This window comes from Exiguobacterium sp. s127 (assembly GCF_018618695.1).
In the GTDB taxonomy this organism is placed as follows: Bacteria; Bacillota; Bacilli; order Exiguobacteriales; family Exiguobacteriaceae; genus Exiguobacterium_A; species Exiguobacterium_A oxidotolerans.
Genome location: NZ_JACSMO010000002.1, coordinates 288358 through 345895 on the forward strand (window position 1 = coordinate 288358; position 57538 = coordinate 345895).

Genomic DNA, 57538 nt, shown 5'->3' on the forward strand with positions numbered 1-57538 from the left:
AGGAATTCATTACGGTGGACGTTTCCGTGGGACGATGCTCGTCTTGCGTGACGTCACGGTCGAAACAGAAGTCGACCGGATGAAGTCGGAATTCGTCTCGACGGTGTCGCATGAGTTGCGGACACCACTCGCTTCGATTTTTGGCTACACGGAACTGATGTTAGCAAAAGAGTTGACACCTAACCGCCAACAACGCTATCTCGAAACGATTCATGCCGAGACTGAGCGATTGACGGGACTCGTCAATGACTTCCTCGACGTACAACGGATGGAATCCAGTCAGCAACACTATCATTTTAAAGAGCTTGACGTTGTAGCGATGATTCGTGAAATCGCTGAGTTCCAAGCCGGTTCGTCTCAAACTCATACTGTCTTGCTCGAGACGGATGACGCAGCAGTCGAAATGATTCAAGCCGATGAACAAAAAATGCGACAACTGTTCGGTAATTTAATCAACAACGCCATCAAGTATTCACCGGATGGCGGCGCGATTACGATTGGAATCGAACCTGCCGATGACTTATTGCGGATTCGGATTCAAGATGAAGGAATCGGTATTCCCCGTCACGCCTTGCCAGAGTTATTCAGCAAGTTTTACCGGGTCGATAATTCCGATAGCCGAAAAATTGGTGGAACAGGACTTGGACTTGCAATCTGTCAAGAAATCGTTCGTGCCCATGAAGGCATGATTCACGTCGATTCGACAGAAGGCGCCGGCTCAAGCTTTACAGTCGAATTGCCCATCATTCAAGAAAATCCGACAGCACTCTCACCAACACTGGAAATAACTGATTTTGAATGAAGGACACCCTCTGCGTCTATACGGCGTAGGGGGTTTGTCTATCTACGATATAATCACGGACATGGGATTAACTTGCTTGAAATCGGGAAATGGAAACTAACGGTTTTTTTAAAAAAATAAGAGAGGATGTTGACTGATGCGTATAATCCGCCCTCCTTGTTAAACGGCGATTCAAGCGAACGTCCGTAAACTGTACATGATGCGTTTTGCAACAGCTTTCGTACCTGCTTATGTGATTGAGCGGTTGTTTTGGGAAGCGCGTGGGATGAGTGTTCTCGATGTGATTTACGCAGAAATTGTCTTCGCTTTGACTCAATTGTCGCTTGAGTTGCCGTTCGGACGAGCCACCGATCGCTTCGGGCGAAAGTGGTTTCTCGTCTTCGGGATGATGGTAGAATGTCTATCCTTCGCAATGCTATTAAACGCGTATACGTTGACTGCTTTTTTAGGTGCGATGGTACTCGCAGGGGTCGGGGCTGCTGCGATCAGCGGGACAGAAGAAGCCTTCTTATTTGAGACGCTTGAACAAGTCGGTCGAGTCGAGCGATTCGAACGGACAGTTGGTCGACTGAATGCAGTCAGCCTCATGACAGCTGGACTTGCTGCCCTCACCGGCAGTTGGTTGACGCAGTCCACTGCGTTTGAATTTCATTACAAGATTTCGCTCATCAGTTTAATGAGTGCGACACTGGTTAGCCTGACGTTACATGAAACGCGACTCGTGGTTGAAGAATCGACAGCCCGTCCACTTCGTCTCGTTTGGCGAGAACTGAGAACACGCCCCATGTTGATCCGGATTTTTCTATTTAGTGTCCTATTCGGGACGACGATTAATTTCATCGAAGAATTTTGGCAATTGTCAATGCGTGATCGTGGCATTCCCATGACTGGATTTGGTCTCGTGTTCATTTTAATTATGGTAGCGCAAGGCGTTGGCAACCTGTTGCCCGCATTGAAGAAGGGTTCGTTGAAGGTAAACTTGAACGGGATGTTAGTCGTCTTTTTCGTAAGTATCATTAGTTTTTCTTTGACGGGAATGGCAAGTATCCTCTTCCTGTTCATGGTGTTTCTGTTATACGGTCAGTCGGAGCCGATGACGAGTAGTCTCTTGCAAACTTATGCGTCAGCAAAAGAGCGGGCAACAATCGTTTCCATTGCTTCCTGGCTAGAGAGCGTGCTGATCATCATCGTCGGTCTCGGGTTCGGATTCATCAGTAAGCGGGCGAGTTTAGACATAGCGTATGTGTATCTGTGTCTCGTGTCGTTCGTCCTTTGGTTATACGTTGCGCGGTTAAGCAAACGATGGGAATGACGCCATCGTCGATTTGACGGCTACATGGGAAGGCCTGCTTAAAACATGATGTTCGTCGTCATGGAAGATATCGAAAACGCCGCTGATTCCGTATGAAAAACGGAATCAGCGGCGTTTCATTGTGTGCAGAAAAACGTCTGGGAAAAACCAAGGAATCTCCAACACATCCCTTCAGCTCCACTTCTGTATAACGAACCGTTGCTTAAGAAATCTGTTGCGTCCGTTCGGTTGCTACTTGCTTGCGTAATTGCCGGGCCGGACGAATCATTAACAACGCGATTATACTCGCGATGAGATAGACGACTTCGATACTCAGCCAATCGGCGAGAAGACCGAACAGGAGACTCCCGAGACAAAAGCTAATCGTATAGACGGTCTGTTGAACACTGTAAACGTAAGGTAACCGTGCGATTGGGGTATCTGCTTGAAGCCGTGTATTTAATTCTATCGCCCGGAGTTGACTGGCGTAGCCCTGGACGACGCAAGCAATCAAGGCGACTACAACATACGGAGCGAGACCAAACAGAAGCGTCGCGGCAATTGAGAGCAACACACTGAACTGTAGCAGTGAACGTTGCTTTCGGCGTCGGAGCATCTGGTAACTCCCGACAATCATGCTGAGCAGATAAAATGCATTCAAGATGCCCCACCAACTGTCCGACACATGCAGGTGCGTAGCGATGTAGACGAGGAATAACGCAGAAATCCAGGCGGTACTCGCGAAAGCATCGATGCCAAGCAATGCCGTATTCAAACGGGCCGGTACGTTAGTCCGGGTATACTGCAAACTTGAACGAAACGTCGGTTCATTACCTTCTTCTTCCACAGACCCTTGAAGGGAGCGCACTTGATAACGAAATAGCGCCGTTCCGATACTTGCAACAAGAAAAAGCAGCAATGAGACGAATAAGACGGACTGGGGCGACCCTGTACTGACTAAAATCGCGCCGAGCGGCCACATGATCAGTTGGACGACTTGATTCGTTCCTTGGACGATGCTGTTTGCTTTTTGGAAATCGGTCGTGATTTGCGGAATAAAGGCACTTTCAATCGGTCGGGCAAAGCCGTCGAGAAAGGCAATCCAAACCACGAGAAGGAGCAACGCCACGAGTGGTAAATCAAGCAGGACGATCAAGACGAGCGAGAGGGTCTTCATGAGCTGGCTGAGCAACAAAAGCGTTGCATGGGGCATCTGCTTCGCAAGGCGGGCGAAAAAGAAGCCGCTGACCGTCATGCCTGCCGTTACGGCAATCGGAAAGAGCGCAGCTGTGCTCGCCTGTCCTGTTTGTTGATACAAGGTAGCGATGAGGGCGACGATGTAGAGCGCGTCCCCCGCATTCGCCATCCACTGGCTGACCAGTAAAGTCGTAAAACGGTTCATCTAAAAAACCTCCACATCAATCATATTTAGTTAGTGGTTAGGAGTTTAGATGAATTTACATTGGACGGCCTCATTTCAGTCAATTTTGACTAAAGTATATAAGGAAAATAATGGATTGTCAATTCCCTTTGTACGAAGTGCCCTTACACCGGCCGCTGTTTCCGTAAGGCACGCATGTTCAGGAGGACGAAGACAAGCATAAATCCGGCAAGGACCACAAGGTCGAGCCAAATTTCACGGAAACCGTACCCGCGAATCATGATGTTTTGCAGGGCATCGGCGGCATAGGTCAACGGCATCAGCCGATTGATGACTTCGACCCAGGTCGGGGCATCCGTCAAATCAAATAGACCGCTGAAAAAGATTTGCGGGACGATTGCGAGCGGGATGAACTGAATCAATTGGAATTCCGTCCGTGCGAAACTCGACAGCAGGAGTCCGAGTGACAGGGCGACGCTTGCCGTCAATAAATTGACGAAGAGTAACAGAAAATAGTTGCCTTGTTGTGTCACGTTCAAGATATTAACGATGAATAGTTGAATAAGGACAGTTTGAATCGTGACGAACAAGAAAAAGCCAACGAAGTATCCGAAGACGATGCTCGACCGTTTGAGCGGAGTAGCGAGTGTCCGTTCGAGTGTCCCGCTGGACCGCTCACGTAGAAAGCTGACCCCGGCGATGATGAAGACAAATAAAAAGATGAAAAATCCCATCAAGGCAGGTGCAATTTGATCAAACAGTTCTGCATCTTTATCTCCATATAAAAAGCGGATATCTGGTTCCGTCATTGATCGTGAGGCGGTAGGGGGAACGGTCAATTTTTGATTCGTCAATTGTTCGAGCCGTTGTTGCAGTTGATTAACGGTTTCGCGTAACTGTGCATTCGCTGTCGTCGCCTGCTTCATCTCGATTGCCGTTAACGTTTCGCGGATGACCTGGATGGCGTGGGCATTTTTAGAGACGTCGCCGCCTTCAATCAAAATCTCCGGGGCATCATCACGGTACGTGATCAATGCCTCGATGTGTTGATCTTCCATCGCCTGTTTTCCGTCCGCATAACTCGGATAGGTCGTCGTCGCCGTTTTCGATGCGAGAACCTCGTCAAACGTTTCGGGTAGGTCGACGGTGCCGATCGTGACTTCATCCGAACTCGAACCGAGGATTGATGATAACAAAAAGAGAACGAATAGGGGGGCGAGGAACATCATCGCAATGGTCCGTTTGTCCCGAAAAATTTGCGAGATGACACGTTCTGCTACGGTCAGTGTCTGCATCAGACTTGCTCCTTTCGGATGAAAGCTTCATCGATTGAGCCGAATCGTTGAATTAATTCCGCGGGCGTACCGGCGTCGATCAATCGCCCATGTTGAATCAATAATAAACGATCGCACCGCTCGGCTTCATCCATGACGTGTGTCGTGACGAGGATTGTGACGCCAGACTTCCGCAGTTGGTCGAACTCGTGCCAGAACGTTTTCTTGAGGGCGGGATCAATTCCGACGGTCGGTTCATCAAGCAGAAGCAAAGTCGGTTCATGAATCAAGGCGATCGCAAGACTGAGGCGGCGCTTCATCCCACCGGAAAATTGATGGGTCGGGCGGTCGGCATCCTGCTTTAAGTCGACGAACTGGAGGACGGATTCGATCCGGGCGCGGAGGCGGTCTTTTTTTAAGCCGTACAGCTTGCCGAAATAGCGTAAATTGCCACGTGCCGTCAAATCCTCATACAAAGCATCGGCTTGCGCCATATAGCCGATTTTTTCTGCCTGACGTAACGACGGCTGCTGTGACCCGAGTACAGTGACGGTTCCGCTTGACGGGGTTTGGAGGCCAATCAGCGACTTGATTAATGTTGTTTTACCGGAACCGCTTGGTCCAATCAGCCCGACGATTTCACTTTGACCAATTAAAAAATTGACATCTGTCAACACGTCGGTTTTTCCGAAGCGTTGAGAGTAGTTCTTGACTTCAATCATCATTTTCACGTCCCTTCTCTCTTTCTATACCCGCAAAAGACCAAACGCTTGTTTTTTAGAGGGATTAAGTAGTTTAAAAGAAATTAAGACATACTTAGCGCCGTCATATAAAAGAATACGACGGCGCTAAGTATATTTTACATAATTATTTCGTAATTGATGGTGAGACAGAATCAAACGGATTCGTCAAACGTGTCGTAGCGGCTTCTGCCTGTGCGACCGGTTCCGTGAAGATTAGCTGTTCACGTCGTAAGCGATAGGCACGCTCGAGACGACTCGTCAGCAAGTTCCCGAGGAAGACGAGCGCAGCGATGCTGATTGCCGGGATCAGGAACAGGTGATTGATCCAGGAAACGGCTGAAAACTGAAGGAAGTAGAAACCGAACTGGGAAGACCATTCAAAAATCGTCGGTGAAACATCGTTCGCAAAGCGTGAAAGTGTCCCGCCGAAAAATAACCCGAACAAGGACAGGTGAATCAAGACCATCAACGTTTGGACGAACTGTTGCATGAAAACAATGGCAAGCGTCGGTAAAAGATGCGGCCAAATGTGCTTTCTAAATTGGTAATGGGGACTGCCACCGAGTGTTCGGGCGACGACCATGAACTCTTGCGTCAACAAGTGACGCGTTTCACTGACTAAATACATCAGTAAGGCAGGTAACCCGAGTAAAATCAGTACGCCTGTCTCAAAGAGGACACGGGAAGACAAGGACGGAATGTCTTCTGGACTTGCAAAAAATAAGCCTGTCAACAAAATGAAATAGGCCAGTAAGGAAATCGGTAAAATTAAAAAGCCGTCAAGAACGGTACGAATTGCCGTATTTAATCTTTTACCCCTAAAGGCGAGCGGCACGCCGATCAACAGAGCGAGCAGGATGCGTCCGAAGGCGACGGCAAAGCAAATCCCGATCGTCCACTTGGCACCGGCAATCATGATTTGGAATAAATCGTTGCCCGCCCGGTCCGTTCCGAACCACTGCTCACGCGATGGTTCAAGTGGAGATGTCGCGAGGAACGTCCCATCCGCCGCGTACCGGTTCGAGATTTGGTCGACTTGTCCGTCACGAAATATGGTATGTCCGACACTAAGTAGGAGGAGCGTCGCAAAAATCAGGATACAGCCCCAAAAGAACGGATCACGCAATAAGACACGTCTCATACAGCACCACCTTTCCAAGCTTTTGGAATACAAAGCTCAGCAATCAAGTCAATCAAAAAGAACGGTAAGTAAATCAAGAGGAGCGTCACGAGCAGGACAGGAAGTTGCGGATTCATGATTACGAACCGAAACAGACCTTGGACATTGAATGTGTATTCGATGACGACGAGACTCGATAAAATCGTGATGACGTTGGCGCGGAAAAACAGATAGAACCGATAAAACAAGTTCGGAATCAAGTGTGACCAAAATAAATGATTCGCGTGTGTCCCTTTGGCGCGGGCAAGTTCGATATAGCTGGCTCCTTCCTCTTCTTGGATCTGCCCCGTCAACCATTTGATGAAGAAGAAGAGGGTCGTCAGCGACAGCGTCAGAATCGGAAGGAAACGGATCGAATCAGCAAAACCGCCGGCGACTTCGATTTGATCGAAACCGGTCGTCTTAAAAAGAACGATGATGATGTACTGTGAAAAAATCACCCAAAATAAATCCGGCACCATCTCGAGTACACGCGTCGTCTGCTTCAACAGGTTACGTGTCCGCAGACGCGCGCGATAAAAGAAAAACGCGTAGACAAGTGCGGCGATAAACGAACAGACAAGGGCACTACTGAAGATCAGCAGCGTCTCCTGGATGAACGGTTGTAAGTCCGGCAACAACGGACGAAGCTGTTGTGCGGTCACATTGTAATAAAGAATCGGTTCGACACCAGTCAAAAACAGGACTTGTTGTTTGAGCGCATCGGTGTAATTCGAAAAGTTCGGACGTAACTGGACGATCAATGCCGGTAAGGCGCTGATGCACAGTAAAACGACCAACGATACGATGAACTGAAGCGACTTTCGAATGACTAGGGAAACCATGATAAAACCTCCTTCTTTGATCGTCAGCCAATCGCCTGGATCCGGTCGTTCCCAACCAGGATCAGCTGACTGTTAAGATGTTTTCGACGCACGACATACCGTTCGAACTGTTTTGTTGCGATATAGGAATCCCGGTCGGATAACGTCGACAGGTGGACAAGGACGTGCTTCAAGTGCGGTTGTCCTTCACCTAACGCCAAGTGGGTCATGTGGTTCGCTTCGTTGAGACGGTTCAGGAACAATTCAACTTTACAGCCCTCCTTAATCAACTCACTGATTAAGAACGAAGCTTGTTCGATGAAGCGTTCCGATTGATTATGTAAGCCGTATCCACTTGGACCCGACAAATTGAGGGCGATGGTGAATGTGTCCTGATTACTCGTCTCATAGACTTTTGCTTGCAGACGGCCGGTTTTTGCTGTCGCGTACCAATCGATGTCCTTCGACGGTTCCGTCGTATACGCTTTTGATCCAAGCTGGACCAATTTGTTTTTTAATGGTGAATAGCGGTCCGGACGATCACCAATCCGTAAGCGGTTCAGCAGGAAAGGTGTCGCTTGTGCCGTTAACGAAGGCAGCACCGTGAACTGCGGATAACTGTCGAATGAAAATAAGTAAACGCCCATCCGCCAGGGCAGACGAATCGTTAAGATGATTTCGTCGAGTGCCGTCGGACCACGTTTGACGGTCTGGATTGGGATCGTAAACAATTCTTCCGTCAACACCAGTTCGGTATCATACGTGTGGGGATGGAGCGCGTCACTCGTCGTGAAAACAATCCCGTCAGCAGCATGGAGACGGAGGGAGGCCTTAAGGCCGAGTGACGAAAAAAGTTCGAGTCCGAAAAGTTGCAGCTGGAGGTCCGTTTGTTCTTGGTTGAACATCAATCGTTCATAGTGTTTCCATTCTAAAGCGACTTCCCGGCGGAGTTGCCGTTCTGTCCGGTTGACGACGACATGAATCGTCGCGAGTGCGGCAAAGAGAAACCCGAGTCCCGAGACGACGGGGAGGAATAAGAATAAAAATATCAATATGCAATAGACGGGAAATAATTTTTGTTCGAGCCAAAAGGGGACGGAACGTTCGATTTTCATCCGCGTCACCCAATCTCGACAGGAACTGGAATGGCATCAAGGAGATGGTACAAGACTTGGGCCTTTGTCGTCTTGATGCCCCCTTCAAGTGTCAATGTCAGGCGGTGGGCCAAGACATGTTTTGCAAGGTGTTTGATGTCCTCCGGAATGATGAAGTCGCGTTGATTCAAGAAAGCATAGCTTTGGGACGCGCGAAGCAGGGCAATCGCACCACGTGGACTGACACCGACTTCAACGAGTTCATGATTCCGTGTCGCCTGAACGATATGCAGCAGATAATCGAGCACGTCTTGCGACGCATGGACACGTCGTGCTTCTTCCTGCCATGAAATCAAGTCCCCTCCTGACGCAATCCCGACGGCTGATCGGCGGACGTTCGTCAAAATCTCAGACAGCAAGCGGCGTTCGTTCTCAAAATCCGGATAACCGACTTCGATCGCGACCATGAACCGGTCGAGTTGGGCGTCCGGTAGCGGGAATGTTCCTGCTGACTCGATCGGATTTTGAGTTGCGATGACGAAGAATGGTGCCGGCATCTGATACGTTGTTCCGCCAATCGAGACTTGACGTTCTTCCATCGCTTCAAGCAATGCCGATTGTGTCCGCGGGACGGCGCGGTTGATCTCATCGATCAAGACGACGTTTGCAAACAACGGTCCGCGTTTATTCTCGAACTCCTGCGTCTTTAAGTTGAAGAAGTCTGAACCGATGACGTCGGACGGAAGCAAATCCGCCGTGAACTGAATCCGGGAGAAGGCACTCTCGAAGCTTTGGGCGAGTGCTTTCGCAAGCATCGTTTTCCCGGTCCCCGGTACATCTTCAAGCAGGATGTGACCTTCGGCGATGAGTGCCGTCAGACAGAGATCGATGACGTCCGGTTTGCCGAGATAAATCGAATTGAGTTGGTCTTTTAACTGTTGTAGCTTCATAGGAAATCCCTCCAAGGTTAAGGTGATGAGTAGCGTGATAATTGTTGTTCGAAGCGTAGAACCTCATCGTCCGTATTGAGATAGTGGAACATCATCCGTCACACCTCCAAAAGAAGGGCGCCGTTTTTTCACGCGACGTGACTGTACGAGTTTTCAAAGCATAAAGCAGAATAGACTGACTTCCTGTCTTTATCGAAGAAAAAAGATGGTCGTTCTTTTAATTAAGGAAAAAATATCCATATGTACTTAGGGAGATTTTAGCATACACTGTTAATAAATAAAAATAATTTTCTGAAAATAAGGGTGAGGGAAGACGATTCATTTTCAAGCGGTAAGGGTATCATTCAAACAGTGGATCTTGAAAGGGAAAGGATGTTATGCATGAAATTGATTATTTTTGGGGCTACGGGTCAAACCGGACAAGAACTCGTCAAACAGGCGATTGCGCATGACCATGAGGTGACGGCGTTCGTCCGTAATCCGGATAAGTTGGAACTAAAAGATGAACGACTTCATGTCGTCACGGGGGACGTCTTGAACCAAGAGGATGTCAATGCGGCGCTTGTCGGACAAGATGCTGTCTTGACGGCGTTAGGGACAGAAAGCCTTGCCTACAGTGGATTTTTAGAACGAAGTCTCGTCCGGATCATCAATGCGATGAAAGTCAGTGGTGTAACGCGGATTGGTTACGTCGCATCAGCAGGTGTTGATAAGGAATTACCGGGTGCACAAGGATTACTCGCACAGCAAATCTTAAAGAATCCATTACGTGATCACCGGCAAGCAATTGACTTGTTGAAACAGGCAGACGTCGACTATACGGTCGCACGACCACTCCGTTTGATGAATGGTCCGTTAACCGGGATGTACCGCCAAACAGCTGACGGTGTACCCGACCAAGCGAAACAAATCAATCGGGCCGATGTCGCCCATTTCCTGCTTGAAGCGATTGAACAGGAAGAATCGATTCGCGAAAGTGTCGGTCTCGCTGAATGAAAAGAAGCCCCCATCCACGAACCTTCCTGAAAAGGAAACGGTACCGGATGGGGGCTTTTAAATAGGACGAATTATTGTTGGCGGTAGATCGAGACAGAACCACCATTGACGAAAAATTGACCATACCCGTCTGCATTGATCGTGACGGAAGCTGAATTGTTACCGGTGATGTCTGTCCAGACTTCTCCTTTGTTCTGAAGCCCGACGTACATCCACTTGCTACCGCCAGGACCATCCGAAAGGATTGTCGCAAGACCTGATTTTGCCCGGTCTGAGACACCTTCCCGTGTCCAACCGATGATGTCTTGGTTATCGAGGTAATCATTTTGTTTCCCGAACGCGAAGTCCTTCCGTGCTTTTAGAATCGGATCGATTTTTGACGCGAGGGCAGGGATTTCACGGTTCGACGAGCCTTTTGTTCCGTAGTAGTCCCCGTAAAAGACAGATGGATACCCTTGTTCCCGCGTTAAAATCATCGCGTAAGCAAGGGGCTTGAACCAGGATTGAACGGTCGATTCGAGCGATTGACCAGGTTGAGAATCATGGTTTTCAACGAGTGTGACGGCAAGCGTCGGATTATCTTGGACGAGTGTGCCGTTAAAAATTGTGCGCATGTCATAAAAGCCGCCGCCTTTACTCGCTTGTTCGAATTTGTAATGAAGTGGAGCGTCAAAGACCGATTGTTTATAGTTCGTCTGACTTAAATAGTTTTTAAGTGTCCCGAGATCGTTCTGCCAGTACTCGGCGACTGTGAATAATTCCTTACCCGTCGTCTGACGAACATTCGTCAACCAATCTGCGAGATACGTATGTTTGATGTGTTTGACGGCATCAAGACGGAATCCATCGAGCCCGAGTTCATTGACGTACCATTTCCCCCAGTTTTTCATTTCCTGCTGCACTTCCGGGTGATCGAAATCAATGTCTGCATACATCAAGTAATCATAGTTTCCATTTTCAGAAGATACATTCGAGTCCCACGACTTACCTGTTCCTCGGAATTTATAGATGGCACTTTTTGAGCGGGATTGATCCCAATCCGTTCCGTCGAAGTGATACCATTTCCATTTGAAGTTTGAATAGGCGTTGCTCCGCGCCGCGAAGTTGAACCCGGTCCAGGCCTGGATTTGATAGTCGCCAGAGACTTCTTGATAACGGTTACCCGGATTGACTTCGACGGCCGTGACGGATTCCGTAAAGTCAGCACCACCCTTGTGGTTCATGACGACATCACCATACACATCGATTCCAGCCGTGTGCAATTGCCCGATGGCGGATTTCAATTGCGTTTTCGTGCCGTACTTCGTCCGGACTGTTCCTTTTTGATTAAACTCACCGAGGTCATATAGATCGTAGGCACCGTAGCCGACATCATTTTGAGTCGTTCCTTTGTAGGCAGGAGGAATCCAAACAGATGTAATTCCGAGTTGATCAAGCTTAGAAGCGTCGTTTCCTAGACGGTTCCAGTGGTTCCCGTCGTTTGGTAAATACCATTCAAAGTATTGCATCATCGTCCCGTTGTCTGCTGTTGCCCCTACTGCAATCGGTTGCGCAAGTGGCACTAAAAACGTCACGCTTGCAAGAGATGCGACAATCAAGCTTTTATGTTTCATCAAAAAGCCTCCTCTATCAAATTATGAAAACGCTTGCATTAATTATTATAGCAAGTTGAAACGTGGGGAGTATCATCCTCATACCTTATTTATGTATCCTTTATAATCATGACTTTTGCCTCTAGAATAGTTCTTCTAAATAATAATTCATCGTTTATTGATTCGTGATTCACTAAAAAACAGGACCTTCTAACCGTTGAACAATTGTGCTAACTCTGATTTCTGGATTCCTCTAAAAAGAAGAGGTCTTTCGTCCATCTTCCATAAGAAAGACAAGTGATGTGAAAATGGGAGTGTAATACGGTTTGACATTGCATGTCCATACTTAACCTGAGGGGGAAAAAGCATGAACTGGAAGTCGAAAATCAGTGGGGCACTTGTTGCGACACTCGCGTTAGGATCACTTGCCTTCACGCCGGTCATCGCCAAAACAGATTCAACAAAGGTAGTAGCGGGACCACAGGCGGTAACGTCACAATCAACAATCGATGCCTATTATCAGCCGGCAGCGGGGAAAACGGGTGCGGCATTAAAAGCATCACTGCATGACATCATCGATAATCATACGGAAGTCTCGTATGACACGGTTTGGACGGCATTAAAAGAAACCGATCAAGATCCAGGTAATGTGAACAACGTGATCGAATTGTACACGGGGAAGTCCATTTCAAAAAATAGCAACGGTGGGAATGTCGGTCAATGGAACCGAGAGCATGTCTGGGCAAAATCGCATGGAGACTTCGGAACAAGCATGGGACCAGGGACAGACTTGCATCACTTACGTCCGTCAGACGTCGTCGTCAATAGTGCTCGTGGGAACCTTGATTTTGACAATGGCGGAACGAAATATAGCGGATGCGATTGTAACCGAGATGGTGATTCATGGGAACCACCGACTCGCGTCAAAGGTGATATCGCGCGGATGATTTTCTATATGGCGGTTCGTTATGAAGGTGGCGGCGAAATCGACTTAGAGACGTCAGAAAACGTCAACAATGGCTCAAACCCACTTCACGGAAAATTATCGACGTTAAAAGCGTGGAACAAACTTGACCCGGTCGATGCATTTGAAAAGAAACGCAATGACATCATTTTTGAAAAATGGCAAAAAAACCGCAATCCATTCATTGATCATCCAGAATATGCGACAGCAATTTGGGGAAATTAATCTAGCAAAAGGGGTCTGAATCAGAAGTCGGACCAACATCAATCCGTGTGACGGACGTTTCCGTCCTCCATTTAATCAAATGACCGTTGCTCCCGCGATTCACGGGACCATCGGTCATTTCTATTGTTCAAGATAGTTTAGTGCTTGCCGGAGGTATGGATGAAAAAGTCCGGATTCCTTTTAATCGGGAGACATCCCCATTTTTGAGTCGCCCCTGTTTTGTGATTGAAACTTTTCTTAGAAAAACATCGTAGAAACGGATGTAATCGAAAATAGCAGTCTGAAAGGAATCATATGACTCATGGAACGGATCAAACAAGTTTTGAAAAGATATCGGCTTGTAGTGGCCGGAATCGTAGGTGGACTCGTCATTTTCTGGTTTAGTATCGGTTTATTTGTCGCAGAAGGGAAACGTCCCGCAGCGAACGGGAAACACTCGTTTGTCATCGTCCTCGGTGCAGGTGTCAGAGGGGAAACACCGTCGCTGATCTTGGAAAACCGGATTCAGGCTGCAGCTGCATACGGAAAAAAATATCCGCGAACGACTTTTATCTTGAGCGGTGGACAGGGGCAGGGTGAAGAGATTTCAGAAGCAGAAGCGATGCGCCGTGGCATGATTGACGAAGGAATCTCTGAAAAACGTCTTGTGCTCGAAGACAAATCGACGTCGACCACTGAAAATTTACGTTTTTCAAAATCGTTATTACCAAAAGGTGAAAATCAAGTCTCGATCGTGACGTCAGATTTTCATTTGTATCGTGCTCGTACCGAAGCGAAGAAAGTAGGATTGAATAGTGATGCGATTCCTGCAAAAACACCGTTATCTGGTGTATTACGATATGGTATGCGTGAACGTGTCGCAATCATCGTGAAATTTTTTGAGTAATGGATTGTTGTGACAACGTTAAAGAAACCACCATGGCACAAGCATGATGGTTTTTGATAAAATGGTTTATTTATTTTGCTGTGAATTGTCTGATTGATTGTTTTGTGGGGCTTCTTCTTTTCCAAGCGCCACGTCTTTTGCTTCGACCACTTTCTCACTGATTGAAGACAGGTCACCCTTAGCTTCCGTTGCAGTATCTTTTACAGAAGAAGCATCCGATTTGACGGTATCAAGTTCATTGTTGACCTTGTCATACACATTTTGGACGTCACCAGCGACTTCTTGAATGATTCCTGAAGCGCTTTTTACTTGTTCGATGACTTGTGAAGCTTTTCCTGACGGATCTTCTTTAATAGTAGATGCTAATGATGAAACGGAATCTTTTGCGCCGCTAAGCCCTTGTTTTGTGTTTTGTCGATTCGTTGAGCTCAGCATTGTAAGCAATCCGCCGACGACAGCTCCTAGCAACATCCCCGTAAGTAAATTGACACGACGACCTGACGAAGCTTCTTGATCGAATTGACGATTTGGATGTTCTTGTTGAGCAGCATGTGGATCATTTTGTAGATTGGGTTCCATGAATAGACACTCCCTTAAGATAATAGTTGACCATGATAGATATGTACCCTCGTCATAAAAAAGGAAAACATGCACTTTTCATGCAACAAAAAAAGACCACCGATGTTAAAATGGTCTCAGACGGTCAAAGTTGTTTAGTTTTGCTTCTCTTCATCCTGCTTTTCAGTCAGTTTACGGTTGATTTCATCGTAGTCAATTTCGATATCGTCTTGATTGCCTTTATATCCGTAGCCTTTTGAAATGACGATGATTGAAGCAACTAAGACAAACACGATGATTAGAATGGAAACAACATAGAGCCACATGATCCATTCCTCCTTTCATTCTTCTCTTTTAGTATGACGGAAAACTGTCCGTTCGTCTAAACGAAAGTGGTCATGATGTGATAAACTATGTTCAGATTAACATGTTTAGGAACGAGGTGACGGTATGAGTATATTAGTCGTAGATGACGAATTTACGAATTTAATGATTTTGGAGCGACTGCTTGAAAATGAAGGATACGATGTCGTAAAAGCGATGAGTGGGGAAGAAGCGATCGAATTGATGGAGGATCCGGCCTTTATCGACAACTTAGATGTCGTATTACTGGATGTAGAGATGCCCGGCATTAGTGGGATTGATACAACACGGTTGATCCGAAAACGATTTGGTTTAGATGAACTGCCAATCGTCATCGTGTCCGGTCGTTCCAATGAAGAGGACATAGCGGATGGACTGGATGCGGGAGCATCAGACTATACGACAAAGCCAATTCGAAAAACGGAATTGCTTGCTCGTGTTCGAAATGCGATGTCATTAAAACAAGCGATTGATGCACGGAAACGATATGAAAAAGTCTTACAAGAAGATTTTGATCTTGCTCAAAAGCTCCAGCAAAGTGTTTTGAGTGCAAATATCGAAGATGAAGACATTCGAATCATGGCAACCTATATTCCTTCTAAAAAACTAGCGGGAGATATGTATGCCTGGTACCGCATCTCGCAAAATAAATATGGCATCATCTTGTTTGACGTCATGGGCCATGGTGTCTCGTCAGCGTTGATTACGATGGGGATGAGCTCGATCTTGTTTGAACTCGTGCATCGCATCGGTGATCCGGCAAAAGTACTTGAAGAACTGAACCGTCAGATGAGCCGCCTTTTCCCAGGGGATGAAACGGAAATTTATTTTACTGCCGTTTATTTGTACATCGACTTGGATGAGATGAAACTTAGTTATGCGAATGCGGGACACCCACCTGGTTTGTTACGGATGGGGGATCAAATCATCGCTCTCGAGAACACAGGATTGCCAGTCGGGATGTTTGAGGACTCACAATATACGAGTCGGACGATCGACTTGACGTCTCCTGGATGTATCTACCTCTATACGGATGGTTTTATGGAGCTGTATAGCAAAGGGATTGACGAAGGAATCAGTGCGATCCGTCAGTTGATCGAACAACAAGGACCAAACATTCACCACTTGATTCAGCCCGATCAAAGTGATGAGGCCGATGATTTATGTCTCGTCACGGTCGAAATCAATTAAAAAAGCCACTCGCTTTTTTACATGCTACGTCTTCAGCATGTAAAAGCGAGTGGTTTTTTTGTGCTAGAAAAAGCGTCTCCGCCACAGAATAAAGGCAGCAAGTCCGGAGAAGAAAATCATCATCCCAAAGACAACCCAAAAGCCGATGACTTCACCCTCCCACGGCACATGGACGTTCATTCCGAACATCCCGGAAATCATTGTCGGGATTGAAATAACAATCGTGATTGAGGCTAAAAACTTCATGACGAAGTTTACGTTGTTCGAGATGACGGAACCAAACGTATCCATCGTCGAACTGATGATATCTTTATAGATTTGTGCCATCTCCATCGCCTGGCGGTGCTCGACGAAAACATCTTCTAGTAAATCTTCATCGTCTTCATGTTTCTCGAGACTCGGTGTTTTAATGATGCGATCAAGAACACCATCGTTTGATTTAAGTGACGTCATGAAATAGACGAGGGATTTTTGTAAGTTCATCAGTTGAAAAATTTCTTGATTTCGCATCGAACGTTGAAGTTCATCTTCGAGTTCGTCCATTCGGCGATCGATTTGACGAAGGAAACGAAGGTAAGAAGAGCTGACTTTATAAAGAATTTGAAATACAAAGCGTGAACGATAATTCGTCCGGAATGTCCGTAATTTACCGTTCGAGAACAAGGTCAACACGTCGAGTTGTTGCGAACAGACGGTGATGAAATGTCTCGATGTCACGATGATACCGAGCGGGATCGTGTTGTAGCGTCGTCCCGATGACTCTTCTTCGATGTACGGGACATCGACAATCATCAAGAGCCCTTCATCATCTTTTTCAAAACGAGGTTTTTCTTCAACGTCCAGTGGGTCATAGATAAAATCCTCAGGAATCTTTGTGGCAGCAATGACTTGGTCGGCTTCGTCTTTTGTCGGATTGACAAGATGAATCCAAGAACCTTTCGTAAATTCTTGAATTTCGTTGACTGCCCCGGTCACATCACTTCGATAAATCGTCAACATATGTCTATCCCTCCTGCTCTTCACTTGCTTATTATAGGGACAGAAGATAGGGCGTGTAAATGATTCTCAGTTTTTTTTTTACGACATTTAATGTTAAAATGAAACCAGAGGGGGGAACCAGATGCCTTTTTTTAATCAAAAGAAGTTAGAGGAATTACGTTCGATCGCCGGTGGGGACCACGTATTTTTACAAAAGATTGGTGAAACATACATTGCGCAGTTTGATCGTAAATTTCCTGAACTAGAGCAAGCGATCAATAACAATGATCCGGGACAGACAGAAAAAATCGCACATTTACTTAAAGGTGCCTCCTATTCGGTCGCGGCGGACGATTTGGCAGATGAGTTCGAACAACTTGAAAAAGAAGCAGAAACGGGTTCGCTTGAAAATGCGAATCAGGTTTTGCAAAACATTGATCAATCTATGGTGGAGTTCAGAAAAGTCTGGTTGGATGCTTTTATTGGAAAGAATTCGGACTCGATCAAGTAATTGATGAAAAAAGTAAACCGGCGTTCACGATTTCGTGGACGCTTCTTTTTTTTTTGTGAATTGAAAAATCGGAGCCCACTGGAAAGTGAGCTCCGATATAACCGTCAACAACGTCTTACAAGACGTATGAATCGACCGTTTCGATCAAACGACCGATTTCTGGTTTTGTAATTTGTGCATTGACCCCAACAGATTCACCTTTATGGCGAAGATCATCTGAAATCAAGGAAGAGAAGACGATGATTGGCAGTTCGGCATACCGGTCGTCTTCACGAAGGCGTTTCGATAAATGAAGTCCGTCCATTTTCGGCATCTCGATATCTGTGATCAACAAGTCACAATCGCTACCTGCTTCGAAGGCGTCAAATGCATCTTTTCCGTTGATGAACCATTTTAAGCCGTGATATCCTGCTTCTTCAAGCGTCTCAATGATGAGTGTCCGGAGCATTTCTGAATCTTCGGCAATCCAAATCGTTTTGTTCGATCTGTCACGCGGTTGGACGCGACGTCCTTCTTCACGTGCGAAGATGTCTTTACGAGACAGTTCGAGTGCGATTTTTTCATAATCGAGTAAGATGATCATCTTATCGCCTGTCTTGACGACGCCGTTCGTCAATCCTTCGATTCCACGTGCGAGTTCGTTCGGTGTATCAATTTGTTCCCACGAGATACGTCTGATCTCCGTGACAGAATCGACGCGAAGGACACTTTTCTCGCCATTGAACTCACAGATGATCAACCGATCTTCCGTCGCTTCGTCATGGGCTACACCGATGACAGTCGGCAAATCGATGACCGTCATGACTTCACCGCGTAGTTCGATTAATCCTTTGACGGCATCTGGTGTTCCTGGGAGTGGTGTCATCGGTAACGGAACGATGATTTCACGCACTTTCATGACGTTAATCCCAAATGTATAAGGACCACAATGGAAAATGACGATTTCTAATTCATTCGTACCCGCTTCTAACAAAATATCGTGTTGATTGTACACGTGATTTATCCCCTTTCGTTCCTGCACATTCACTTCTGCCTAGTTATCGGCACATTTCGTAAAACATTCCATATCAAATTCAATAAAAAAACTATTGTAATCGCTTTCATAATATGTTAAGCAAAATGTTTGGCATTTGTCTGACCAATTGTTTACAATAGCTATGCAGCCACACACTGAAGTGACAGAGAGAAAAAACATATGGAGGTAGAGTGGAATGAATACAACAAAAACAACGTATACATTTTTATTGGATGGACAATGGTATGAGAGTGAATCAAAAGAGACAATCGAAATCTCTTCACCATATAAAGAAGAACTCGTTGGTCGTGTACAAGCGATGACGAAACCAGAAGTCGACCGTGCGATTGCTTCAGCAAAAGCGGCACAAACGACTTGGGCGAAACAACCAGCAAACAAACGTGCTGAACTATTACATGCATGGGCAACAGAACTTGAAAAACGCGCTGACGAAATCGGCGAAGTCATCATGCGTGAAGTGGGTAAAGGACGTGCAGATGGCGTTAAAGAAGTGAAGCGGACTGCGGAAATCATTCGGTATACAGCAGAAGAAGGTCTTCGTTTTGACGGTCAAATGATGCAAGGCGATTCATTCCCAGGTGGGAGTGCCAAAAAACTTGCAGTCATCAAAAAAGCGCCACTCGGCGTCGTCCTTGCGATTTCACCATTTAACTACCCGGTCAATTTAGCGGCAGCAAAACTTGCGCCGGCGTTGATGACAGGAAACGCGGTTGTCTTCAAACCGGCAACACAAGGTTCAATCAGTGGAATCTTGATGATTGAAGCACTCGTCGCAGCAGGTCTTCCGTCAGGTCTCGTTAACGTCGTGACAGGTCGGGGATCAGTCATCGGTGACTATTTAACAGCACATCCAGGAATTGATATGATTACTTTCACGGGTGGTACAGGGACGGGACGTCACTTGTCTCGCCAATCAGCGATGATCCCACTTGTACTTGAACTCGGTGGAAAAGACCCGGCACTCGTCTTAGAAGACGCGGACCTTTCATTAGCAGCGGATCACATCATCAGTGGAGCGTTCTCTTATTCTGGACAACGCTGCACAGCGATCAAACGTGTATTCGTCTTAGATCATCAAGCGGATGCGCTCGTTGACGAATTAACAACACGGATCGCGAAGTTAACGGTCGGTTCACCTGAAGACGACAGTGTCGTCGTTCCATTGATCGATACAAAATCAGCGGATTACGTGGAGGGCTTGATTACGGATGCGAAAGATCAAGGTGCAACAATCGTTACTGGTGGAAACCGGACGAACAACTTGATTGAACCAACACTAATCGACAACGTGACACGTGACATGCGTGTTGCTTGGGAAGAACCGTTCGGACCCGTCTTACCAATCATTCGTGTCAGCTCAGTCGAAGAGATGATTGCGTACTCGAACGAATCGGAATACGGTCTTCAAGCAAGTGTCTTTACGGAAAACATTGATTCAGCTTTTGCTGTAGCGGATGCCCTTGAAACAGGTTCTGTTCAAATTAATGGTCGGACTGAACGTGGCCCAGACCACTTCCCATTCATCGGCGTTAAATCATCTGGACTTGGTGTGCAGGGTGTCGGACGAAGTCTTGCTTCGATGACGCGTGATAAACTGACTGTCCTTAATTTAAAATAAGATTTGCAATAAACGAGCGACCTTTCATTCTGCGAAAGGTCGCTTTTTTTGCATCCAATTCCAGACGGTTTACGTATGCTTTAGTGAAGGGATGCAAGAGAGTGACAGACAAAGTTTGCGGCTCGGGTTCATTTTTCTCTATAATGAAGGAAACTAGTGAGAGAAATGAGGGGATTCCAAGTGAACAGCAAAGATGAAATCTTCACGCTACCGATCCCAACGCCGTTTCCAGTCGGTGATATCAATTGTTACGTCCTCAAAACGGACAATGAAAATATTTTGATTGATTGTGGACCGGATACGGCAGAAGCTTGGCACGCCATGCAAGAGGGTTTGCAGAAAATCGGCTTGTCTGTCGAAGAACTCGACAAAGTAATCGTGACGCATCACCACGCCGATCATGCCGGAATGGCTTATCGTTTTTCTGAAAAAGGAATTGCGATTTACGGGCACGCACGACTTCGTCCCTATTTAGAACAGGATACGGACTTCTTGAATAGTGGCGATGCCTTTTTGCAACGCTTAGCGATGTCGTTCGGGGTGCCAAAAGAAATACGAGCGTTGCTACCGAGTTATCTGTCGGCCCTCAAATGGCTCGGAAAAGGACAACTCGACTATGTCCTAAAAGAAGGGGATTCCATCATGGCGGCAAGTACATACCGCGTGATTGAGCTACCGGGACACGCAAGCGACCAGATCGGGATTCTCGGTCAAGACGGGACATTGTTTGCAGCCGACCATTTACTGGCACGGATTGAGCCGAACCCGTTACTTGAACAGCCGCAAGCAGGAGATGCGTCTGATATAAAACGCCCTGTCCTTGCATATATGCGCTCGCTCGAAAAGCTTCAAGGTGAACGAATCACGATCGCCTATACCGGTCATGGGGAAACAATCCGTGACGTTCCATCCTTGATTGAAGAACGATTGCTCCAACGTAAGGCCCGCGGTGAGCAACTTTTGAAACATCTGACGGGAGAGCAGACGTTATTTGAGTTAGCGCAGTTGACGTACGGCAATCGTTTAAAAAAATCGTTTCCGCTCGTGATGAGTGAAATGAAAGCACGACTCGATTATTTAGTCGCAAGCGGTCAAATTACAGTCGAAAAACGAGATACGGTTCTTTATTATTCGAAAGCGGGAGTTAGCGGATGAATCTAATGAATAAAACGGTTGTCTTGACTGGAGCATCAAGCGGTCTCGGTGAAGCGTTAGCGCGCGTCTTGAACCGGCAAGGAGCGAATTTGATTTTGATTGCCCGCCGTGCCGATCGGCTCGAACGCTTAGCAAGAGAGCTGCATGCTGACTATATCGTCTATGACTTAGAACATTCACCGGAGCATTTAGCCGAACGAATCCAGGTCGACTATGGCATGATTGATGTATTGATCAATAATGCCGGATTCGGAGAATTCAGTTTCTTGCAGGATACCTCGATTGAGACGATTGAATCGATGCACCGGATCAATGTCCTGACGCCCGTTCGGTTGACAAAAGCGTGTCTACCTTTCCTGCGTCCGAATGGAATGATTGTCAATGTCGCCAGTCAGGCAGGAAAGCTGCCGACTCCGAAATCGACAATCTACTGCATGACAAAAGCAAGCCTGCTTCAGTTCTCAAATGCATTGCGACTTGAATTACGACCAAAAGGAATTCATGTGATGACGGTTAATCCGGGACCGATTGCGACTGAATTTTTCATTCGCGCCGATCTCAGTCGCAAATATGAAAAGAATGTCGCCTCGATTTTGTTATCGAAAGAGTCGCTTGCGAAAACGGTGGTCCGAGCGATCGAGCGTCAAAAACGAGAGGTCAATGCACCGTGGTGGATGGAACTTTCAGCAAAAGCATATGCCGTTTGTCCCCGATTGATTGAATGGCTCGGTAAGTCCGGATTTGACAAAAAATGATGGGGTGGAATGAAAATGTTAAAAAAAGTAATCGGTATCGCTGTCGGTGGGTTGTTGCTTGCCGGGTGTGGCGCAACTTCTGACTTGCCGGCAAAGGACGAAGTGCTAGGTTCATCCTATAAAATGATTGAACAGGAAGCAGAGAAAACGACGGTCCGGATGTACATGTGGGGTGGAGATGACGGAATCAATGCCTATATCGACGAGTACGTCGCACCCAAGTTGAAAAAAGAGCATCAAATCACATTGAAGCGTGTGCCGATTGAAACAGCGGATATCATTCAGAAATTGCGTGCTGAAAAAACAGCCGGTAAGGACACAGGCGTGATTGATGTCGTCTGGATCAACGGCGATAATTTCCGAAATGCGAAAAAAGACGGTCTGTTATATGGTGACATCGCGCGCGTCTTACCGAACATCAAGCAAGTCGACGCCGCGGCGCAAACTTCAGATAGTGGGGCGAAGACGGAAGGGCTCGAAGCGGCCTGGGGAAAAGTCCAGTTTGCGTTCCATTATGATCAAGCCAGTGTTGCCAAACCACCGGTGGACTTAAACGAGTTAAAAGACTGGGTCAAAGCAAACCCAGGAAAATTCACTTATCCGGAAGTGACGGATTTCACGGGAAATACGTTTGTCCGTCACGTCATGTACGGGGTCGAATCAAATGAAACGTTGAAGAACCCGAAAAGCGATTTTAAAAAGACATGGGCTTATTTAAACGATTTAAAGCCGTACCTTTGGAAAGAAGGGAAAACCTATCCTAAGACGCTCGCTCAGCTCGATCAATTGTATGCGAAGGGGGATGTCGCATTCACGATGGGCTTCAATGAACGCCGGGCCGAACAGGAAGTAGCGTCCGGGACCTTCCCGGAAGAAACGCGTCCGCTCATCTTAGAAGAAGGTTCGATTGCGTCGACCCACTTCTTATCGGTTCCATTTAACGCACCAAACCCAAAAGGGGCGCTCGTTGCAATCAACGAATTGTTATCGGCAGATGCGCAGTTGAAGAAATATGACGCGACCTACTGGGGAGATGGGACAAGTCTTGATTTAAGTACGTTGACGTCAGTAGAACAACAAGCGTTTAAGGATGTTCCGGCAGCAAAATCGACACCGACACCAGATGCATTTGAAGGAAAAGTCCGAGCGGAGCTCGACCCGGAATTCTTCGAGATCATTCGAAAGGATTGGCCGGAACGTGTGGCGCGGTAATCCTTACCCCGCTGTCTTCTTGATTGCTGGAATGGTTCTTTATGGACTGTTCATCAGTGTATCGATGACGACAGTCGCCGATTATCGTGCATTGTTAAGCGATACCGTGTTTCTTGAAAGCATTGTGTTAAGTCTGTACGTCGCACTGAGTAGCACGTTACTTTCGTTAGGGGTCGGTTTCGGCTTAGCTCAATTTTTCTCAAGGCGAGGGGGGATGGCGGAACAAATCCTCGCACTTCCGCTGTTTATCCCGCATCTTGGTGCAGCATATCTTGCGATTCTCTACTTCAGTAATGTACCGATGATTGGTCCGCATGAGACGAATCATTTCAGTATCATCTTGACTTACGTATATAAAGAAACACCGTTCATCTTTTTTTATCTCATTCCTGTTTTTCGACGGCTCGATCACCGGTATGAGGAATTGGGGCAACTACTTGGATTATCTAAGATTCGCCGATTTTGGCATGGAAAAGGTGTTTTTATTTTGTTTCCGGCACTTGAAGCTAGCTTCATCGTTTTTGCATTTGTTCTATTTGCCTACGAAGTGCCGGCATTGCTTGGTGTGACGTATCCGAAAATGATTGGTGTATATGTATTTGATTTATATACGCAAGGAGACCTGTCGCAACAACCAACGGCTTTTGCCATCAGTGTCGTCTTGACGACGTTGCTCTTCATGATGTTAGCCGTCTTCACGTGGTGGATTCGACCGATCACAGAGCGAATCAGTAAGGGGCGGATTGAATGAAGCAACGAATCGTTACGCTATTGATTGCTTGTCTCGTCGTTGCACCGCTGCTGGGAATCATTCCGAAATCATTTTCTCTAAATCCACGAATCGTCGAGACGTTGACGACGACGCTCTTCATGATTGCAGCAGTGACGTTTTTGAACCACGTAATTGGTTATGCGGCAGGGAAAGCCATTGCCTTTCAGACGGGACGAATCATTCAACTGGCTGAGTTGTTGATTAGTCTACCACTGTTTTTGCCTGTATTATTGCTCTCATTCGGTCTTTATTTGACGTGGATCCGTTTAGGTTTGGCTGATCAATTCCTTGGTGTGTTACTCGTCCTTTTGTTACCGACACTTCCGTACACGGTCCGCCTTTATACGAACGGATTTCAGGCGCTCGGTGAACAACTACTCGAACAGACGGTCCTTGTTGAGGCAAACCGCTTGAAGCGATTTTTCTTTTTAGTCGGACCGTTGCTTCGTCCGACATTACAATCGGTGACATTGCTCGTCACCGTCATCACACTTAGTCAGTATGCACTCGTCGTGCTCATCGGCGGTGGCGTCGTTCGGATGCTCGCACTTGAAGTCTTCCCCCTTTACTCTGGGAATGCGGTTGATGCGGCTAAAGAAGCGACGATTTGGTTGATCGGGTTACCATTTTTGATTTATCTAGGGCAAATGTTGTTCTTTACCTTATGGATAGAAGGGGTTCGGAGGTTATTAGATGGACGTAAAAATTAATAAAGTGATGAAGCGTTTCGGTAAAACGACCGTCTTGCAAGACATCGATCTAACCATCGCCTCGGGACAATGCGTTGCGCTTGTCGGACCGAGTGGAAGCGGGAAGACGACGTTACTGCGCTTGATTGCCGGATTAGAAAAGGTCTCAGGTGGAACGATTCACTTCGGAGAGCGTGACGTTACGAAAACAGTCCCGAGTAAACGCGGAGTGACGATGCTGTTTCAACGACCGCTACTGTTTCCCCATCTCACGATCGGGCAGAATATCCGCCTTGGCATGCGAGGGGACGCCCGACAAGTCTCGGAGTGGCTCGACCGCGTCGGGTTACCGGGACGTGAAGCGGACTTTGTCCATCAACTGTCGGGAGGCGAGCAACAACGTGCGAGCTTAGCACGTGCCCTTGCGAGTCAACCGAACTTTTTATTATTAGACGAGCCGTTTTCAAGCCTCGATTTGCCGCGGAGGCGTGAATTACGGACGTTGATTCGTCGCCTGACGGAGCAACAAGGCGTGACGACGTTGCTTGTCACACATGATCGCGAAGAAGCGATGGCAATGGCGGACTATGTGTATGTCATGCAGGCAGGACGCATTATCGAGCAAGGGCGACCTGTTGCTTTAAGCGAGACGAGTCCGTTTTTTGGAGATGGTCTTGCCTTAGACGGGACATGGTATCCGCTGTCTGCGATCGAGTTGGTCTTAAGACCGACGAATCAAACAAATGAACGTGTTACGATTACGAAAGAATTAATCCAATATGGTGTTCGGTTCTATGAAGTCGAACGGGCAACCGGCGAGCGACTCGTCATTCAGACAAGAAGAGCGTTCGACGAAGCGACGACTGTTTATGTCGTCAGAAAGGAGGACTAATATGTTAGATACACGAGCACGAAAGATGGTCCAACCTGTGTTCGACCAAGCGGCGACCGGTTTGAAAAAGCTTGGTCTGTCGGCGAATCAAGTCACAATCATTTCCGGCATCATCGGAGGGGCAACAGGATTCTTCGTCTACAATGACATGATGGGAATTGCGATTCTCTTATTGTGGATTTCTGGAATGCTTGATGTCGTCGATGGGACGATGGCACGTCGCGAAAAACCGACAGCGATTGGAACGATTCTTGATCTTGTACTAGATCGAATCGTCGAGTTGTCCGTGCTGATCGGGATTGCGCTTCGTTTTCCGGAAACACAAATCGTCATGCTCTTTTTAATTGCGTCCTTTGTCATCGGTATGACGATGTTTCTCGCGATTGGGGCAGTCAGTGAAAATTATGGCATCAAGTCCTTCCAATACCAGCCGGGTCTCGTTGAACGGACAGAGGGGTTCTTGTTTTTAACGGCAATGCTGTTATTCCCAAGTGCAATCATCTGGATTGCGATCGTCTTCTTGATTGCAGAGCTGTATACGGTAGGCGAGCGCTTCTATCAAGCCTCTAAGGTGCTGGGATGAGTGAACAGGAGTTAATCATGGTCACGGATCAGGCCGGGCATCCATTATTCACGGCGTCACGAAACCGGGTACATGCTGAAGGGTTATGGCATGAGACGTTCCACTGCTTCGTCGTGAATCGAGAGCAACGAATCGTTCTTCTTCAAGAACGGGCGACTGAAAAAAAGGATTTTCCAAATTGTCTCGACATTACAGCGGCAGGACATTTACTTGCCGGTGAAACCGTTGCTGATGGTGTTCGTGAACTCGAAGAAGAGCTCGGACTCGTCCGGACGATGGATCAGTTGGAGCACGTTGGTATTTTTCTAGAAGAACTGACGTTGCCGGGATTCATTGATCGCGAGCGGACTCAGGTCTTTTTGACGGAATCGAACCAAGCCATTTCTGACTATCATTTACAAGCGACTGAAGTCAAACGGCTGGTCGCTTTTTCATTCGACGCATTTGCTACGTTAGGTGACGAAACGACAACGGAAGTCGTCAGCATCGAGGGTGAACGTTTCGGGCGGAACCGCTTCGTCCCGCACCCGCCGGAGTACTGGGCGATGGTCGAACGAAGCATTGAACAATCTAGCATGTGACAGGAGGAACTGTAGATGAGACAGCGATCTACAGTTTTTTTTTGCTTAAAAAAGTACAAAGTGGCGTAATGCAACGTAATTTGAGATAATTAACAATATATATTATTGATGAAAGAAGGTGCAGCCAGTGGGATTACGATTCGCACTGCTCGGACTGCTAACCCAGGGAGAAGCGACAGGCTATGATTTAAGTACGACGTTCAAAAAACAGATGACGCATTTTTGGACAGCACATCATACGCAAATTTATCGAGAATTATTAAAAATGGAAGAAGCATCACTCGTGACGAGTGTTCATATCGTCCAGGAGGATCTTCCAGATAAAAAAGTCTATTCGATTACAGATAAAGGCCAAACAGAGCTCGTCGCCTGGCTGCGGGCACCGAGTGAATTTAAGCCGAAAATGAAAGATGAGAACTTAATGCGCGTGTCGTTGTTACACCTCTTGCCGCTCGAGGAAGCGATCGCTTACCTTGAAGAATCAAAACGGCATCATCAATTTGCGGTCGACATGATGCAAGTGTGGCGAAAAGATCATTTAGAGAACGGGGCGACACTCGGGGAGACATTGACGAGTGAATACGGTCTACGGATGATGCTGAATTACCTCGATTGGTGTGACTGGGCAATCGAAGAAATCAAAAGAAGTCAAACGAGTGTTTGATTGTGATGGGATAGGGAGTAGAGAACGTGAGTGTATTTAAAGATTATCAAGACTGGCTGGACGAAGAGACGGATGACATCATCAAACGACATGCAACATATGCCGCCGCTGAATTGAAATTAGGTGGAGAAGTCGGAGACTACTATGTTGATGCGGGGCTAATCGATCAATTCGTCATGCGACATGTCTCGTGGTTGTCGATCAGTGAAATCGAAGACATTCTGACAGAGTCTGAAAACAGCGACCGTGTGGAACTTCTCGAACCAACAGATCACGAAGAAGATATGCAACGTCAGCAAGCAGAACACGTGTTACGAATGGATGTAAAAGAAATGTTGGCGTCAAAAACACGCCCCTTCGTCGACGAACGATTACAGGCGCTCACTCAACAGATTCGTCCGCTTCAAGACCGTCAGGCAGAAGCGCAGGCGGCATTCGATGAAATCGAACGGACGATTGAGACAGGACCAGCACCAAAAATCATTCCGAAGCGTTGGTATCGACGGGAACGTGTGGTTGAACAGTCGTTTACCGATGAAGAGTGTACGAACCTTGACGAGCAGCTTGAAGCACGACAGCAGCAGCTCGTTATTGAAGACCGCACGGTTGCGGCAGCCGAACGTGAAATACTGATGCTTCAGCGGGCGATTAACGAAGGGAAATGACCCGAAGCAAAAACAGCACCTCCACCTTTGTTCAGTGGAGGTGCTGTTTTGCATGTAGACAACGTCATGTGGGGGGAGAAAAGCACGCAAAGACGCATTTTTTCCCGTAGAAGTCGACGAAAAGGGACGCCTTTCAGGTGGACCGTCTTGAATCGTTTCCAAAACGACAGAGTATCTTCACTGATCTTAAAGAAAGCTAAAAAAATCTCGCTTTCTAATCTAATCGCTTCCTAGTGGAAAGCAAACAGGAGCGACCCTGCAGCTTTGCTGTAGCGGCGCGATGTTTGCCACAGGAAGACAATTAGGAAGGAAAGAGAGAGCAAAAAAAAAGATGGGAAATCACATTCAAGTGACCTTCCATCTAGTTTGTCTACACGCTGAGCACTTCCACTGATGTTCAGTGGAAGTGCTTAGCATCAACTAAAATTTTAGACAGTCGCGAGTTTAGCGACGATCAATTTAGCGACAGCTTCACTTGAAGCTGGGTTTTGACCTGTGATGACGTTGCCATCGATGACTGCGAATTCTTTACCTGCGTCTGAAGTCAAGAACGTTGCACCTTCATTACGCAACGTTGTTTCGAGTAAGAATGGAACTTTCTCTTCAAGACCTGTTGATTTTTCTTCTTCATCTGTAAAGCCGTTGATTTGACGACCTTCGACGAATGGTTTGCCATCAATCATGACGTGAGCGAAAGCGGCAGGTCCGTGACAAACAGATGCGACGATTCCGTCTTTCTTGACCATTGCTTCGATTGCACCGGCAACTTGTGGATTGTTCGGGAAGTCAACGACCGCACCGTGTCCACCCGGGAAATAAACAGCGTCGAACGATGAAGGATCGACTGTTGAGAGTGAAGCTGTATCTTTTAGTGCTTTACGTGCGTCTTGGAACTTCGGCAGAATTTCTTTGACGAGTGATGCTTTATCGATTGGGACGTCGCCACCTTTAACAGAAACAACAGTGACGTCATGTCCTGCTTCATTAAATAAGTTAAACGGTGCAGCAAACTCTTCGAACCAAAGTCCTGTTGCGTGTCCGTTCATGTCATCCGCGCTTGTTGAAACGATTAAAATACGTGCCATAATAAAATTCCTCCTCTAGGGTTAACGTTACAAATAAGAGGATTCCCCGGCTTGCTAAAACTCAAACCTTATTGATGTGCTGTATAAGGATGGACCGGCAATGTCTTCAGGACGTGATTGATTTGTTCAAGCGTGACGGGTTCCCGCATCGCCTTGAGATTGGCCTGTAATTGCGACACGCTCGACGCACCAGGCAGTACGATTGCGGCTTGTTGATCGATTGCTTGGAGAGCGAGCGCGGGTAGTGGGTAGTCTTGTAAGAAATTCAATGTTTCTTCGAGTTGTTCTTTATTAAATTGCTCGAACTGGTCAACGGATTGGAGGCGCGACGTACTCTCAGTCGTCAATAATCCTTTTGCGAGCGGACCACGAGCGACGACCTTGACATTTTTTTCATTGAGTAAAGGCAAGAGTGCTTCGATGCGCCGATCGAGTAACGAGTAAGGTGTCATCAAATAATCGAGATCACTATGCTCGAGCCAATACTTAATGACGTTCGGCCGTAAAGAAGAAAGACCATAGGCTTTAATCTTACCGTCTGCTTTTAAATCCTTCACGGCTTGAATCGATGCATCGAGGTCGTCTTCCATCGTTCCGCCGTGGACATAATAGAGATCGAGATAAGGTGTTTCGAGTCGGTTCAGACTTTCAAGACATGCTTGTTTTAAGTACTCGTAACTCGGATCCCACGTCCACCCCGTTCCCGTTGCATTCATTCGGTTCCCGCCTTTAGAGGCGAGGAAAATCCGGCTGCGGTCTTCTTGCGAAAATGTCTGTCCAATCAACGATTCGACGGCTCCGTTCGCGTAGACGTCCGCTGTGTCAAAATGAATGACCCCTTCGTCGAGCGCTGTACGGAGGATTTCTGTTGCTTCTTCTTGTCCGCGTTTTAATATTGTCATTGTGCCTAATCCGAGTCCCATGACTAATCCCTCATTTCTTTCGATATGTGCTACTACAGAACAGTTTATCATATTTAATTCTCGGTCCCCCCTGTTGAGGAACTGTTTCATATTTTGAGTTTGAAAAAACAAACTTGCATCAGGAATCAGATAACGGGCATACTGAATAAGAAGAATAAATTACGGCGCGGATAGTTATAGAAGGAAGAGGTGTTCGGAATGGAAGAAAAAACAATCGAACGAGAAGTCATTTATGAAGGAAAAGTCTTTAATGTCGAAAAGCATGTCGTCAGCTTACCAAACGGTAATACATCAGTGCGCGAGCTCGTTTATCATAACGGAGCCGTCGCCATCATCGCCTTTGATGAAAAAGGTGATTTGATTGTCGTCGAGCAGTACCGCAAAGCATTCGAACAGCTATCGATTGAAATTCCTGCGGGAAAACTTGAGGCGGGTGAGAATCCAATTGATTGTGCCGGAAGAGAATTGAAAGAAGAAACAGGTTACGCGGCAGAAGAATTGAAACATGTCTTCGATTTTTACGGGGCACCGGGATTTTGCAGCGAACGCGTACATATATATGAAGCAATCGGTTTGACGGCTGGTGAACGTCAGCTGGATGCAGATGAATTCCTTGAAAACCAGACATTGTCACTTGACCGGGCCTTAGAACTGATTGCAAATGGCACGATTGTCGATGCAAAAACAATCATGGCGATTCAACATTGGCACATCCGTACATTAAAATGATTCTAATTTGGTTGATTTTCAGTTGATAATCATTTTAATTTGAAAATTGATTGAGAATCAGCTATGATAAAAGCATCAGTTTCGACCTAAGGGGGCGCTATGATGGAAAGTCGTGTTGAACGCATTAAAAAACAGCTGAGCGGTAAAGGATATAAGCTGACTCCCCAACGTGAAGCGACTGTGCGTATCCTGCTAGAACATGAGTCGGATCACCTCAGTGCTGAAAATGTCTTTTTATTAGTGAAAGAAAAAAACTCTGATATTGGACTCGCGACCGTGTACCGGACGCTCGAATTATTGACGGAGCTTGAAGTCGTCGATAAGGTCAACTTCGGAGATGGCGTATCTCGATTCGATTTACGACAAGAAGGGGCGAGTCACTCGCATCACCACCTTGTATGTATCGAATGTGGTTCCGTCGAAGAAATTTTAGATGATATGTTAGAAGATGTCGAAAAAGAAATCGTCTCGCGGTTTCACTTTAAAATTAAAGATCATCGCTTGACCTTCCACGGAGTTTGCCGTGTTTGTCAGGAGCGTCATGCACGTGAAGCGCTTGAACAAACGCAAACACAAACTATCTAACCGTCCTTCCACACACAGGGCGGTTTTTTCTTTTTGAAAATATAGGTCAGACCTCTTCACAACGGTTTACACCTTTGATATGATGGGAAAGTAAGCGATTTCTTAAGCCAAGAGGATGAATTCAGTGAGACAACAACTGGAAGCATTTATCAACTATCTCGTCATTGAACGGCAAATGTCAGGAAATACGGCAGCAGCCTATCGAAATGATTTAAACCAGTATCTTCATTCGCTCGAACAAGCAGGGGTGACTTCGCTTGAATTCGTGACACGACATCATATCGTGCTCCATATCGAGAGCTTGTTGAACGCTCAAAAGTCACGGTCGACGGTCAGACGGGCGACGAGTTCGATCCGTTCGTTCCATCAATATTTGGTCGAAGAGCGTCAAGTGGAGAGTGATCCGTCACGTCATTTGGATTTACCGAAACCAGAAAAAAAGCTCCCGGTCGTCTGGAGTCAAACGGACGTCGTTAAGTTGCTTGATTCCGTGGTCGGAAACGATCCGCTCGTCAGACGGGATGCGGCGATGCTTGAACTGTTATACGGTACCGGTATGCGGGTCAGTGAACTGCTACAGTTGACGTTAAACGATCTGCAGCTCGAACTCGGTTACTTATCGTGTCTTGGGAAAGGGAACAAAACGCGAATCATTCCAATCAGCACGACAGCGATTGAGAGCGTCACGACCTATCTCGAATTAGCACGAAACAGTTTAGGGGGCCAGCAAACGGATTATGTCTTCTTGAATAGTCGGGGAAGCCGGTTATCGCGACAAGGTTTTTGGAAGATGATTAAACGACGTGCAAGAGAAGCGGGTATTGAAAAAGAGATTACGCCACATGTGCTCCGTCATTCATTCGCTACTCATCTACTTGAAAATGGTGCAGATTTACGGGTTGTCCAAGAGATGCTCGGTCATGCCGACTTGTCGACGACGCAAATGTACACGCATGTCAACAAAGGTCGGTTACATGAAGTCTATAAGAATCATCATCCACGTGCATGATGTTCCTTATAAAACAAAGGTCTGACTTCAGACAAATGAAGCGTTTTGTCTAGTCGGTTTGTGGGAAAATCATTAGGGCAGTCGTTCATTACAGTACGTATTAGGAGGAAATACAAATGGCACAACAATTCAAACGTGTATTTTTAGTCGTCATGGATTCTGTTGGTATCGGTGAAGCACCCGATGCGGAACAATTTGGAGATTTAGGAGCACATACGCTTGGTCACATCGGAGAGCATATGAATGGCTTGAATATTCCGAACCTGGAAAAGCTTGGTCTCGCGCATATTGAAGCCGTTCAAGGTGTTTCGGCTGATGCCGCACCAATCGCATCATACGGTAAAATGGAAGAAGTATCGGCGGGGAAAGATACGATGACGGGACACTGGGAGATCATGGGTCTTCGCATCGATACACCATTCCGTGTCTTTGAAAAATTCCCGGCTGACTTGATTGACCGTCTTGAAGCATTCTCTGGTCGGAAAATCATCGGTAACAAACCAGCTTCTGGTACGGAAATCTTAGATGAGCTTGGTCAAGAACACGTCGAAACGGGCGCATTGATCGTCTATACATCTGCTGACTCTGTCTTACAGATTGCAGCTCACGAAGAAGTCGTCCCACTCGAAGAACTTTACCGAATTTGTGAATATGCACGTGATATCACGCGCGACGATCCATACATGCTCGGTCGCATCATCGCACGTCCATTCCTTGGGGAGCAAGGCGCATGGGTTCGGACATCGAACCGTCACGACTATGCCTTAAAACCGTTTGACCGGACTGTCATGAATGAGCTTGAGACAGCTGGATTCGATGTCATTTCGCTCGGTAAAATCGCTGACATCTTTGACGGTGAAGGTGTGACGGATGCAATTCGTACGAAATCGAACATGGACGGAATGGACCAACTCGTTGGTCAACTCGAACGTGACTTCACAGGGCTTTGCTTCTTGAACCTTGTTGACTTCGATGCCTTGTTCGGACATCGTCGTGACCCGCAAGGTTACGGGGATGCACTTGAAGAATTTGATGCACGTCTCCCGGAAGTATTCGAGCGGATGCAAGAAGATGATCTCTTAATCATTACAGCTGACCACGGAAACGATCCGATTCACGCTGGAACAGATCACACGCGTGAGTACGTCCCGCTTCTTGCGTACCAAAAGAGCGGTGTCGCAAACGATTTAGGAACGCGTGCAACATTTGCTGATCTTGGAGCGACGGTTGCTGCAAACTTCGGTGTTAAAATGCCGGCACACGGAAAAAGCTTTTTAACAGAACTTTAATTTCAAAGGAGCGATTTTGGATGACAGTCAACTGGAATGAAACACGTTCATATTTAGAAAGTAAAATGCAGGCAAAGCCGGAAATCGGTTTGATTCTCGGATCAGGTCTCGGCGTACTGGCTGATGAAATTGAAAATCCAATCGCGATTCCGTATGGCGATATTCCGAACTTCCCTGTTTCGACAGTGGAAGGACATGCGGGACAACTCGTCTTCGGGACGCTCGAAGGCAAACAAGTCGTCGCGATGCAAGGACGATTCCACTTCTATGAAGGCTACTCGATGGAAATGGTCACATTCCCAGTTCGTGTCATGAAAGCAATCGGCGTCGAAACATTAATCGTGACGAATGCAGCGGGTGCTTGTAATGAAGCATTCGAACCGGGAGATCTCATGTTGATCACAGATCACATCAATTTCTTCGGAACGAATCCGTTGATCGGAAAAAACGTCGATGAGATGGGACCACGTTTCCCGGACATGTCGAAGCCGTATGATAAAGAATTACTGGAACTTGCCCAAGCGACGGCAGATGAGCTCGGAATCAATGTTCGTCAAGGCGTTTACTTCGGCAACACCGGTCCGACATATGAAACGCCGGCTGAAGTCAAAATGGCACGGATGCTTGGTGGAGATGTCGTCGGCATGTCGACGGTTCCTGAAGTCATCGTCGCACGTCACTCAGACATGCGCGTACTCGGAATCTCATGTGTATCAAACATGGCAGCAGGTATCTTAGATCAGCCGCTCCATCACGATGAAGTCATCGAAACGACGGAACGGGTCCGGGCACACTTCCTGTCGCTCGTTCGTGGTTCGATCAAAAAAATGTAACAACACCTTAGAGGAGGAAATAGATTATGCGTATGGTAGATTTGATTGCAACGAAACGAGACGGCGGCGAGTTACCAACAGCCGATATTAAAGCAATGGTCGAAGGATTCACGAACGGGGACGTTCCGGATTATCAAATGTCAGCGATGTCGATGGCCATTTTTTATCAAGGGATGTCAGATCGTGAAATCGCAGATTTGACGATGGCGATGGTCGAATCAGGTGACGTCATCGACTTATCACGGATTCACGGCAAAAAAGTCGACAAACACTCAACAGGCGGCGTCGGCGATAAAATCAGTCTGATTGTTGCACCACTCGTCGCGTCAATCGGAATTCCGGTTGCGAAGATGAGCGGACGCGGTCTTGGTCATACAGGTGGAACAATCGATAAATTGGAAGCCTTCCCTGGTTTCGATGTTGAATTATCGGAAGAAGCCTTCGTCAGCCAAGTCAACGACATCAAGATGGCAATCATCGGTCAGACCGGGAACTTAACACCTGCTGACAAAAAACTTTACGCATTACGTGACGTGACAGCAACAGTCAATTCGATTCCGTTGATTGCAAGTTCAATCATGTCGAAAAAAATTGCGGCCGGCGCTGATAGCATCGTTCTTGATGTTAAAACGGGTTCAGGTGCTTTCATGAAGTCGTTTGAGGACGCGAAAGCACTTGCGACAGAGATGGTTTCAATCGGGAAAAGTGTCAACCGGAAAACGATTGCCGTCATCACGGACATGGATCAGCCACTCGGAAACGAAATCGGGAACGCAAACGAAGTCAAAGAAGCAATCGAAGTCTTACAAGGTAAAGATGTGCGTGACTTGAAAGTCATCGCCTTGACGATTGCCTCACATATGGCAGTCCTTGGTGAGTTCTACCCGACGTTCGACGAAGCGTATGCCGATCTCGAGACACGCCTCGCGAACGGTGCAGCACTCGACGTCTTTAAAAAGTTCATCGCAGCGCAAGGTGGCGACGCGTCACTCGTTGACGATATGTCAAAAGCACTTGAAACGAAATACCAAAAAGACTTCGTGGCATCAAAAGCAGGTTATGTCTCTGAAATCATCGCCGATGAAGTTGGTGTCGCAGCGATGATTCTTGGAGCGGGCCGAGCGACGAAAACAGACGTCATCGATCATGCAGCAAGCGTCACGTTATTGAAAAAAGTCGGCGATCGTGTTGAAGTCGGCGATGTCATCGCGACACTTCGTTCGAATAAAGAAACGCTTGATCAAGCAATTGAGAAAATGGATCATGCGTATCATATCAGTGAAACGAAACCGGAAGAACGTCCGCTCGTTCACGCTGTCATCGATTAAATCATGTAAAGTAGCAAGTTGGGTCTTCTTCCCAATTTGCTACTTTTTTTGTTATGATGAAAGTCAGGTTTTTCCAAAAGAAGAAGGAGGAAAAAAGATGAAACCAGCTCGATTAAAAGAAGGCGATACAATCGCGATCGTGTCACCCGCATCAGCGATTGCAGCCTACGTGCCGCGCCGATTGCAACGCGGCATTGAAACATTGGAACGGATGGGCTTTCAGGTCCTTGTGATGCCGAATGCGACGGCAGTCCATAGTCATACGGCAGGAACGATTGGCGAACGGGTGCAAGACTTACATATGGCGTTTCGCGATCCGGAAGTCAAAGCGATCATCGCGACGATCGGCGGCTTCAACTCGCATCAGCTGTTAGATGAGCTCGATTATGACTTGATTCGGGACAACCCGAAAATTTTACTCGGCTATAGTGACATCACGGCACTGCATGCTGCGATTTATGCAAAAACAGGTTTGACGACGTTTTTAGGGCCGGCGATTTTGCCGCAGTTCGGTCTACTGGACGGTCTTGACGACTATACTGAACAGTCGTTCAAGCGAACGTTGATGCAGACGGAACCGATTGGGAAAATCGTCGCCTCATTCGAGTGGACGGATGAAGTACTCCGCTGGGACGTACATGACGACCGTCCGAAAAAACGACAACCGAATGCGGGGATGTTGATTGGTCGTACAGGCGAGGGGACAGGACCGATTCTTGCCGGAAACTGTGGCACACTCTTGTTACTTGCAGGTACATCGTATATGCCGTCTTTCGAAGATGTTGTCTTGATGCTCGAAGATGACGGAAGCGAAACACCGGAAACGATCGACCGTTATTTTACACAGTTGCGGCATCTTGGTGTGTATGATGAGATTTCAGCACTCGTTATCGGCCGGTTCGAGAGTCAGGTCGATTTTGATCCGGACTTTACATTGAAAGACATCATTTTACGGGCAACACGCGGCTACGACTTCCCGATTGTCCTCGACGCTGACTTCGGTCATACGGATCCGGTTCTGACATTGCCACTCGGTGTAACAGCTTCCGTTCGTGTCGGTGATGAAATTGAAATTGAAATAGTAGATTCTGCCGTCAACTGAGTAAAAAACCTGCGTTTTCCGAAAAAATTTGGTACACTGTTCCATGGAGTCACAAGTTGCTTGTGACGAACACCATTAGCTGAAAAGCGCGAAAGGTTGGTATACAATGCAAAAAACTGGATATATCTTATTAGAAGACGGAAATAAAATTGATTTTGAACTCTTTAACGACGATGCACCGATTACAACAGAAAACTTCGAGAGCCTTGCGAACTCGAACTTCTACGATGGATTGAACTTCCACCGTGTCATCCCGGGCTTCGTCTCACAAGGCGGCTGCCCAATCGGGAACGGTACAGGCGGTTCTGGGAAAACAATCCCATGTGAAACGTCAACTTCGTACCCGCACAAACATAAAGCAGGTTCACTCTCGATGGCGCACGCTGGTCGCGACACAGGTTCGAGTCAGTTCTTCGTCGTCCACGAGCCGCAACCGCACCTTGACGGTGTGCATACAGTCTTCGGACAAGTCACTTCAGGACTTGAGCATGCTCAAAAAATGAAGCAAGGCGCAGGCATTAAAGAAATTCGCGTAGAAGCATAAGTGTCTGACTCCTCTTCAACTAGAAGGGGAGTTTTTGTTTTTTAGACTAAGGGAACAGATAATAAGGCACAAATAGAATTTCAGGAGGCGTTTCATGATGCGTTTAAAAGGTAAAAAAGTGATTCAACTCGTCAGTAATGATTTTGAGGATTTAGAGTTATGGTACCCGGTCCACCGGTTACGTGAAGAAGGGGCAACGGTCGACATCGTGGGTGAGAAAGCAAATGAAAAGTATATCGGGAAATACGGTGTTCCAATCGTCTCCGACATCGCGTTTGCTGACATTAATCCAGCAGACTACGACGCGATTCTCGTTCCGGGTGGTTGGTCACCGGATTTATTACGGCGGTTTGATTCGGTCTTGAAAATGGTCCGACACTTCGACGAACAAAAACAGCCGATTGGTCAAATCTGTCATGCGGGATGGGTTTTAATTTCAGCAGATGTACTCAAAGGTGTCAACGTCACGAGTACGCCGGGGATTAAAGACGACATGACGAATGCGGGCGCAGTGTGGCACGATGAGCCGGTCGTCGTCGACGGACACATCGTCTCAAGTCGGAGACCGCCCGATCTACCTGACTATATGCGTGAATTCATCGCCGTGTTAGAAAAGTCGAAGTCATAATTCGGAAAAGGTGGGGTGAAGTGATTCACTCCTTCTTTTTGTCCTTCTCGACAAAAAAATGAAGTAATTCTAGCCGATAAGGTGTAGAATAAATGAGTCTCAGTCGTTCATGGTCCTGAGAGTTGTTGAAATTAGGAAGGTGTAGAATCAGATGCTAGTAAAATATAAGAAGCTGAATGAACGGACCGCGATGGGGTTAATCGCCTTTTCGTGTGAAGTGAAGGATCCGAAGTATTTGCTTGAAACGGTTCAAGCCTATGAACAAGAAGAAGATCGTCAATTGTATCTTTACAAACAGGATGAAGACTTCGTAGGAGTGATCGGTTTTCAATTAGTGGATGGCCACGCTGAATTGAGCCACATCGCATTGTCTCCATCGTTCCGCGGGGAGCGGATGTCGTACACATTACTCGACGCTGCGGCGAAGATGATGCGTCTCGATATCATCGGCTCGACTGAAGAAACAAGTCGTCTTGTTGAAAAGTGGAAAAATCAATGAAAAAAACCGGTCCGTTTATTTCAGGGCCGGTTTTTCCATTTCCCGCGATTTTTAAGTGCGGCTTGCCTTGCGTCGATGACGTCTTGCCGGTTTCGTAACCGGTGTTTGTCGATTAAAAAGGTTCGATCAAGCGGTTCGAGTGATTGGGTCTTCATTCGTTGTTCGAGTCTTTCGTCTACTGGTAAATGGATTCTCCGGTATTCCGGCTCCATAAAAGCGGACTTTAACGTAAGCAGTTGCGTGGCATCGATGCCGAGTTGGGTAATTGACGCTGCATGCCGTTCGATTTTTTGAAAGGCTTTCGGATAGGTTCGCATCGCGCCGGTCACATTACCGCGCCGGTGATGATACCGGGCGACGGCTAATTGAATCAAAGCGACGAGTGATTCGTCCGTCCGATTGCCGGCTTGCCAAAGTTCTTCTAATACTTCATGGCATTCGAAGTAATCTTCTTGTATATTGAATTCGAAAGTAAATTGTTCGATCGGGTGCATGAGAGCACCTCCTTTCCTTTTAATATAGCATAGTCGAACAGTAACGATGTATGGTATACTAAGGCGCAAAAAACGTTGATGGGCAGGGAGAATCATGGAATCATATAGTGTGAAGATGGATGCGTTTGAAGGCCCTTTGGATTTACTGTTACACTTGATTGGGAAACTAGAAATCGACATTTACGATATTTCCGTCTCAATCGTGACGGATCAATATGTGTCCTATATTCGAGCTATGCAGCATCTTGAACTCGATGTTGCTAGTGAATATCTTGTCATGGCTGCGACGCTCTTGCAACTGAAAAGTAAACAGCTGTTACCGATTGAACAATCGGAGTTCGAGGAGGTTCCTGATTTTGATGAGGAGCCGACGCGAGAAGGTTTGATTCAACAATTGATTGAGTACAAAGCGTATAAGGAAGCAGCGGTTGTGTTGAAGGAAAAGGAAGAAGCACGACTCGAGCTTTTTTCAAAACAACCGGAAGACCTGTTGCGTTATCTGGATACAGAAACAAATGACTATAACGGAACGTTATCATTTAGTGATTTGTTGCGTGCCTATGAAAAAATGCGACAACGTGTTGCCTGGAAAGTGAGACGGTCGAAGACGGTCAAACGTGAGGAACGGACACTGGAGCAACAGATGGTTCATGTATCAGAATATGTACTGTCGCGAGAACGGACGACCTTTTTTGGCTTCTTTACGGAACAACCGACAGTCGAAGAACTCGTCGTCAGTTTTCTTGCTGTCCTTGAACTCGTCAAACAACGGGTCATTGCTTGCGAGCAGATGAACGACGATATTTTATTACGGACCTTGGCGAAGGAGGAGAATCCGATTGGCGTATGATCGAATCATTGAAAGTCTATTGTTTGTCGTCGGAGATGATGGCATCGATCCACGTGGCCTGAGCCAAGTGCTTGAAATCAGTGAAGCAGCAGCGCGCGAACAACTGCATGCGGTCCAGCAATTGTTTGAGTCGGAAGGACGTGTCCTTCAAATTGTTGAGTCCGGTGGCGTCTTTAAGATGGTGACACGAAAAGAGATGTCACCGTACGTTCAAGCCTACGCGGGATCACTCGCGGAAGACAGTTTGTCTCGTGCTGCGATGGAGACGCTCGTCATCATCGCCTACAAGCAGCCTGTCACGCGTGCAGACATCGAAGTCATTCGCGGCGTCAAGACCGAGCGTGTCATTCATACGCTCAGTGCAAAAGGGTTAATTGAAGAAGCTGGACGCGCGAAAGGCGTCGGGCGAGCTAAATTGTATAAAACGACCGATCATTTCTTGGACCATTTTGGTCTCAATAGTATCGAGGAGTTACCTCCGCTCGAATTCGAAGAAACGTTCGAAGCGGATGGCGATCTATTTTTCAGGAATGAACCGTCACTAGAGGAGAGAATAAATTAATGGAACGTCTACAAAAAATTATCGCACAAGCTGGTGTCGCATCACGACGCAAAGCAGAAGAATTAATTACAGAAGGTCGCGTCAAGGTCAACGGAAAAGTCATCACAGAGCTTGGAACGAAAGTCGGCGGACGTGCTGAAGTCGAAGTCGACGGCGTCAAGCTCGAACGGGAAGAGCATGTCTACTATATGCTGTATAAGCCGACAGGTGTCGTCTCGACGGTTGAAGATGATAAGGGACGTAAAACGGTTGTTGATCTTGTGCCGCCGGGCCATCGTGTTTTCCCGGTCGGTCGTCTTGACTACAATACGAGCGGCTTACTTTTATTGACGAATGACGGTGAATTTTCAAACCTCTTACTGCACCCGAAATACAAAGTACCGAAGCGTTACATCGTTAAAATCAAAGGCGTGCCGGATTATTACCACGTCAAAGGTCTGGAAAAGGGTGTCGTCTTACCGGACGGATTCAAGACAGGCAAAGCACGCGTCGAAATGCGTGATGTCGACAAGAAAAAGAATACGGCAATCCTCGAGATGGTCATCTACGAAGGACATAACCGTCAAGTCCGTCAGATGGTCGAAACACTCGGCGCAGAAGTCATCAAGTTGAAGCGGGAGCAATTCGGATTCTTGACGTTAGCTGGACTCACTTCAGGAGACTGGCGTGAACTTTCAAAAAAAGAAGTCAATCAATTGCGTGAGCTAGCGGATCCCGTCGCGCCACCTACGAAAAGACGTAAGAACACAAAAAAACGTTAATTTGTAAAGCGGAAAGCTCATCCTATAGGTTGAGTTTTCTTTTTTTGTGACAAAACAATTAACGTATTTCACATTGTCTCAACATTTAAGCGATTTCAAGTACAATATGGGTGGAGGCGGTATAACATGAAAAAAACGAAGCAAAACCCGGAAGAGCGGCTCGAAGCCGCTAAACAAAAAAAGAAGAAACGCTCATTCTGGCGACTGATGATCATGACGATCGTCTTGTTTGCTGGTGCGGTCGTCATCATGCAGTTCGTCGATCAAGCGACACGCGATAAAAATGGTCGTGTCATGGCGGGAGACGATGCACCTGGCTTTACGCTCGTCGACTTGTATGGTGAGAAACAACACTCGATGGATGAGTATGCTGGAAAAGGACTCTTGCTTAATTTTTGGGGCACGTTTTGTGAACCGTGTAAAAAAGAGATGCCATTGATTAACGACAACTACAGCATGATGCAAGATGAAAATGTCAATTTTGTAGCCGTCAATGTCGGCGAAACACCGGTTCGCGTCTCGAGCTTCATCAAGGAAATTGGTGGAACGGACTATCCGATTTTGATGGATACGAACAGTTCCGTCGAGAAAGCGTACGGCATTTATAACTTACCGGTCACATTCATCATTAATAAAGAAGGCGAAGTCGTCGAAAAGTATGAGGGTGAAATTGATCAGGCGAAGTTGGAAGAAATGATTAAAAAAGCAAACGAGTAACGCATCGAGGGGGAATTGATGATGCAGGAATATAAGCAACTGGACATGCGTTATGAAGAAGCAGAGCTTCGTTCAAAACGAAAAAAACAGTCGTGGATTGACCGAACATGGACATTCTTCTCTTCCGTTAAAGTCGGACTGTGGTTGATTGGCTTAATCATTCTCGCAAGTGGTGTCGGGACGATTTTCCCGCAGGAAATGTATATCCCGCAAGCGACACCGCCAGAAGAATTTTATGGTAAGGAATACGGTACGGCAGGCGATATCTACTATGCATTAGGATTTCATAATCTCTTTGAATCGTGGTGGTACATCGGACTGATCACCTTATTACTTTTATCTATCATCATCGTATCGATCGACCGCTTCTTCCCGCTCTATCGAGCGTTGAAGAAACAACCGGTCATCCAGTCTGACCGTTTTATGGGCGGTCAGCGATTTGGCGCTGAGACGGCTGGAACGGTAAAACAAATTGACGCGATTGAGCCGTTGTTAAAAAAGAAAGGCTATAAAATCCGTCGACAGGACGGCGCTTTATTAGCAGAAAAACAACGGTTTGGACGTTGGGGTCCATACATCAATCACATCGGACTCGTCTTATTCTTTGGTGGCGCGATGTTACGGATTGTACCAGGGATGCATGAAGATGAGTTGCTGTGGCTTCGTGAAGGTGAAACGTTGCCGATCGAAGCGACGGACAACGAGTATTACCTTGAAAACAATGCCTTCAATATCGAATTTTATGACCCGGAAAAGGTCGACGCGAAATTCAGTGAAGCGTTGAAACGAGCGGGTGGTAGTGTTCCGAAAAACTACGATACGAAAATGACGTTGTATAAAAAGACGGGCATGACGGATGATTTTAAACCGGAACTTGAAAAAGTGAAATCTGGTGAAACGGCCGTTAACAAACCGTTTGAATTCGAAAACTACCAAGTCTTCCAAGAACAATATGCGGCAGATCCTGAATTCAAAACGATGTCGTTTAATATCGAAAATCAAAAAACCGGAAAAGTTGTCGATACGATTGAAGTCGATTTACGCAACCCGGACTCGACGTATGAATTGAAGGATGGGTACGAAGTCGAGTTAAAAGACTTTTTACCGGACTTCGTCGTCAAAGACGGAAAACCGACGACAAATTCTTCACGGCCGGTCAATCCGGCATTCGTCTTTAACATCAAGTCACCGGAGCACCCGGAAGGCGAACGGAGTCTGATCGGGATTAAGCTCAATGTCGGCGGGGACGAAAATCAATACAAGATGGGCTTTGCCGGGACTGAACTGTCGAACATCTCGGGAGTGCGGATTAAAAAAGATTTGACGCTGCCGTTCCTGTTCGTCGGTGGAGTAATCTTTATGGCGGGTCTGCTCATCGGCATGTACTGGCCGCATCGTCGCCTTTGGATTAGAGAAACAAACGGTCGGATTAACATTGCCGGCTTTACGAACAAGAATGCGTTAGGGCTTCAAAAAGAAGCCAATCTCGCCTTGACAGAAGTAGGTCTTCCTCAACTAGAAGACCGGCAGAAGTTGCGGGAAGAGGGGGAATCAGAATGAATTTGCTTAACTTGAGTGGGAATTTACTGCTGACATCGTTTATCTTGTATCTCATCAGTACCGGATTTTTTGCGGTTGCGACGAGTGGGAAAAAGGGACCGAGCCGGTCAGGTAAGATTGCCTTTACGCTCGCGATTATTGGATTTACGACACAACTTGGTTATTTCTTTACACGCTGGGCAGGAGCGGGGCACGTTCCTGTGTCGAACTTATATGAATATACGACATTCTTCGGGATGATGATGGTTCTTGGTTTCCTGATCGTCTACGGGATTTACCGGAACAACGTTTTAGGATTAGTCGCGATGCCGGTCGCTTTGCTCGTCATCGCCTATGCGTCGATGTTCCCGGATGAGGTCCAACCACTCATTCCGGCACTTCAAAGTGTCTGGTTGAAAATTCACGTCACGACAGCTGCACTTGGCGAAGGAATCCTCGCGGTCAGCTTTGCGACAGGATTACTTTACCTGATTCACGCAACAGATTTCAGAAAAGAATCAAAAACACGGACGTGGCTTGAAGTCGTCATGTTTTCGTTAACATGCGTGGTCGGTTATATTCTTGTCGGATTGTTATTTAACGCGCTTTCGACGAATGCGACGATTGAATATGTTGCGAAAAACGGCGCGACGATGCAACACGACTATACGATGCCCGTGTTGACTGGTCCGGAAGGCGGAAAAGTCATTTCAGGATCGGGCGCAGTCGTCGAACTGCCGAACTTCTTGAACGCGAACAAAGTCAATACAGTTCTTTGGTCACTGATCGGTGGTCTTGTCTTGTACGTACTCCTTCGATTTGTCATCTTACGGAAGCGTCTTGCGGAAAGCTTAAAACCGATCGCCCGTAAAATCGACTTAGAAACAGCAGATGAAATCAGCTATCGTGCAATTGCGATCGGCTTACCGGTCTTCATCCTGGGCGGTTTGATTTTTGCGATGATTTGGGCGCAGATGGCATGGAGCCGCTATTGGGGCTGGGACCCGAAAGAGGTTTGGGCATTGATTACGGCGTTATTCTACGTCTTCTACCTGCACATGCGCATTCAGCGTGGCTGGATCGGTAAAAAATCAGCCTGGTTGTGTGTCGGTGGGTTTGGGGTCATCATGTTCAACCTGGTGTTCGTCAACCTCGTTGTCGCAGGTCTTCATTCTTACGCCTGACTAAAAAATGAAACAGGGAGTCACCGATCGATGAATGACATCGATCAGTGACTCCCTTTCTTCGTCCAAGCATCAAATATTTGATTTTAAAGGAAACATGAAATGAATCAATCACCCTTTTCTGTCTAACCGGTTAGGGAAGTTTTTTCTTTTTGTTTCATAGTATACTAAAAGAGTAGTAGGATAGAGAAGAGAGACTAGTTTATGGGAGGAATCAACCGATGTCAGAAGAAGCTCGTATTTTAGTCGTCGATGATGAAGAACGGATTCGACGCTTATTAAAAATGTACCTCGAACGGGAGAACTTTACGATTGAGGAAGCAGACAATGGTGAGATGGCGCTCGAAATGGCGCTTGAAACGGAATATGATGTCATTCTACTTGATTTGATGATGCCGAAGCTCGATGGTATGCAGGTCTGTGAAGAGTTGCGCAAAACAAAAGCGACGCCGATCGTCATGTTGACGGCAAAAGGGGAAGAAACGAATCGTGTTCATGGTTTTGAAATGGGAGCGGACGATTATATCGTTAAACCGTTCAGTCCACGCGAAGTCGTGCTTCGGGTCAAGGCCATTCTGCGACGTGCCAGCGCAACGAAGTTCTTGCATACGGATGCGAAAACAAAAGATGTTATCGTCTTCCCACATCTGACGATTGATAATGATGCGCACCGCGTGACGGTCGAAGGGCAAGAAGTCAACTTGACGCCAAAAGAATACGAATTGCTCTACTTCCTCGCGAAGCAGACGGATAAAGTCTTTTCACGGGAACAGTTATTAAAAGAGGTCTGGAATTATGAATTCTTTGGTGATTTGCGGACGGTCGACACACACGTTAAGCGATTGCGGGAAAAACTAAACCGCTTGTCACCGAGCGCGGCTCAGATGATCACGACAGTCTGGGGTGTCGGTTACAAATTCGAGAATAGTCCTGCTTGACGATGAAGTGGTTACAGAGTGTCGTCATCAAATTATGGGGAACGATTTTACTGCTCGTTTCTGTCGTTTTAATTGCTTTGACGATTTTGTTGCTCGAATTTTTTAACTCGTTTCACATTGAACAAGAACGAGGACATCTCGCGAAGCTAGGTCAACAAGTCGAGACCGTTTTCCAAGCGCACGATGGGCTAGAGGAAGGGTCGGCGACCGCCGTCGAAATTACGGATATTTACGGGGCGACGTTGATTGCGACAACGAAGGACGAAACGATTCAAACGAATATTTCAGAGGAAAAGGCACGACGTATGATTAAGGAGCTCGAGCGTCAGAACTGGAAAGCAGTTGACGGTGAAGAGGGCGAGACGGCGATTGGGAACTATGAAGTATTCAATGGCAAGGCAGCACTCGCCTATCGTGCCCCGCTCGTCACATCAAGTGAGGCGGGAACGACGTATTTGATTGAAGAACTGACGAACATCGAACAGGCGAATGAAGGCGCGAGGCAGATCATTCAACTCTGTGTCCTGCTTGCGATCATCGGGACAACCGTATTCGCCTTCTTCCTCTCGACGCGCATTACGGCGCCGCTGCGGACGATTCGTCAAGCTGTCGTCGAAGCCGGAGAAGGAAAGTTCGACCAAAGTCTGACGCAACGTTCACGCGATGAAATCGGGGACTTGGCGTTGGCATTCAATGAAATGAGCAGCCAATTGAATCAATATGTCACGGATCTCGATAAAGAACGACATCTGTTGTCATCCATTTTACGCTGTATGGCAGATGGCGTCTTGACGTTCTCTGATTCCGGGGAGTTGCTCGCGACAAATCCGCCGGCAGAAGATTTTTTGGCAGGGGCACCGGTTCCGGAAGAACTGATTGATTTGTTCAAGACCGTCATGCGGACAGAGACAGAAATGACTGTTTCCTTTGAACGGGAAGGTCGTTATTACATTATTATCGTCAGTCCGTTACTTGAGCACGAAGAGCAGATTGGTGCTGTTGCCGTTTTACGGGACATGACAGAAGCGCAGCAGCTCGAGAAGATGCGCGCCGACTTCGTTGCGAACGTCAGTCATGAATTGCGGACACCGCTCGTCATGCTCCAAGGGTACTCGGAAGCGATCGTCGACGGGATGACGGAAAGCGATGAAGCGACAAAAGAATTTGCTTCAATCATTTATGATGAGTCGCAACGTCTATCGCGTCTCGTCAATGATTTACTCGATCTTGCCCGAATGGAGGCAGGTCATCAAGAGTTACGGATTGAACCGATGGAAGCAGTCCCGTTTGCAAAACGGATGATTAAAAAATTCAAGCAAATGGGACGCGACAAACGTGTATCGTTTGACGTCGTCGGACCGAACGTCGAGTTCGAGGCGGATCCCGATCAAATGGAGCAAGTGTTGACGAACTTACTCGGCAATGCGCTTCGTTACACCGAGGATGGTCAAATCGAGATTAACATTACGGAAGATAGGGAAAACATATTCCTATCCGTAATTGATTCCGGTACAGGAATTCCGGAAGAAGATGTCCCGTTCGTTTTTGATCGTTTCTATAAGGCGGACAAAGCAAGGACGCGTGGCAAGACAGGGACAGGGATCGGTCTCGCGATTGTCGTGAACGTTGTCCGATCCCATGAAGGGGAGGTCGAAGTCGAGAGCCAGCTCGGCGAAGGCTCGACATTCCGAATTCGATTACCGAAAAAACAAAGGAAGCGAACTCTCTGATTCGCTTCCTTTCGCTATAGGAGTGAGAAAAATGAAGATTTATACAAAAACCGGGGATTCAGGGGAAACATCGCTCGTCGGTGGCCGCGTTAAAAAAAATGATGTGCAAATCGATTTGATGGGTGAACTGGATGAACTGAACAGCTTCGTCGGCCTCGCACGGACAAAAGCAACTTCGATTGAAGTAAAAGAACAATTGATTGTCATTCAACATGCCTTGTTTGATTGTGGGAGCGACTTAATGTACGTCGAACAAAAAGAATCCCGCTTGAGTCAAACTGCGACAGAAAATCTCGAGAGTTGGATTGATAGTTTAACGGAATTATCTCCCCCGCTCGATAAGTTTATCTTGCCAGGCGGAACGGAAGCGGCGGCAAGCCTACATGTTGCGCGAACGATTTGTCGACGGATTGAACGTTCGATGGTCGATGTCGCTCAAGCCCGTCACCTCTTGCCATTCATCAACCGACTGAGTGACTTTTTCTTTGCCGCAGCGCGTTATGAGAATGCAGTCAATCAAACAGCAGATATTGAATACCTTCGCAGTGCACATGTGTTTAAACGAAAGGATGGAGAGTAAATGAGTCAGTCATTCGAAACGTGGAAAAAAGAGGGGACGACGTACCATCTCGTCCCGACCGATAAATTCAAGACAACGACCGTACTCGTCACATTTTCTGCACCACTTGAAGAAAAAACGCTGACGAGCCGGGCGATCTTACCGTACATCATGGAAAAATCGACAGCGGCCTATCCATCGATGAAGGCGCTACGTGAACCACTCGAAACCTTATATGATGCGGGACTTTATGCAGATGCTTCGAAATTCGGCGAAGAGCATGTTATTTCATTCCAGCTCGACGTCGTCCGAGGTGATCTCGTACGGCATGAGACGTTGCTTGAAGAGGCGCTTGATTTGCTCGAACAAATGATTTTCTATCCTGATTTAACCGAAGGCGGCTTCCGTGAACAGTTCGTCAAACAGGAAAAACGTCTCCATGCGTTACGGATCAGCTCACTTTATGATGATAAAATGCGTTTTGCCCAGCAGCGTCTTCTTGAGTTAATGGCCCCTGGAGAAGCCGTTTCACTGTCGTCACTCGGTACGCTCGAAGGATTAGAGGCAATTACAACATCCTCCTTGCGCGATACATATCGGTCGATGATTGAAAACGACCGGATCGATGTTTTCGTCGTCGGTCATGTGACGCGTGATGAAATGGAAGAGGCATTATCCTTCTTGCCTTCGCACAGTGAAAAAACGAGTCATTATATCCCGGCCTTGAAACAAGTCGCCGGTGTGAAGCGTTCATCAGAGACACAACCAATCAAACAAGGAAAGTTACATTTAGGCTACCGTGTTGCAGTCGATCCGACATCTGCTGATTCGATTCGGATGCAAATCGTCAACGGTCTTTTTGGTGGATTTCCCCATTCGAAATTGTTCATGAATGTCCGGGAAAAAGAAAGTCTCGCGTATTATGCAGCATCGCGTTATGCGGCGTTGAATGGTGCATTATATGTCTACTCCGGTGTCGAAACTCAAAAAGCGGAACGGGCAGAAACAATCATCAAGGAACAGCTTGTCGATTTGAAAGCCGGGAACTTTACGGCTGAAGAGTTGACGCAAACGAAAGCGATGCTCATCAATGCGCGTCGTCAAATTCTCGATCAACCCGGACAATTGATTGGCTGGTTGAACGGATCGAAAATGCGTGGATTGACGCTAGAAGATGAAATTCATATCATCGAGACGGCGACGCGTGAAGATGTCGTCCGTCTAGCCGCTAAAATCGAATTAGAGGCAGTCTATTTATTGCGAGGTGAAGAATAATGGAACAGTTAACGTATCATGATACAGACGAAACGGTATTTTTCGAACAATTAGACAATGGCTTGTCTGTTTATTTACTTCAGAAAAAAGGTTATGAAAAAACGTATGCGACGTTTACGACCCGCTATGGTTCAATCGACAATCGTTTCAAAAAAGGTGAGGACTGGGTGAGCGTACCGGACGGGATTGCCCACTTTCTCGAGCATAAAATGTTTGAGTCGGAGCAAGGGGACGTCTTCCAAGAATTTGGTCGTCTCGGTGCATCCGCGAACGCCTTTACATCATTCTCACGGACAGCGTATTTGTTCTCTGCGACATCGCTGATCGAGCAAAATCTCGAAACATTGATTGATTTCGTTCAAGATCCTTACTTTACACCGGAGAGTGTCGAGAAGGAAAAAGGCATCATTACGCAAGAAATTCAAATGTACCAAGATAATCCCGGATGGCGTCTATTTTTTGGACTCATCGAATCGATGTACGCGAATCACCCGGTTCGGATTGACATCGCAGGTACACCGGAGTCGATTGACAAGATTACAGCCGATGATTTGTATACGTGTTACCGGACGTTCTATCATCCGTCGAACATGGTTTTGTTTGTCGTCGGAAACATCAATCCTGCGGAAACGCTTGAGTTGATCAAACAAAATCAAGCGAAAAAAGATTATACAGACCGTCCGGCAATCGAACGCGATTACGGCGTTGAACCAAAAGAAGTCGCACGTCCGCGATTCGAACTCGAGCTCGACGTCAAGACACCGAAAGTCTTGATTGGATATAAAGATGAATCACTTCGTGGCGAAGAACAAGTCCGCCGAGAAATGACGAGTGAGTTACTCCTACATCTCCTGTTTGATCAAACCTCGTCGACGTATCTCGACTTGTATGAAGAAGGATTGATTGACGATACATTCAGTTTTGATTATTCGAGCGAAGAAGAATTTGCTTTTGCAACATTCGGGATGGAAACGGAAGATCCGGAACGTTTCATCGCAGCGTATGAGGAGCTTCTTACAAAGCGTCCCTCGTTCAGCGAGACGGAAGTCGTCCGGAAGCGGAATATGATGCAAGGGAAATTCTTACGGGCATTGAATTCGCCGGAATTTATCGCCAATCAGTTTTCACGTCATGCTTTAGCGGACACGAACATGTTTGCATTGCCGACACTGATTGCTTCGATTACGAAAGAGGAAATTGAAGCACGTTTTGACGAATTGTTTGCGCTTGAGAACCGAGCGATTTCAATCGTCAAACCATATGTCTAACCGATGCGGATTTTTATTACAGGTGCCAGTGGTGCCATCGGTCTAGCGACAGCGAGACGCCTGGCAGCAGCCGGACATGAACTTGTCTTGCATACACATCAACGCCGAAACGAGCTTGAGCAATTTGTACAGGAGTTGCCTGTGACGACTGAAATCGTCGCAGGCGATTTGTCGAATCGGGAAAAGATTGCCTCTCTTTGTGAGGGTTTGCCACCAGTCGATGGTTTCGTCCATATCGCCGGGACGAGCTTTAGTGGACTGTTAATCGATCAATCGACGAACTCAATTGAATCGATGATGACCTTGCACGTCGAATCGCTCATTCGCATCAGTCAGTTCTTGACACATAAGAAACCATTCTCCGCACCGTTGTCGATCGTTGTCGTCAGCAGTGTCTTAGGCGAGTTCGGCGTAGCCGGGGAAGTCGTTTATTCGAGCTGTAAGGCGGCACAACTTGGTTTCGTAAAAGCCTATAGCAAAGAACTAGGCGCAATGAACGGACGAATCAATGCTGTCACGCCTGGTTGGATTGATACGCCGATGAATGCTGTTTTTTCGAAGGAAGATCGCGAACAAGCCTTAGCGGAGATTCCGGCTGGTCGGTTCGGGACGGAAGAAGAAGTAGCCTCGGCTATCACATTTTTAATGGGGGAAGAGGCTGGATATATCTCGGGAGCCATTTTAAAAATTGATGGCGCGTGGATGTGATCGCTTGAGAATTGAGCGAGGAATGCTTTTCATTTTTCAAAAAATCATTTAACATGAGGAATGGATAACCGTATAGACGAGGAGGGCTAGCGAGTGGGTGAATTCGAACAGTGGTATCTTGAGTACGAATTGAATGTCGATCGTCCGGGGGTGCTAGGAGATATTGCCTCACTTATGGGGATGCTGCATATCTCGATTGTCACGATCAATGGTGTTGATCGTGAGCGCCGCGGCATGTTACTTCAAACGAAACAGCCTGATCAAATACCGCGACTCGCAGCCATCTTAAAGACGATGCCGACGATTGAGATCGTCAAACTCCGGAAGCCGAAGTTGCGTGACCGGATTGCGATTCGTCATGGTCGTTATATCGACCATAGTAGTGATGAATTAAAAACATTCCGTTTTGTTCGAGAAGACTTAGGGATTCTCGTCGATTTCATGGCTGAATTATGTAAGCAGGATGGGCATCTGCTGATTGGTGTCCGTGGCATGCCGCGGGTCGGGAAAACAGAATCGATCGTCGCAGCAAGTGTCAGTGCAAATAAGAAATGGTTGTTCTTATCGTCGACTTTAATCAAACAAACGGTCAGAACTTCGTTATTTGACGATGAACGGACGGGCGACTACGTCTACATCATCGATGCCCTTGTGTCCCAACGGCACTTCGATGAGCGCCATTGGCAAATTTTACGTGAAGTCATGCGTTTGCCAGCGACGAAAATCGTCGAACATCCGGATGCGTTCGTTAAGTCGAGTGAATACACGTGGGATGATTTCGATTACATCATTGAATTACGCAACACGACCGAAGAAATCATCGTGACCGAACCTCCACGTGCACTTGGCGGAAATGAATGGTTCAATTTTTAAATAAGTAATGAAAATGGAAGGTGTGTTACCGATGACCGAGCTCGGAACCTACTTAAAAGAACAACGTGAGACATTAGGCGTTTCGCTAGAACAAATTCAAAGCACGACTAAAATTCAAAAGCGCTATATCGTCGCGATTGAAGAAGGTGCCTACGATCAATTGCCCGGTGCTTTTTATGCACGTGCTTTCATCAAAACGTATGCCGAAGCACTCGGTCTAGACGTAGACGAAGTGTTTGAGACGTATAAACGAGACTTGCCGGAACCTGAAGCACAACCGGTCGTCGAGTTGTCACGACGCGCAACCTATTCGAAGTCGACGGCTCCGAAAAAGAGTGTTGCCAAACGGTGGATTCCAAACATCATTATCATCCTGTTAATCTTTGCGATTGGTGTCGCACTTTACTATGCGTTGCAAAATTTCCTCGATTCGAGTGATAAAGCCAATACGACAGCACCGAAACAGAGTGATGTGACGATTGATGAAGGAGACGCTCCGAGTCAGGAGACGGATGTTCCGGCAACGAAAGAGCCGAAAGAAGAACCAAAAGAAGAAGTGACAGAAGAACCGAAAGAGGAAGTCAAGAAGCCATTAGTGGCGAAAACGACCTCTGGGCAAGATATCACATATGAAGTACCGGCGGATAAAACGATGGATGTCTCGATCAGCATCAAAAAAGATGCATCGCCGTCACCGTTTGTCGGAGTACGTGATACATCGCTTGAAGGAGAGGCGCTCGCGCCAGACCATATCAATGCGTCCGATCCGAACCCGGTCGTCGTCAAAGATGCGAAAACAGATTTGATTCGGATTCGCATCGGTTCAATTAAAGGCATCGATAAAATCGTCGTCAATGACCAGGAGCTCAAACTTAACCGTTCGCTCCTCGTTCAAAATATTTACTTGAAGAAAGTAGCTACGCCGTAAGACGGCATAGCTACTGATCTTACATAAAAAGGAGGAGGATACCAGAATGAACTTGCCTAATCAATTGACGGTATTACGTGTCTTGTTAATTCCTGTCTTTGTCGCAGTACTCGCCATCGACCCAAACTGGGGTCAATGGGACGTTCTCGGTGCCGAACTTCCGGTTTCTCACTTTGTTGCGGCGATGATTTTTTCAGTTGCTGCCATCACGGACTGGTTGGATGGTTACTTGGCACGTAAAAATAAGTTAGTCACAAATTTCGGAAAGTTTATGGATCCACTCGCTGATAAGATGTTAGTCGCAGCTGCACTCGTTTACCTTGTAGAGCTCGATTTCGTTGCAGCTTGGGTCGTCGTCATCATTCTCTGCCGTGAGTTTGCCGTGACAGGGCTTCGTCTTGTCGCATCAGACGAAGGAATCGTCTTAGCAGCCGGAAACTCAGGCAAGGCGAAGACATGGGTTCAACTGACGTCAATCATCGCTTTCTTGCTTCACGATATCGGATTCGCATTACTCAATATCCCGTTTGCTGAAATTACGATGTGGCTGGCGTTAATCTTAACGATTTACTCAGGCGTTGAGTATTTCTCAAAAAACATTAAATTAATCACGAAATCGATGTAACTTATCTCAAACAAGGCTGTTCGCTAAATCGGACAGTCTTTTTATATACTTTTGAAAGCGGGGAATGAAGATGAAAGCAGAAATCATAGCAGTCGGAAGTGAACTATTATTAGGAGAAATCGCCAATACGAATGCACAGTACCTCTCGGAATGGCTCGCGAGTTGCGGCATCGATGTCCATTATCATAGTGTCGTCGGCGATAATGAGGCGCGGATGACGGACGTCTTCAAACAGGCGCAAGCACGTGCCGACCTCCTCGTCATCACGGGGGGACTTGGGCCGACGGAAGATGATTTGACGAAAGAAGTGCTCGCTAAGCTGCTCGGACGTCGTTTGCAAGTTGACGAAGTCGCGTACAGCCGGATTGAAGGTTTTTTGAAAACACGTGGTCGCATGATGACGGATAATGAAAAAAAACAGGCGCTGGTCATTGAAGGGGCGGATGTCCTTTCGAACGGTGCGGGTCTCGCGCCAGGGATGTCGCTGAAGACGGCTGACCACCAATATATCTTATTACCAGGTGTCCCGCGGGAAATGAAGCAAATCATCGCCGATCATTTTGATCATTTGTTTGGACAGGAAACCATCAAATCGAGAACACTTCGCTTTTTCGGAATCGGGGAATCGGCACTGAACGACCGATTGACCGATTTGATTCGTTCCTCACAAAATCCATCGATCGCACCGTATGCGGAACTTGCTGAAGTACGGTTACGTTTGACGGCGAAAGCGGCGCAGGAACAAGTTGCCATCGAGATGCTTGACGAACTCGAACAACTTGTCCTTGCGGAAGTCGAGGAGTACTTTTATGGCTATGGTGAAACGAGTTTACCGGAAGTCGTCTTACGGACTTGTGAAGAGGCAGGCGTGACGTTTGCGGCAGCGGAATCTTTAACAGGAGGAGCTTTTGCGAGCGGTTTGACTGACATTGCGGGAGCAAGCAACAGCTTTCGTGGAGGTGCCGTCGTCTATGACGATGCAGCGAAGCGTAACCTGTTAAGCGTTAGCGAAACCTTGCTGCGCGAACAAACGGCCGTCAGCGCTGACGTCGCGATTGCGATGGCTGAAGGAGCGAGACGTCTCTATCAATCGAATCTTGCTATTGCGTTGACAGGGGAAGCGGGACCGACGAGTAATAGTGGAAAAGCAGTCGGAACGGTCTATTGCGCCCTAGCAACACCGGACGGAACGGAGGTCGTTGAATTTACCTACCCAGCATTCGACCGTGGTATGATTAGATTACGTTCTGTAAAAGATGCGTACTTCCTTCTGTTGAAATACCTTAAGAAAATTGCCGTTCAACCGAAATAAGAATAATTCCAAGTATGCGAATAAATGTTCGTAAAAAGCTTGTCATTCGGTCTCAAAAGAAGTACAATAATCTCAGTAAGATAAATAGAAGGAGGCCTGCTACGTGAGTGATCGTAAAGCAGCACTTGAAATGGCATTACGCCAGATAGAGAAGCAATTTGGTAAAGGTTCAATCATGAAACTAGGTGAAAATGCAGACCAGAAAGTATCTGTTATTTCTTCTGGATCAATCACATTAGATATAGCTCTCGGTGCAGGTGGATATCCACGTGGACGGGTAATCGAAGTATACGGTCCAGAATCTTCTGGTAAAACGACTGTTGCGCTCCACGCGATTGCAGCAGTACAAAAACAAGGCGGTCAGGCAGCGTTCATCGACGCAGAGCATGCGTTAGATCCAGCCTACGCAAATAAACTTGGTGTCGACATTGATGAGTTATTGTTATCACAACCGGATACAGGGGAACAGGCACTTGAAATCGCTGAAGCCCTCGTCCGTTCAGGTGCAGTAGACGTGCTTGTCGTCGACTCGGTTGCAGCGCTCGTACCAAAAGCTGAAATCGAAGGCGAAATGGGTGATTCCCACGTAGGTCTTCAAGCACGTTTGATGAGTCAGGCATTACGTAAGTTGTCTGGTGCAACAAACAAATCGAAGACGATTGTCATCTTCATCAACCAAATCCGTGAAAAAATCGGTGTCATGTTCGGGAACCCGGAAACGACTCCAGGTGGACGTGCCTTGAAATTCTACTCGTCTGTTCGACTTGAAGTTCGTCGTGCGGAAGCATTGAAGAATGGAACGGATATCGTCGGGAATAAAACAAAAATCAAAGTCGTTAAAAATAAAATTGCACCACCATTCAAACAAGCAGAAGTTGATATCATGTATGGTCTCGGGATTTCTAAAGTCGGTGAGTTAATCGACATCGGGACGGATCTCGATATCGTTCAAAAAAGTGGTGCATGGTACTCTTATAATTCAGAACGTCTCGGTCAAGGACGTGAAAACGCGAAACAATACATGGTCGAGCATCCTGAGGTCGCTGAGGAAGTCGAACGTTTGATTCGTGAACACCACGGTCTTGTTGAACGTGCACTTGATGCGGAAGTAGAAGAAGAAACAGAAGATTTATTCGCAGAATAATATAGAGGCGGTTCCTTCTTGAAGGTGAATCGAACAATCGATAACGTTTACTCGCTGGAGTGAACGTTATCTTTTTTTAGATTTTTCGTTGAAGTTACTTCGATTCAAGGTGTTTTTTGTTGAAAAGAGGAAAACAAAGGAATTCTTTCCCGCCCGTTCGTTGACAATGAACGAGTGCTATCCTTACAATATAGATGTACGTTTTTTAGACAGCTTCGATGAAAAACCGAAATGAACTAAGAAACACCTTGCAAAGGGGAGGTGAACCCATGGATACAATAACTTGGATTATCATACTTCTCCTCACTTTGCTCATCGCATTCATCGTAGGCTACTTCTTGCGGAAATCGATTGCTGAAGCAAAGATTCAAGGCGCGGAAACCGAAGCGACAAAAATCGTCGAACGGGCACAAGTGTCAGCGGAAGCAACGAAAAAAGAAGCATTACTCGAAGCGAAAGACGAAGCCTTTAAACTTCGCAATGAAGTAGAAAAAGAACTTCGTGAACGTCGTCAAGAGCTAACAAAACAAGAAGCCCGCTTGCTCCAAAAAGAAGAGACTCTCGATCGCCGTGTCGACTCAATCGACCGAAAGGAAGATCAAATCAACACACGAGACGCTGAGATCGCGAAGCGGAAGCAACAAGCTGAAGCGTTAGAACGCAAAGTTGAGGATCTGTATGAAGAAGGTCGCCAAGAGCTCGTACGTGTTGCGAATCTTTCGCAAGACGAAGCGCGCGCTATCATCATGGATGAGACAAAACAAGCTGCGCTGCATGATGCGGCAATGCTACAAAAAGAAATCGAACAAAAAGCAAAAGAAGAAGCCGACAAGAAAGCACGTAACATCTTGTCCCTCGCGATTCAACGGTTCGCCGCTGAACATATCGCTGAGACGACGGTATCTGTCGTCAACCTACCGAATGATGAGATGAAGGGTCGAATCATCGGTCGTGAAGGTCGTAACATTCGGACACTTGAAACGTTAACGGGAATCGATTTAATCATCGATGATACACCGGAAGCTGTTATCTTGTCTGGATTTGATCCAATTCGTCGTGAAGTGGCGAAGATGGCGCTTGAAAAGCTTGTCCAAGACGGTCGAATTCATCCGG

The 57538-nt window shown here is 46.8% G+C and carries 61 protein-coding genes (2 of these 61 running past the window's edge); 46 read left to right on the forward strand and 15 right to left on the reverse strand.

Annotated elements, in window-relative coordinates; genetic code table 11:
• Nucleotides 1-802, forward strand: the 3' portion of a protein-coding gene (locus KNP98_RS04525) for an ATP-binding protein (RefSeq protein WP_214810772.1). The gene continues 1766 nt to the left of window position 1, outside the view; 802 of the gene's 2568 nt are visible here — the last part of the coding sequence; the start codon falls outside the window, past its left edge; its stop codon occupies nucleotides 800-802.
• A 196-nt stretch (nucleotides 803-998) separates the two neighbouring features.
• Nucleotides 999-2114: an MFS transporter gene (locus KNP98_RS04530; RefSeq protein ID WP_214810774.1), complete on the forward strand. Its 1116-nt coding sequence runs from the start codon at nucleotides 999-1001 to the stop codon at nucleotides 2112-2114.
• 202 nt (nucleotides 2115-2316) lie between these two features.
• Here the strand turns inward: KNP98_RS04530 and KNP98_RS04535 are convergent, their stop codons facing one another.
• From KNP98_RS04535 to KNP98_RS04565, 7 genes are all read right to left on the reverse strand, one after another.
• The gene (locus KNP98_RS04535) at nucleotides 2317-3495 is read right to left on the reverse strand and encodes an MFS transporter (RefSeq protein WP_214810776.1); all 1179 of its coding nucleotides are present in this window, start codon (nucleotides 3493-3495) and stop codon (nucleotides 2317-2319) included.
• Between the two features lie 143 nt (nucleotides 3496-3638).
• Nucleotides 3639-4769: an ABC transporter permease gene (locus KNP98_RS04540; RefSeq protein ID WP_214771599.1), complete on the reverse strand. Its 1131-nt coding sequence runs from the start codon at nucleotides 4767-4769 to the stop codon at nucleotides 3639-3641.
• Nucleotides 4769-5470, reverse strand: coding sequence for an ABC transporter ATP-binding protein (locus tag KNP98_RS04545; RefSeq protein WP_088838456.1), 702 nt, complete (start codon nucleotides 5468-5470; stop codon nucleotides 4769-4771). Before KNP98_RS04545 ends, KNP98_RS04540 begins: the two co-directional genes overlap by 1 nt.
• A gap of 145 nt (nucleotides 5471-5615) precedes the next feature.
• Nucleotides 5616-6632 carry an ABC transporter permease subunit gene (locus KNP98_RS04550; protein ID WP_214771602.1) on the reverse strand — a complete coding sequence of 339 codons (1017 nt, stop codon included), beginning with the start codon at nucleotides 6630-6632 and terminating at the stop codon, nucleotides 5616-5618.
• On the reverse strand, nucleotides 6629-7495 hold the full coding sequence (locus KNP98_RS04555; protein ID WP_088836667.1) for an ABC transporter permease subunit: 867 nt from the start codon (nucleotides 7493-7495) through the stop codon (nucleotides 6629-6631). The genes KNP98_RS04550 and KNP98_RS04555 overlap by 4 nt, the downstream gene beginning before the upstream one ends.
• Before the next feature lie 23 nt (nucleotides 7496-7518).
• Entirely contained in the window at nucleotides 7519-8589 is a 1071-nt protein-coding gene (locus tag KNP98_RS04560) for a DUF58 domain-containing protein (RefSeq protein ID WP_214810778.1), read from the reverse strand.
• 5 nt (nucleotides 8590-8594) lie between these two features.
• Nucleotides 8595-9518 carry an AAA family ATPase gene (locus tag KNP98_RS04565; RefSeq protein ID WP_029333138.1) on the reverse strand — a complete coding sequence of 308 codons (924 nt, stop codon included), beginning with the start codon at nucleotides 9516-9518 and terminating at the stop codon, nucleotides 8595-8597.
• Nucleotides 9519-9899: 381 nt separating this feature from the next.
• On the opposite strand from KNP98_RS04565, the gene KNP98_RS04570 reads away from it, so the two are divergent.
• Entirely contained in the window at nucleotides 9900-10514 is a 615-nt protein-coding gene (locus KNP98_RS04570; protein ID WP_088836669.1) for an NAD(P)-dependent oxidoreductase, read from the forward strand.
• Between the two features lie 71 nt (nucleotides 10515-10585).
• Here the strand turns inward: KNP98_RS04570 and amyS are convergent, their stop codons facing one another.
• Complete coding sequence (gene amyS / locus KNP98_RS04575; RefSeq protein ID WP_214810780.1) at nucleotides 10586-12127, reverse strand: alpha-amylase; 1542 nt, start codon at nucleotides 12125-12127, stop codon at nucleotides 10586-10588.
• A gap of 346 nt (nucleotides 12128-12473) precedes the next feature.
• Here amyS and KNP98_RS04580 point away from each other — a divergent pair, with 346 nt between their 5' ends.
• On the forward strand, nucleotides 12474-13295 hold the full coding sequence (locus tag KNP98_RS04580) for an endonuclease I family protein (RefSeq protein WP_214801058.1): 822 nt from the start codon (nucleotides 12474-12476) through the stop codon (nucleotides 13293-13295).
• A gap of 301 nt (nucleotides 13296-13596) precedes the next feature.
• Nucleotides 13597-14181, forward strand: a complete 585-nt coding sequence (locus KNP98_RS04585) for a YdcF family protein (protein ID WP_214810783.1) — start codon at nucleotides 13597-13599, stop codon at nucleotides 14179-14181.
• A gap of 66 nt (nucleotides 14182-14247) precedes the next feature.
• Here KNP98_RS04585 and KNP98_RS04590 read toward each other — a convergent pair whose 3' ends face one another.
• Both KNP98_RS04590 and ytzI read right to left on the reverse strand, forming a co-directional pair.
• Nucleotides 14248-14760, reverse strand: coding sequence for a YtxH domain-containing protein (locus KNP98_RS04590; RefSeq protein WP_088836673.1), 513 nt, complete (start codon nucleotides 14758-14760; stop codon nucleotides 14248-14250).
• 134 nt (nucleotides 14761-14894) lie between these two features.
• A complete protein-coding gene (gene ytzI, locus KNP98_RS04595) occupies nucleotides 14895-15065 on the reverse strand; it encodes a YtzI protein (protein WP_152638925.1) in 171 nt (56 codons plus the stop codon).
• Between the two features lie 124 nt (nucleotides 15066-15189).
• Here ytzI and KNP98_RS04600 point away from each other — a divergent pair, with 124 nt between their 5' ends.
• Nucleotides 15190-16293 carry a PP2C family protein-serine/threonine phosphatase gene (locus KNP98_RS04600; RefSeq protein WP_088836674.1) on the forward strand — a complete coding sequence of 368 codons (1104 nt, stop codon included), beginning with the start codon at nucleotides 15190-15192 and terminating at the stop codon, nucleotides 16291-16293.
• Between the two features lie 63 nt (nucleotides 16294-16356).
• On the opposite strand, the gene KNP98_RS04605 is transcribed toward KNP98_RS04600, so the two are convergent.
• A complete protein-coding gene (locus KNP98_RS04605) occupies nucleotides 16357-17292 on the reverse strand; it encodes a magnesium transporter CorA family protein (RefSeq protein WP_214810784.1) in 936 nt (311 codons plus the stop codon).
• Between the two features lie 121 nt (nucleotides 17293-17413).
• On the opposite strand from KNP98_RS04605, the gene KNP98_RS04610 reads away from it, so the two are divergent.
• Nucleotides 17414-17782: an Hpt domain-containing protein gene (locus KNP98_RS04610; protein WP_088836675.1), complete on the forward strand. Its 369-nt coding sequence runs from the start codon at nucleotides 17414-17416 to the stop codon at nucleotides 17780-17782.
• Nucleotides 17783-17897: 115 nt separating this feature from the next.
• Here KNP98_RS04610 and KNP98_RS04615 read toward each other — a convergent pair whose 3' ends face one another.
• Nucleotides 17898-18776: a chemotaxis protein CheV gene (locus KNP98_RS04615; protein ID WP_088836676.1), complete on the reverse strand. Its 879-nt coding sequence runs from the start codon at nucleotides 18774-18776 to the stop codon at nucleotides 17898-17900.
• A gap of 217 nt (nucleotides 18777-18993) precedes the next feature.
• On the opposite strand from KNP98_RS04615, the gene KNP98_RS04620 reads away from it, so the two are divergent.
• From KNP98_RS04620 to KNP98_RS04670, 11 genes are all read left to right on the forward strand, one after another.
• Complete coding sequence (locus KNP98_RS04620; protein WP_088836677.1) at nucleotides 18994-20436, forward strand: NADP-dependent glyceraldehyde-3-phosphate dehydrogenase; 1443 nt, start codon at nucleotides 18994-18996, stop codon at nucleotides 20434-20436.
• 180 nt (nucleotides 20437-20616) lie between these two features.
• The gene (locus KNP98_RS04625) at nucleotides 20617-21591 is read left to right on the forward strand and encodes an MBL fold metallo-hydrolase (RefSeq protein WP_214810785.1); all 975 of its coding nucleotides are present in this window, start codon (nucleotides 20617-20619) and stop codon (nucleotides 21589-21591) included.
• Nucleotides 21588-22346 carry an SDR family NAD(P)-dependent oxidoreductase gene (locus KNP98_RS04630; protein ID WP_214765320.1) on the forward strand — a complete coding sequence of 253 codons (759 nt, stop codon included), beginning with the start codon at nucleotides 21588-21590 and terminating at the stop codon, nucleotides 22344-22346. The genes KNP98_RS04625 and KNP98_RS04630 overlap by 4 nt, the downstream gene beginning before the upstream one ends.
• Before the next feature lie 15 nt (nucleotides 22347-22361).
• Nucleotides 22362-23558: an ABC transporter substrate-binding protein gene (locus KNP98_RS04635; RefSeq protein ID WP_214810786.1), complete on the forward strand. Its 1197-nt coding sequence runs from the start codon at nucleotides 22362-22364 to the stop codon at nucleotides 23556-23558.
• Nucleotides 23545-24309 carry an ABC transporter permease gene (locus KNP98_RS04640; RefSeq protein WP_214807687.1) on the forward strand — a complete coding sequence of 255 codons (765 nt, stop codon included), beginning with the start codon at nucleotides 23545-23547 and terminating at the stop codon, nucleotides 24307-24309. The genes KNP98_RS04635 and KNP98_RS04640 overlap by 14 nt, the downstream gene beginning before the upstream one ends.
• Nucleotides 24306-25040 carry an ABC transporter permease subunit gene (locus tag KNP98_RS04645; protein WP_029333661.1) on the forward strand — a complete coding sequence of 245 codons (735 nt, stop codon included), beginning with the start codon at nucleotides 24306-24308 and terminating at the stop codon, nucleotides 25038-25040. The genes KNP98_RS04640 and KNP98_RS04645 overlap by 4 nt, the downstream gene beginning before the upstream one ends.
• Nucleotides 25024-25911 carry an ABC transporter ATP-binding protein gene (locus tag KNP98_RS04650; protein ID WP_088836682.1) on the forward strand — a complete coding sequence of 296 codons (888 nt, stop codon included), beginning with the start codon at nucleotides 25024-25026 and terminating at the stop codon, nucleotides 25909-25911. Before KNP98_RS04645 ends, KNP98_RS04650 begins: the two co-directional genes overlap by 17 nt.
• A 1-nt stretch (nucleotide 25912) precedes the next feature.
• Nucleotides 25913-26494 carry a CDP-alcohol phosphatidyltransferase family protein gene (locus KNP98_RS04655; protein ID WP_029333155.1) on the forward strand — a complete coding sequence of 194 codons (582 nt, stop codon included), beginning with the start codon at nucleotides 25913-25915 and terminating at the stop codon, nucleotides 26492-26494.
• 17 nt (nucleotides 26495-26511) lie between these two features.
• Nucleotides 26512-27075 carry an NUDIX hydrolase gene (locus KNP98_RS04660; RefSeq protein WP_251135138.1) on the forward strand — a complete coding sequence of 188 codons (564 nt, stop codon included), beginning with the start codon at nucleotides 26512-26514 and terminating at the stop codon, nucleotides 27073-27075.
• Nucleotides 27076-27202: 127 nt separating this feature from the next.
• On the forward strand, nucleotides 27203-27739 hold the full coding sequence (locus KNP98_RS04665) for a PadR family transcriptional regulator (RefSeq protein ID WP_088836684.1): 537 nt from the start codon (nucleotides 27203-27205) through the stop codon (nucleotides 27737-27739).
• A gap of 26 nt (nucleotides 27740-27765) precedes the next feature.
• Nucleotides 27766-28404, forward strand: coding sequence for a hypothetical protein (locus tag KNP98_RS04670; protein ID WP_214810787.1), 639 nt, complete (start codon nucleotides 27766-27768; stop codon nucleotides 28402-28404).
• A 428-nt stretch (nucleotides 28405-28832) separates the two neighbouring features.
• Here the strand turns inward: KNP98_RS04670 and KNP98_RS04675 are convergent, their stop codons facing one another.
• Nucleotides 28833-29489: a type 1 glutamine amidotransferase domain-containing protein gene (locus KNP98_RS04675; protein WP_029333159.1), complete on the reverse strand. Its 657-nt coding sequence runs from the start codon at nucleotides 29487-29489 to the stop codon at nucleotides 28833-28835.
• Between the two features lie 68 nt (nucleotides 29490-29557).
• Nucleotides 29558-30412, reverse strand: a complete 855-nt coding sequence (locus KNP98_RS04680) for an aldo/keto reductase (RefSeq protein ID WP_088836686.1) — start codon at nucleotides 30410-30412, stop codon at nucleotides 29558-29560.
• Nucleotides 30413-30610: 198 nt separating this feature from the next.
• Between KNP98_RS04680 and KNP98_RS04685 the strand changes: the two genes are divergently transcribed.
• The 10 genes from KNP98_RS04685 (at nucleotide 30611) to KNP98_RS04730 (ending at nucleotide 38958) form a co-directional block, all read left to right on the forward strand.
• Nucleotides 30611-31141, forward strand: coding sequence for an NUDIX domain-containing protein (locus tag KNP98_RS04685; RefSeq protein WP_088836687.1), 531 nt, complete (start codon nucleotides 30611-30613; stop codon nucleotides 31139-31141).
• A 102-nt stretch (nucleotides 31142-31243) separates the two neighbouring features.
• A complete protein-coding gene (gene fur / locus KNP98_RS04690; protein ID WP_214810790.1) occupies nucleotides 31244-31726 on the forward strand; it encodes a ferric iron uptake transcriptional regulator in 483 nt (160 codons plus the stop codon).
• 124 nt (nucleotides 31727-31850) lie between these two features.
• On the forward strand, nucleotides 31851-32735 hold the full coding sequence (xerD, locus tag KNP98_RS04695) for a site-specific tyrosine recombinase XerD (RefSeq protein WP_088836689.1): 885 nt from the start codon (nucleotides 31851-31853) through the stop codon (nucleotides 32733-32735).
• Nucleotides 32736-32851: 116 nt separating this feature from the next.
• Nucleotides 32852-34024, forward strand: a complete 1173-nt coding sequence (gene deoB / locus KNP98_RS04700; protein ID WP_088836690.1) for a phosphopentomutase — start codon at nucleotides 32852-32854, stop codon at nucleotides 34022-34024.
• Between the two features lie 20 nt (nucleotides 34025-34044).
• Nucleotides 34045-34857: a purine-nucleoside phosphorylase gene (locus KNP98_RS04705; protein WP_029333165.1), complete on the forward strand. Its 813-nt coding sequence runs from the start codon at nucleotides 34045-34047 to the stop codon at nucleotides 34855-34857.
• Nucleotides 34858-34883: 26 nt separating this feature from the next.
• Nucleotides 34884-36185 carry a pyrimidine-nucleoside phosphorylase gene (locus tag KNP98_RS04710; protein ID WP_088836691.1) on the forward strand — a complete coding sequence of 434 codons (1302 nt, stop codon included), beginning with the start codon at nucleotides 34884-34886 and terminating at the stop codon, nucleotides 36183-36185.
• Nucleotides 36186-36282: 97 nt separating this feature from the next.
• Nucleotides 36283-37287 (forward strand): S66 family peptidase, encoded by a 1005-nt coding sequence (locus tag KNP98_RS04715; protein ID WP_214810792.1) that lies wholly within the window; start codon nucleotides 36283-36285, stop codon nucleotides 37285-37287.
• Nucleotides 37288-37393: 106 nt separating this feature from the next.
• Entirely contained in the window at nucleotides 37394-37831 is a 438-nt protein-coding gene (locus KNP98_RS04720; RefSeq protein WP_088836693.1) for a peptidylprolyl isomerase, read from the forward strand.
• Between the two features lie 97 nt (nucleotides 37832-37928).
• Nucleotides 37929-38459: a type 1 glutamine amidotransferase domain-containing protein gene (locus tag KNP98_RS04725; protein ID WP_214801559.1), complete on the forward strand. Its 531-nt coding sequence runs from the start codon at nucleotides 37929-37931 to the stop codon at nucleotides 38457-38459.
• Between the two features lie 151 nt (nucleotides 38460-38610).
• Entirely contained in the window at nucleotides 38611-38958 is a 348-nt protein-coding gene (locus KNP98_RS04730; protein WP_088836695.1) for a GNAT family N-acetyltransferase, read from the forward strand.
• Between the two features lie 20 nt (nucleotides 38959-38978).
• Here KNP98_RS04730 and KNP98_RS04735 read toward each other — a convergent pair whose 3' ends face one another.
• Nucleotides 38979-39452: a DUF309 domain-containing protein gene (locus tag KNP98_RS04735; RefSeq protein ID WP_029333171.1), complete on the reverse strand. Its 474-nt coding sequence runs from the start codon at nucleotides 39450-39452 to the stop codon at nucleotides 38979-38981.
• 94 nt (nucleotides 39453-39546) lie between these two features.
• Here KNP98_RS04735 and KNP98_RS04740 point away from each other — a divergent pair, with 94 nt between their 5' ends.
• The 18 genes from KNP98_RS04740 to rny form a co-directional block, all read left to right on the forward strand.
• Nucleotides 39547-40302 (forward strand): segregation/condensation protein A, encoded by a 756-nt coding sequence (locus KNP98_RS04740; protein ID WP_088836696.1) that lies wholly within the window; start codon nucleotides 39547-39549, stop codon nucleotides 40300-40302.
• Complete coding sequence (gene scpB, locus KNP98_RS04745) at nucleotides 40292-40864, forward strand: SMC-Scp complex subunit ScpB (RefSeq protein WP_029333173.1); 573 nt, start codon at nucleotides 40292-40294, stop codon at nucleotides 40862-40864. Before KNP98_RS04740 ends, scpB begins: the two co-directional genes overlap by 11 nt.
• The gene (locus KNP98_RS04750) at nucleotides 40864-41625 is read left to right on the forward strand and encodes a pseudouridine synthase (protein WP_014969990.1); all 762 of its coding nucleotides are present in this window, start codon (nucleotides 40864-40866) and stop codon (nucleotides 41623-41625) included. The genes scpB and KNP98_RS04750 overlap by 1 nt, the downstream gene beginning before the upstream one ends.
• A gap of 126 nt (nucleotides 41626-41751) precedes the next feature.
• Nucleotides 41752-42342 (forward strand): redoxin domain-containing protein, encoded by a 591-nt coding sequence (locus KNP98_RS04755; protein WP_029333174.1) that lies wholly within the window; start codon nucleotides 41752-41754, stop codon nucleotides 42340-42342.
• Nucleotides 42343-42363: 21 nt separating this feature from the next.
• A complete protein-coding gene (resB, locus tag KNP98_RS04760; RefSeq protein ID WP_251131920.1) occupies nucleotides 42364-43902 on the forward strand; it encodes a cytochrome c biogenesis protein ResB in 1539 nt (512 codons plus the stop codon).
• The gene (gene ccsB, locus KNP98_RS04765) at nucleotides 43899-45065 is read left to right on the forward strand and encodes a c-type cytochrome biogenesis protein CcsB (protein WP_285800502.1); all 1167 of its coding nucleotides are present in this window, start codon (nucleotides 43899-43901) and stop codon (nucleotides 45063-45065) included. The genes resB and ccsB overlap by 4 nt, the downstream gene beginning before the upstream one ends.
• Nucleotides 45066-45286: 221 nt before the next feature.
• Nucleotides 45287-46003 (forward strand): response regulator transcription factor, encoded by a 717-nt coding sequence (locus tag KNP98_RS04770; protein ID WP_088836699.1) that lies wholly within the window; start codon nucleotides 45287-45289, stop codon nucleotides 46001-46003.
• Between the two features lie 2 nt (nucleotides 46004-46005).
• The gene (locus tag KNP98_RS04775) at nucleotides 46006-47733 is read left to right on the forward strand and encodes a sensor histidine kinase (RefSeq protein WP_088838458.1); all 1728 of its coding nucleotides are present in this window, start codon (nucleotides 46006-46008) and stop codon (nucleotides 47731-47733) included.
• 31 nt (nucleotides 47734-47764) lie between these two features.
• Nucleotides 47765-48313 (forward strand): cob(I)yrinic acid a,c-diamide adenosyltransferase, encoded by a 549-nt coding sequence (locus KNP98_RS04780; protein WP_088836700.1) that lies wholly within the window; start codon nucleotides 47765-47767, stop codon nucleotides 48311-48313.
• On the forward strand, nucleotides 48314-49567 hold the full coding sequence (yfmF, locus tag KNP98_RS04785; RefSeq protein WP_088836701.1) for an EF-P 5-aminopentanol modification-associated protein YfmF: 1254 nt from the start codon (nucleotides 48314-48316) through the stop codon (nucleotides 49565-49567).
• Nucleotides 49567-50835, forward strand: coding sequence for an EF-P 5-aminopentanol modification-associated protein YfmH (gene yfmH / locus KNP98_RS04790; RefSeq protein ID WP_029333180.1), 1269 nt, complete (start codon nucleotides 49567-49569; stop codon nucleotides 50833-50835). Before yfmF ends, yfmH begins: the two co-directional genes overlap by 1 nt.
• Before the next feature lie 3 nt (nucleotides 50836-50838).
• Nucleotides 50839-51543, forward strand: a complete 705-nt coding sequence (ymfI, locus tag KNP98_RS04795) for an elongation factor P 5-aminopentanone reductase (RefSeq protein WP_214765307.1) — start codon at nucleotides 50839-50841, stop codon at nucleotides 51541-51543.
• Nucleotides 51544-51636: 93 nt separating this feature from the next.
• Nucleotides 51637-52416 carry a DUF3388 domain-containing protein gene (locus tag KNP98_RS04800; protein ID WP_088836704.1) on the forward strand — a complete coding sequence of 260 codons (780 nt, stop codon included), beginning with the start codon at nucleotides 51637-51639 and terminating at the stop codon, nucleotides 52414-52416.
• 31 nt (nucleotides 52417-52447) lie between these two features.
• Nucleotides 52448-53344 (forward strand): helix-turn-helix domain-containing protein, encoded by an 897-nt coding sequence (locus KNP98_RS04805; RefSeq protein WP_214810794.1) that lies wholly within the window; start codon nucleotides 52448-52450, stop codon nucleotides 53342-53344.
• Nucleotides 53345-53390: 46 nt separating this feature from the next.
• A complete protein-coding gene (gene pgsA, locus KNP98_RS04810; protein WP_088836705.1) occupies nucleotides 53391-53969 on the forward strand; it encodes a CDP-diacylglycerol--glycerol-3-phosphate 3-phosphatidyltransferase in 579 nt (192 codons plus the stop codon).
• A 70-nt stretch (nucleotides 53970-54039) separates the two neighbouring features.
• Complete coding sequence (locus KNP98_RS04815; protein WP_088836706.1) at nucleotides 54040-55281, forward strand: competence/damage-inducible protein A; 1242 nt, start codon at nucleotides 54040-54042, stop codon at nucleotides 55279-55281.
• A gap of 103 nt (nucleotides 55282-55384) precedes the next feature.
• Complete coding sequence (recA, locus tag KNP98_RS04820) at nucleotides 55385-56425, forward strand: recombinase RecA (RefSeq protein WP_029333186.1); 1041 nt, start codon at nucleotides 55385-55387, stop codon at nucleotides 56423-56425.
• A 269-nt stretch (nucleotides 56426-56694) separates the two neighbouring features.
• A protein-coding gene (gene rny / locus KNP98_RS04825) for a ribonuclease Y (RefSeq protein ID WP_214810796.1) crosses the window boundary here: on the forward strand, nucleotides 56695-57538 show its 5' portion. The gene runs 719 nt beyond the window's last position; only the first 844 of its 1563 coding nucleotides appear in the window; the start codon lies at nucleotides 56695-56697; its stop codon lies off the right edge, out of view.

Bases quoted from the DNA above. Each gene is read 5' to 3' on its own strand.
- KNP98_RS04555 (WP_088836667.1), bottom strand. From the start codon at position 7,495: ATGGTTTCCCTAGTCATTCGAAAGTCGCTTCAGTTCATCGTATCGTTG.
- KNP98_RS04560 (WP_214810778.1), bottom strand. From the start codon at position 8,589: ATGAAAATCGAACGTTCCGTCCCCTTTTGGCTCGAACAAAAATTATTT.
- KNP98_RS04530 (WP_214810774.1), top strand. From the start codon at position 999: ATGATGCGTTTTGCAACAGCTTTCGTACCTGCTTATGTGATTGAGCGG.
- KNP98_RS04570 (WP_088836669.1), top strand. From the start codon at position 9,900: ATGAAATTGATTATTTTTGGGGCTACGGGTCAAACCGGACAAGAACTC.
- KNP98_RS04635 (WP_214810786.1), top strand. From the start codon at position 22,362: ATGTTAAAAAAAGTAATCGGTATCGCTGTCGGTGGGTTGTTGCTTGCC.
- yfmH (WP_029333180.1), top strand. From the start codon at position 49,567: ATGGAACAGTTAACGTATCATGATACAGACGAAACGGTATTTTTCGAA.
- ccsB (WP_285800502.1), top strand. From the start codon at position 43,899: ATGAATTTGCTTAACTTGAGTGGGAATTTACTGCTGACATCGTTTATC.
- KNP98_RS04605 (WP_214810784.1), bottom strand. From the start codon at position 17,292: ATGTTGACGATTTATCGAAGTGATGTGACCGGGGCAGTCAACGAAATT.
- KNP98_RS04740 (WP_088836696.1), top strand. From the start codon at position 39,547: ATGGAATCATATAGTGTGAAGATGGATGCGTTTGAAGGCCCTTTGGAT.
- KNP98_RS04610 (WP_088836675.1), top strand. From the start codon at position 17,414: ATGCCTTTTTTTAATCAAAAGAAGTTAGAGGAATTACGTTCGATCGCC.
- ytzI (WP_152638925.1), bottom strand. From the start codon at position 15,065: ATGTGGCTCTATGTTGTTTCCATTCTAATCATCGTGTTTGTCTTAGTT.
- KNP98_RS04655 (WP_029333155.1), top strand. From the start codon at position 25,913: ATGTTAGATACACGAGCACGAAAGATGGTCCAACCTGTGTTCGACCAA.
- KNP98_RS04770 (WP_088836699.1), top strand. From the start codon at position 45,287: ATGTCAGAAGAAGCTCGTATTTTAGTCGTCGATGATGAAGAACGGATT.
- deoB (WP_088836690.1), top strand. From the start codon at position 32,852: ATGGCACAACAATTCAAACGTGTATTTTTAGTCGTCATGGATTCTGTT.
- KNP98_RS04585 (WP_214810783.1), top strand. From the start codon at position 13,597: ATGGAACGGATCAAACAAGTTTTGAAAAGATATCGGCTTGTAGTGGCC.
- yfmF (WP_088836701.1), top strand. From the start codon at position 48,314: ATGAGTCAGTCATTCGAAACGTGGAAAAAAGAGGGGACGACGTACCAT.
- KNP98_RS04645 (WP_029333661.1), top strand. From the start codon at position 24,306: ATGAAGCAACGAATCGTTACGCTATTGATTGCTTGTCTCGTCGTTGCA.
- KNP98_RS04780 (WP_088836700.1), top strand. From the start codon at position 47,765: ATGAAGATTTATACAAAAACCGGGGATTCAGGGGAAACATCGCTCGTC.
- ymfI (WP_214765307.1), top strand. From the start codon at position 50,839: ATGCGGATTTTTATTACAGGTGCCAGTGGTGCCATCGGTCTAGCGACA.
- KNP98_RS04590 (WP_088836673.1), bottom strand. From the start codon at position 14,760: ATGGAACCCAATCTACAAAATGATCCACATGCTGCTCAACAAGAACAT.
- KNP98_RS04750 (WP_014969990.1), top strand. From the start codon at position 40,864: ATGGAACGTCTACAAAAAATTATCGCACAAGCTGGTGTCGCATCACGA.
- KNP98_RS04650 (WP_088836682.1), top strand. From the start codon at position 25,024: ATGGACGTAAAAATTAATAAAGTGATGAAGCGTTTCGGTAAAACGACC.
- resB (WP_251131920.1), top strand. From the start codon at position 42,364: ATGCAGGAATATAAGCAACTGGACATGCGTTATGAAGAAGCAGAGCTT.
- KNP98_RS04755 (WP_029333174.1), top strand. From the start codon at position 41,752: ATGAAAAAAACGAAGCAAAACCCGGAAGAGCGGCTCGAAGCCGCTAAA.
- KNP98_RS04565 (WP_029333138.1), bottom strand. From the start codon at position 9,518: ATGAAGCTACAACAGTTAAAAGACCAACTCAATTCGATTTATCTCGGC.
- KNP98_RS04720 (WP_088836693.1), top strand. From the start codon at position 37,394: ATGCAAAAAACTGGATATATCTTATTAGAAGACGGAAATAAAATTGAT.
- KNP98_RS04685 (WP_088836687.1), top strand. From the start codon at position 30,611: ATGGAAGAAAAAACAATCGAACGAGAAGTCATTTATGAAGGAAAAGTC.
- KNP98_RS04675 (WP_029333159.1), bottom strand. From the start codon at position 29,489: ATGGCACGTATTTTAATCGTTTCAACAAGCGCGGATGACATGAACGGA.
- amyS (WP_214810780.1), bottom strand. From the start codon at position 12,127: ATGAAACATAAAAGCTTGATTGTCGCATCTCTTGCAAGCGTGACGTTT.
- KNP98_RS04735 (WP_029333171.1), bottom strand. From the start codon at position 39,452: ATGCACCCGATCGAACAATTTACTTTCGAATTCAATATACAAGAAGAT.
- KNP98_RS04725 (WP_214801559.1), top strand. From the start codon at position 37,929: ATGCGTTTAAAAGGTAAAAAAGTGATTCAACTCGTCAGTAATGATTTT.
- KNP98_RS04540 (WP_214771599.1), bottom strand. From the start codon at position 4,769: ATGCAGACACTGACCGTAGCAGAACGTGTCATCTCGCAAATTTTTCGG.
- KNP98_RS04660 (WP_251135138.1), top strand. From the start codon at position 26,512: ATGGTCACGGATCAGGCCGGGCATCCATTATTCACGGCGTCACGAAAC.
- fur (WP_214810790.1), top strand. From the start codon at position 31,244: ATGGAAAGTCGTGTTGAACGCATTAAAAAACAGCTGAGCGGTAAAGGA.
- KNP98_RS04630 (WP_214765320.1), top strand. From the start codon at position 21,588: ATGAATCTAATGAATAAAACGGTTGTCTTGACTGGAGCATCAAGCGGT.
- KNP98_RS04550 (WP_214771602.1), bottom strand. From the start codon at position 6,632: ATGAGACGTGTCTTATTGCGTGATCCGTTCTTTTGGGGCTGTATCCTG.
- KNP98_RS04680 (WP_088836686.1), bottom strand. From the start codon at position 30,412: ATGGGACTCGGATTAGGCACAATGACAATATTAAAACGCGGACAAGAA.
- KNP98_RS04620 (WP_088836677.1), top strand. From the start codon at position 18,994: ATGAATACAACAAAAACAACGTATACATTTTTATTGGATGGACAATGG.
- KNP98_RS04805 (WP_214810794.1), top strand. From the start codon at position 52,448: ATGACCGAGCTCGGAACCTACTTAAAAGAACAACGTGAGACATTAGGC.
- KNP98_RS04705 (WP_029333165.1), top strand. From the start codon at position 34,045: ATGACAGTCAACTGGAATGAAACACGTTCATATTTAGAAAGTAAAATG.
- KNP98_RS04545 (WP_088838456.1), bottom strand. From the start codon at position 5,470: ATGATTGAAGTCAAGAACTACTCTCAACGCTTCGGAAAAACCGACGTG.
- KNP98_RS04730 (WP_088836695.1), top strand. From the start codon at position 38,611: ATGCTAGTAAAATATAAGAAGCTGAATGAACGGACCGCGATGGGGTTA.
- KNP98_RS04600 (WP_088836674.1), top strand. From the start codon at position 15,190: ATGAGTATATTAGTCGTAGATGACGAATTTACGAATTTAATGATTTTG.
- KNP98_RS04535 (WP_214810776.1), bottom strand. From the start codon at position 3,495: ATGAACCGTTTTACGACTTTACTGGTCAGCCAGTGGATGGCGAATGCG.
- pgsA (WP_088836705.1), top strand. From the start codon at position 53,391: ATGAACTTGCCTAATCAATTGACGGTATTACGTGTCTTGTTAATTCCT.
- KNP98_RS04715 (WP_214810792.1), top strand. From the start codon at position 36,283: ATGAAACCAGCTCGATTAAAAGAAGGCGATACAATCGCGATCGTGTCA.
- KNP98_RS04815 (WP_088836706.1), top strand. From the start codon at position 54,040: ATGAAAGCAGAAATCATAGCAGTCGGAAGTGAACTATTATTAGGAGAA.
- KNP98_RS04580 (WP_214801058.1), top strand. From the start codon at position 12,474: ATGAACTGGAAGTCGAAAATCAGTGGGGCACTTGTTGCGACACTCGCG.
- KNP98_RS04710 (WP_088836691.1), top strand. From the start codon at position 34,884: ATGCGTATGGTAGATTTGATTGCAACGAAACGAGACGGCGGCGAGTTA.
- KNP98_RS04775 (WP_088838458.1), top strand. From the start codon at position 46,006: ATGAAGTGGTTACAGAGTGTCGTCATCAAATTATGGGGAACGATTTTA.